General features: G+C 72.1%; 56 protein-coding genes and 1 pseudogene (2 of these 57 running past the window's edge). 30 read left to right on the forward strand and 27 right to left on the reverse strand.

Features of this window, described 5'->3' with window-relative positions:
• Window positions 1-887, reverse strand: the 5' end (the start) of a protein-coding gene (locus tag BR98_RS13675; RefSeq protein WP_035844742.1) for a M4 family metallopeptidase. 1,438 nt of this gene lie to the left of the window's left edge; the window shows 887 of its 2,325 coding nt (coding positions 1-887); its start codon is at window positions 885-887; the stop codon falls past the left edge of the window.
• Window positions 888-1,378: 491 nt separating this feature from the next.
• Here BR98_RS13675 and BR98_RS41240 point away from each other — a divergent pair, with 491 nt between their 5' ends.
• Window positions 1,379-2,473, forward strand: a complete 1,095-nt coding sequence (locus BR98_RS41240) for a hypothetical protein (protein WP_035844744.1) — start codon at window positions 1,379-1,381, stop codon at window positions 2,471-2,473.
• A gap of 122 nt (window positions 2,474-2,595) precedes the next feature.
• Here the strand turns inward: BR98_RS41240 and BR98_RS41245 are convergent.
• Window positions 2,596-2,907: pseudogene (locus tag BR98_RS41245) on the reverse strand (TetR/AcrR family transcriptional regulator); the annotation flags it as partial.
• Window positions 2,874-3,110 carry a TetR family transcriptional regulator gene (locus BR98_RS41250; protein WP_063774786.1) on the reverse strand — a complete coding sequence of 79 codons (237 nt, stop codon included), beginning with the start codon at window positions 3,108-3,110 and terminating at the stop codon, window positions 2,874-2,876. The pseudogene BR98_RS41245 and the gene BR98_RS41250, both read right to left, overlap by 34 nt.
• 95 nt (window positions 3,111-3,205) lie before the next feature.
• Between BR98_RS41250 and BR98_RS13690 the strand changes: the two genes are divergently transcribed.
• The 3 genes from BR98_RS13690 to BR98_RS36305 all read left to right on the forward strand — a co-directional run bounded on the left by BR98_RS13690 (window position 3,206) and on the right by BR98_RS36305 (window position 6,425).
• Entirely contained in the window at window positions 3,206-3,898 is a 693-nt protein-coding gene (locus tag BR98_RS13690) for an NAD(P)-dependent oxidoreductase (protein WP_035844746.1), read from the forward strand.
• Window positions 3,899-4,159: 261 nt separating this feature from the next.
• Complete coding sequence (locus BR98_RS13695) at window positions 4,160-5,584, forward strand: family 2B encapsulin nanocompartment shell protein (RefSeq protein WP_035844748.1); 1,425 nt, start codon at window positions 4,160-4,162, stop codon at window positions 5,582-5,584.
• A 319-nt stretch (window positions 5,585-5,903) separates the two neighbouring features.
• Window positions 5,904-6,425: a terpene synthase family protein gene (locus BR98_RS36305; protein ID WP_051969739.1), complete on the forward strand. Its 522-nt coding sequence runs from the start codon at window positions 5,904-5,906 to the stop codon at window positions 6,423-6,425.
• A gap of 113 nt (window positions 6,426-6,538) precedes the next feature.
• Here BR98_RS36305 and BR98_RS13705 read toward each other — a convergent pair whose 3' ends face one another.
• Window positions 6,539-6,910 carry a hypothetical protein gene (locus BR98_RS13705; protein ID WP_035844750.1) on the reverse strand — a complete coding sequence of 124 codons (372 nt, stop codon included), beginning with the start codon at window positions 6,908-6,910 and terminating at the stop codon, window positions 6,539-6,541.
• A gap of 289 nt (window positions 6,911-7,199) precedes the next feature.
• Between BR98_RS13705 and BR98_RS13710 the strand changes: the two genes are divergently transcribed.
• Window positions 7,200-8,753, forward strand: a complete 1,554-nt coding sequence (locus tag BR98_RS13710; RefSeq protein WP_035844752.1) for a pentapeptide repeat-containing protein — start codon at window positions 7,200-7,202, stop codon at window positions 8,751-8,753.
• Window positions 8,754-8,811: 58 nt separating this feature from the next.
• Window positions 8,812-9,309, forward strand: a complete 498-nt coding sequence (locus BR98_RS13715) for a hypothetical protein (protein WP_035844754.1) — start codon at window positions 8,812-8,814, stop codon at window positions 9,307-9,309.
• On the opposite strand, the gene BR98_RS13720 is transcribed toward BR98_RS13715, so the two are convergent.
• The 3 genes from BR98_RS13720 to BR98_RS13730 all read right to left on the reverse strand — a co-directional run bounded on the left by BR98_RS13720 (window position 9,306) and on the right by BR98_RS13730 (window position 11,627).
• Complete coding sequence (locus BR98_RS13720; RefSeq protein ID WP_035844756.1) at window positions 9,306-9,980, reverse strand: O-methyltransferase; 675 nt, start codon at window positions 9,978-9,980, stop codon at window positions 9,306-9,308. The two genes, BR98_RS13715 and BR98_RS13720, sit on opposite strands and share 4 nt — an antisense overlap.
• Window positions 9,981-10,036: 56 nt before the next feature.
• Window positions 10,037-10,708, reverse strand: a complete 672-nt coding sequence (locus tag BR98_RS13725; protein ID WP_035844758.1) for a DedA family protein — start codon at window positions 10,706-10,708, stop codon at window positions 10,037-10,039.
• A 199-nt stretch (window positions 10,709-10,907) separates the two neighbouring features.
• Window positions 10,908-11,627: a G1 family glutamic endopeptidase gene (locus BR98_RS13730; protein ID WP_035844760.1), complete on the reverse strand. Its 720-nt coding sequence runs from the start codon at window positions 11,625-11,627 to the stop codon at window positions 10,908-10,910.
• Between the two features lie 415 nt (window positions 11,628-12,042).
• Here BR98_RS13730 and BR98_RS13735 point away from each other — a divergent pair, with 415 nt between their 5' ends.
• The 5 genes from BR98_RS13735 to BR98_RS13755 all read left to right on the forward strand — a co-directional run bounded on the left by BR98_RS13735 (window position 12,043) and on the right by BR98_RS13755 (window position 18,978).
• Window positions 12,043-14,532, forward strand: a complete 2,490-nt coding sequence (locus tag BR98_RS13735) for an alkaline phosphatase family protein (protein ID WP_157537745.1) — start codon at window positions 12,043-12,045, stop codon at window positions 14,530-14,532.
• Between the two features lie 83 nt (window positions 14,533-14,615).
• Window positions 14,616-15,395, forward strand: coding sequence for a GntR family transcriptional regulator (locus tag BR98_RS13740; protein WP_232247408.1), 780 nt, complete (start codon window positions 14,616-14,618; stop codon window positions 15,393-15,395).
• A 164-nt stretch (window positions 15,396-15,559) separates the two neighbouring features.
• The gene (locus BR98_RS13745; protein ID WP_035844766.1) at window positions 15,560-16,093 is read left to right on the forward strand and encodes a hypothetical protein; all 534 of its coding nucleotides are present in this window, start codon (window positions 15,560-15,562) and stop codon (window positions 16,091-16,093) included.
• A gap of 312 nt (window positions 16,094-16,405) precedes the next feature.
• Entirely contained in the window at window positions 16,406-17,512 is a 1,107-nt protein-coding gene (locus BR98_RS13750) for a S1C family serine protease (RefSeq protein ID WP_198042220.1), read from the forward strand.
• Between the two features lie 554 nt (window positions 17,513-18,066).
• Window positions 18,067-18,978 (forward strand): C1 family peptidase, encoded by a 912-nt coding sequence (locus BR98_RS13755; RefSeq protein ID WP_035844770.1) that lies wholly within the window; start codon window positions 18,067-18,069, stop codon window positions 18,976-18,978.
• Window positions 18,979-19,132: 154 nt separating this feature from the next.
• Here the strand turns inward: BR98_RS13755 and BR98_RS13760 are convergent, their stop codons facing one another.
• Window positions 19,133-20,188 (reverse strand): cytochrome P450, encoded by a 1,056-nt coding sequence (locus tag BR98_RS13760; RefSeq protein ID WP_035844772.1) that lies wholly within the window; start codon window positions 20,186-20,188, stop codon window positions 19,133-19,135.
• Between the two features lie 108 nt (window positions 20,189-20,296).
• The gene (locus BR98_RS42555; RefSeq protein ID WP_407639448.1) at window positions 20,297-20,416 is read right to left on the reverse strand and encodes a tryptorubin family RiPP precursor; all 120 of its coding nucleotides are present in this window, start codon (window positions 20,414-20,416) and stop codon (window positions 20,297-20,299) included.
• Between the two features lie 278 nt (window positions 20,417-20,694).
• On the opposite strand from BR98_RS42555, the gene BR98_RS13765 reads away from it, so the two are divergent.
• Both BR98_RS13765 and BR98_RS13770 read left to right on the forward strand, forming a co-directional pair.
• Complete coding sequence (locus tag BR98_RS13765) at window positions 20,695-21,534, forward strand: SAM-dependent methyltransferase (protein ID WP_083976555.1); 840 nt, start codon at window positions 20,695-20,697, stop codon at window positions 21,532-21,534.
• Between the two features lie 39 nt (window positions 21,535-21,573).
• Window positions 21,574-21,807, forward strand: a complete 234-nt coding sequence (locus BR98_RS13770; protein WP_035844774.1) for a hypothetical protein — start codon at window positions 21,574-21,576, stop codon at window positions 21,805-21,807.
• Window positions 21,808-21,820: 13 nt separating this feature from the next.
• Here BR98_RS13770 and BR98_RS13775 read toward each other — a convergent pair whose 3' ends face one another.
• Window positions 21,821-22,261, reverse strand: coding sequence for a MarR family winged helix-turn-helix transcriptional regulator (locus BR98_RS13775; RefSeq protein WP_035852052.1), 441 nt, complete (start codon window positions 22,259-22,261; stop codon window positions 21,821-21,823).
• Between the two features lie 111 nt (window positions 22,262-22,372).
• On the opposite strand from BR98_RS13775, the gene BR98_RS41255 reads away from it, so the two are divergent.
• Both BR98_RS41255 and BR98_RS41260 read left to right on the forward strand, forming a co-directional pair.
• A complete protein-coding gene (locus BR98_RS41255) occupies window positions 22,373-22,765 on the forward strand; it encodes a nuclear transport factor 2 family protein (protein WP_035844782.1) in 393 nt (130 codons plus the stop codon).
• Window positions 22,766-22,883: 118 nt separating this feature from the next.
• Entirely contained in the window at window positions 22,884-23,774 is an 891-nt protein-coding gene (locus BR98_RS41260) for a helix-turn-helix transcriptional regulator (RefSeq protein ID WP_232247409.1), read from the forward strand.
• 104 nt (window positions 23,775-23,878) lie between these two features.
• On the opposite strand, the gene BR98_RS13790 is transcribed toward BR98_RS41260, so the two are convergent.
• The gene (locus BR98_RS13790; protein ID WP_035844784.1) at window positions 23,879-24,784 is read right to left on the reverse strand and encodes an NADP-dependent oxidoreductase; all 906 of its coding nucleotides are present in this window, start codon (window positions 24,782-24,784) and stop codon (window positions 23,879-23,881) included.
• 182 nt (window positions 24,785-24,966) lie between these two features.
• Here BR98_RS13790 and BR98_RS13795 point away from each other — a divergent pair, with 182 nt between their 5' ends.
• The 6 genes from BR98_RS13795 (at window position 24,967) to BR98_RS13820 (ending at window position 30,670) form a co-directional block, all read left to right on the forward strand.
• On the forward strand, window positions 24,967-26,094 hold the full coding sequence (locus BR98_RS13795) for a carboxylate-amine ligase (protein ID WP_035844786.1): 1,128 nt from the start codon (window positions 24,967-24,969) through the stop codon (window positions 26,092-26,094).
• Between the two features lie 325 nt (window positions 26,095-26,419).
• Window positions 26,420-26,941 (forward strand): hypothetical protein, encoded by a 522-nt coding sequence (locus BR98_RS36310; protein ID WP_051969741.1) that lies wholly within the window; start codon window positions 26,420-26,422, stop codon window positions 26,939-26,941.
• A 19-nt stretch (window positions 26,942-26,960) separates the two neighbouring features.
• The gene (locus BR98_RS13805) at window positions 26,961-29,150 is read left to right on the forward strand and encodes a bifunctional polysaccharide deacetylase/glycosyltransferase family 2 protein (RefSeq protein WP_051969742.1); all 2,190 of its coding nucleotides are present in this window, start codon (window positions 26,961-26,963) and stop codon (window positions 29,148-29,150) included.
• A gap of 47 nt (window positions 29,151-29,197) precedes the next feature.
• A complete protein-coding gene (locus tag BR98_RS13810) occupies window positions 29,198-29,482 on the forward strand; it encodes a hypothetical protein (protein ID WP_035844788.1) in 285 nt (94 codons plus the stop codon).
• 6 nt (window positions 29,483-29,488) lie between these two features.
• On the forward strand, window positions 29,489-30,022 hold the full coding sequence (locus tag BR98_RS13815; RefSeq protein ID WP_035844790.1) for a phosphatase PAP2 family protein: 534 nt from the start codon (window positions 29,489-29,491) through the stop codon (window positions 30,020-30,022).
• Between the two features lie 66 nt (window positions 30,023-30,088).
• On the forward strand, window positions 30,089-30,670 hold the full coding sequence (locus tag BR98_RS13820) for an HdeD family acid-resistance protein (RefSeq protein WP_035844792.1): 582 nt from the start codon (window positions 30,089-30,091) through the stop codon (window positions 30,668-30,670).
• Between the two features lie 40 nt (window positions 30,671-30,710).
• On the opposite strand, the gene BR98_RS13825 is transcribed toward BR98_RS13820, so the two are convergent.
• The gene (locus tag BR98_RS13825; RefSeq protein WP_035844799.1) at window positions 30,711-31,319 is read right to left on the reverse strand and encodes a TetR/AcrR family transcriptional regulator; all 609 of its coding nucleotides are present in this window, start codon (window positions 31,317-31,319) and stop codon (window positions 30,711-30,713) included.
• Entirely contained in the window at window positions 31,316-32,803 is a 1,488-nt protein-coding gene (locus BR98_RS13830) for an MFS transporter (RefSeq protein ID WP_051969743.1), read from the reverse strand. Before BR98_RS13830 ends, BR98_RS13825 begins: the two co-directional genes overlap by 4 nt.
• A 238-nt stretch (window positions 32,804-33,041) precedes the next feature.
• Between BR98_RS13830 and BR98_RS13835 the strand changes: the two genes are divergently transcribed.
• Window positions 33,042-33,797, forward strand: coding sequence for a DedA family protein (locus tag BR98_RS13835; RefSeq protein WP_051969744.1), 756 nt, complete (start codon window positions 33,042-33,044; stop codon window positions 33,795-33,797).
• Between the two features lie 46 nt (window positions 33,798-33,843).
• Here the strand turns inward: BR98_RS13835 and BR98_RS13840 are convergent, their stop codons facing one another.
• Window positions 33,844-34,551: an NADAR family protein gene (locus BR98_RS13840; RefSeq protein ID WP_051969745.1), complete on the reverse strand. Its 708-nt coding sequence runs from the start codon at window positions 34,549-34,551 to the stop codon at window positions 33,844-33,846.
• Between the two features lie 238 nt (window positions 34,552-34,789).
• Here BR98_RS13840 and BR98_RS13845 point away from each other — a divergent pair, with 238 nt between their 5' ends.
• The 3 genes from BR98_RS13845 (at window position 34,790) to BR98_RS13855 (ending at window position 37,509) form a co-directional block, all read left to right on the forward strand.
• Window positions 34,790-35,575: a S1 family peptidase gene (locus BR98_RS13845; protein ID WP_035844801.1), complete on the forward strand. Its 786-nt coding sequence runs from the start codon at window positions 34,790-34,792 to the stop codon at window positions 35,573-35,575.
• Between the two features lie 72 nt (window positions 35,576-35,647).
• Window positions 35,648-37,036 (forward strand): M14 family zinc carboxypeptidase, encoded by a 1,389-nt coding sequence (locus tag BR98_RS13850; protein WP_035844803.1) that lies wholly within the window; start codon window positions 35,648-35,650, stop codon window positions 37,034-37,036.
• Window positions 37,037-37,116: 80 nt separating this feature from the next.
• Window positions 37,117-37,509: a nuclear transport factor 2 family protein gene (locus BR98_RS13855; RefSeq protein ID WP_035844805.1), complete on the forward strand. Its 393-nt coding sequence runs from the start codon at window positions 37,117-37,119 to the stop codon at window positions 37,507-37,509.
• Here BR98_RS13855 and BR98_RS13860 read toward each other — a convergent pair.
• Both BR98_RS13860 and BR98_RS13865 read right to left on the reverse strand, forming a co-directional pair.
• A complete protein-coding gene (locus BR98_RS13860) occupies window positions 37,484-38,788 on the reverse strand; it encodes an MFS transporter (RefSeq protein WP_232247411.1) in 1,305 nt (434 codons plus the stop codon). The two genes, BR98_RS13855 and BR98_RS13860, sit on opposite strands and share 26 nt — an antisense overlap.
• 344 nt (window positions 38,789-39,132) lie before the next feature.
• Window positions 39,133-40,173, reverse strand: a complete 1,041-nt coding sequence (locus BR98_RS13865; RefSeq protein WP_035844807.1) for a phosphatidylinositol-specific phospholipase C domain-containing protein — start codon at window positions 40,171-40,173, stop codon at window positions 39,133-39,135.
• Window positions 40,174-40,364: 191 nt separating this feature from the next.
• Here BR98_RS13865 and BR98_RS13870 point away from each other — a divergent pair, with 191 nt between their 5' ends.
• Window positions 40,365-40,718 (forward strand): hypothetical protein, encoded by a 354-nt coding sequence (locus tag BR98_RS13870; RefSeq protein WP_035844809.1) that lies wholly within the window; start codon window positions 40,365-40,367, stop codon window positions 40,716-40,718.
• Between the two features lie 152 nt (window positions 40,719-40,870).
• Here the strand turns inward: BR98_RS13870 and BR98_RS13875 are convergent, their stop codons facing one another.
• The gene (locus BR98_RS13875) at window positions 40,871-41,092 is read right to left on the reverse strand and encodes a hypothetical protein (RefSeq protein ID WP_035844811.1); all 222 of its coding nucleotides are present in this window, start codon (window positions 41,090-41,092) and stop codon (window positions 40,871-40,873) included.
• A gap of 116 nt (window positions 41,093-41,208) precedes the next feature.
• On the opposite strand from BR98_RS13875, the gene BR98_RS13880 reads away from it, so the two are divergent.
• Window positions 41,209-42,249, forward strand: coding sequence for a zinc-dependent alcohol dehydrogenase family protein (locus BR98_RS13880; protein WP_232247412.1), 1,041 nt, complete (start codon window positions 41,209-41,211; stop codon window positions 42,247-42,249).
• Window positions 42,250-42,296: 47 nt separating this feature from the next.
• On the opposite strand, the gene BR98_RS13885 is transcribed toward BR98_RS13880, so the two are convergent.
• Window positions 42,297-43,004, reverse strand: a complete 708-nt coding sequence (locus tag BR98_RS13885; protein WP_035844813.1) for a leucine-rich repeat domain-containing protein — start codon at window positions 43,002-43,004, stop codon at window positions 42,297-42,299.
• Window positions 43,005-43,114: 110 nt separating this feature from the next.
• Here BR98_RS13885 and BR98_RS13890 point away from each other — a divergent pair, with 110 nt between their 5' ends.
• Entirely contained in the window at window positions 43,115-43,591 is a 477-nt protein-coding gene (locus BR98_RS13890; RefSeq protein ID WP_035844816.1) for a VOC family protein, read from the forward strand.
• Window positions 43,592-43,621: 30 nt separating this feature from the next.
• Window positions 43,622-43,918: a LysE family translocator gene (locus BR98_RS13895; RefSeq protein WP_267886122.1), complete on the forward strand. Its 297-nt coding sequence runs from the start codon at window positions 43,622-43,624 to the stop codon at window positions 43,916-43,918.
• 117 nt (window positions 43,919-44,035) lie between these two features.
• Here BR98_RS13895 and BR98_RS13900 read toward each other — a convergent pair whose 3' ends face one another.
• On the reverse strand, window positions 44,036-45,025 hold the full coding sequence (locus BR98_RS13900) for a serine protein kinase RIO (protein WP_035844817.1): 990 nt from the start codon (window positions 45,023-45,025) through the stop codon (window positions 44,036-44,038).
• Window positions 45,026-45,441: 416 nt separating this feature from the next.
• Between BR98_RS13900 and BR98_RS13905 the strand changes: the two genes are divergently transcribed.
• Window positions 45,442-46,137 carry a type 1 glutamine amidotransferase domain-containing protein gene (locus BR98_RS13905; RefSeq protein WP_035844818.1) on the forward strand — a complete coding sequence of 232 codons (696 nt, stop codon included), beginning with the start codon at window positions 45,442-45,444 and terminating at the stop codon, window positions 46,135-46,137.
• Between the two features lie 243 nt (window positions 46,138-46,380).
• Here the strand turns inward: BR98_RS13905 and BR98_RS13910 are convergent, their stop codons facing one another.
• From BR98_RS13910 to BR98_RS13945, 8 genes are all read right to left on the reverse strand, one after another.
• The gene (locus BR98_RS13910) at window positions 46,381-48,180 is read right to left on the reverse strand and encodes an AfsR/SARP family transcriptional regulator (RefSeq protein ID WP_051969746.1); all 1,800 of its coding nucleotides are present in this window, start codon (window positions 48,178-48,180) and stop codon (window positions 46,381-46,383) included.
• A 79-nt stretch (window positions 48,181-48,259) separates the two neighbouring features.
• Entirely contained in the window at window positions 48,260-48,919 is a 660-nt protein-coding gene (locus BR98_RS13915; RefSeq protein ID WP_051969747.1) for a GAF domain-containing protein, read from the reverse strand.
• Window positions 48,916-49,755, reverse strand: a complete 840-nt coding sequence (locus tag BR98_RS13920; RefSeq protein ID WP_035844819.1) for a S8 family peptidase — start codon at window positions 49,753-49,755, stop codon at window positions 48,916-48,918. The genes BR98_RS13915 and BR98_RS13920 overlap by 4 nt, the downstream gene beginning before the upstream one ends.
• Window positions 49,752-53,021 carry an adenylate/guanylate cyclase domain-containing protein gene (locus tag BR98_RS13925; RefSeq protein WP_035844820.1) on the reverse strand — a complete coding sequence of 1,090 codons (3,270 nt, stop codon included), beginning with the start codon at window positions 53,019-53,021 and terminating at the stop codon, window positions 49,752-49,754. Before BR98_RS13925 ends, BR98_RS13920 begins: the two co-directional genes overlap by 4 nt.
• 56 nt (window positions 53,022-53,077) lie before the next feature.
• Window positions 53,078-53,272, reverse strand: a complete 195-nt coding sequence (locus BR98_RS13930) for an aroma-sacti cluster domain-containing protein (protein ID WP_035844821.1) — start codon at window positions 53,270-53,272, stop codon at window positions 53,078-53,080.
• 78 nt (window positions 53,273-53,350) lie between these two features.
• Window positions 53,351-53,545 carry an aroma-sacti cluster domain-containing protein gene (locus BR98_RS13935; protein WP_035844822.1) on the reverse strand — a complete coding sequence of 65 codons (195 nt, stop codon included), beginning with the start codon at window positions 53,543-53,545 and terminating at the stop codon, window positions 53,351-53,353.
• 90 nt (window positions 53,546-53,635) lie between these two features.
• A complete protein-coding gene (locus tag BR98_RS13940) occupies window positions 53,636-55,141 on the reverse strand; it encodes an MFS transporter (protein WP_035844823.1) in 1,506 nt (501 codons plus the stop codon).
• A gap of 2 nt (window positions 55,142-55,143) precedes the next feature.
• Window positions 55,144-55,246 carry the 3' portion of an iron-containing redox enzyme family protein gene (locus BR98_RS13945; protein WP_035844824.1) on the reverse strand. 590 nt of this gene lie beyond the right edge of the window, so only the last 103 of its 693 coding nucleotides appear in the window; its start codon lies off the right edge, out of view; the stop codon is at window positions 55,144-55,146.

The following is a 55,246-nucleotide window of genomic DNA, read 5'->3' on the forward strand; positions in this document are numbered from 1 at the left end:
ATACCGCTGCGGCCGAAGGTGTTCTTGTAGAAGTCCCAGGTCGCGGCGGCGCCGTACTGGGCGTCCACGGCGGCCGACTCGCGGTTGCTCGCGGAGCCGTTGCCCCAGGTGTCGCTGGACTTGGTGAAGAGCGTGCCGTTCCCGGAGGTGCCGTTGGCCATGTCGGTGGTGTACTGGCCGCCGCGGGTGCCGTCCTTCAGCTGGAAGGTGCTGCCCGACTGGGTGGTGGTCAGCGGGACCTGGCCGACGAAGACACCGGTGCCGGTGCCGGTCTCGATGGTCTCGGTCTTGCTCAGCACCGCGCCGGTGGTGGCGTCGGTGATCACCTGCAGCCGGCTCGGGGTACCGTCGGCCTGCTTGCCCGCGACCAGCGTCTTGTAGGCGAGCTTCGGGGCGTCGCCCTGGGCCCAGACGACCAGCTGCGGGGCCGCGTTGAGGGTCGCACCGGACTCGGCGGCCAGCGCATCGGCCTGCGCCTTGGGCGCGGCGACAGCGGGCGTGGTGCCGAGGCCGTCCAGGCTCGCGGAGTTGGCACGGTCCACGCTCTTGGTGGCGCCCGCGCCGTCCTGGTGGACGATCAGGTCGCCGCCGAGGACCGGCAGTCCGGCGTAGGTGCGGTCGTAGCGCAGGTGCTTGGCGCCGTTGGCGTCGATCACCACGTCCTTGGCGACCAGCTTCTCCTGGCTGCCGAGGCCGATGGCCTGGGCGAGCGCCGCGCTCTGCGCGTTGGCGCCGGCCAGCAGCTGGGCGTGCGCGGTGGCGGCCTGCTGGACCGCGGCGGGGGCCGGGGTGGCGGCCTGGGCGATGACCGGGATGCCGGTGGCGAGCAGTGCAGTGGTCGCGGCGAGAGCAGCCAGGGATATCCGGGCAGGCGTGTAGCGAGACAAGTTCTACTCCTTGACCGACCGGGCGCGGGGTCACGTCCGGTGGTGAGAAGCTGGCCGCGGGGTTGCGGCACAGCGCGGCCCTGCCACTGGTCGGCGGCGCGGGCACGTCACGTTTGGCGCTTGGGGTGGCGCAGGAGCCGGTGACGCTCTGTGGGGTGACGCTCTGTGAGGTGGTGCGATGTGGGGTGGTGCGATGTGCGGTGGGGAGTCGCCCCCGATTTGGGGTGGGGAGCGATGGGGGGAATCGTGACAGCTGACAGCCCATCAGTGACAGATGCACGTCAGAATTTGGCCGGTTAGAACAGTTAAGCGATCACGTGTCTTGACAGGGCCTTGACCCTCCGGCCTTCCATGAGAGTTCGCTAAACACCCGGCAAGTAGCGGTAGCGGCCGACGGGTTTCGGCCATTCGGCTGGCCGACGCCGACCGCCGGTGCCCGCCTGCTGAGCCGGATCGACGGGGCGGCGGTCCGATGATCGACAATGTCAGCCATGAGGACCATCTCCGCGCTCGGCGGACTGCTGCTGCTGGCACTCACCCTCGCCAGCATCCTGCGCACCCTGGTGGTGCCTCGCGGGCTCTACTCCTCGCTGGTGTTCCGGCTGTGGCGGACCTTCCGCGCGACGCTGCACGGCTTCGCCCGCCTGTTCGGCAACAGCTACCGCTCGCACGACCGGGCCCAGGCCTGGTTGGCCCCCCTGGTCCTGGTCGGCATGCTGGCCTGCTGGCTGATCGCGCTGCTCGCCAGCTTCACCATGCTGCTGTACGCCAGCTCGGACCTGTCCTGGAACGTCGCGCTGCGCGAGGCCGGTTCCAGCCTGTTCACCCTCGGCTTCGCCAGCGGCGACCGGCTGCGGCTCTCCGCCCTGGACTTCCTGGCCGCCGCCAGCGGACCGCTGGTGATCGCGCTGCAGATCGCCTACCTGCCCACCCTCTACAGCACCTACAACCGGCGCGAACTCGAGGTCACGCTGCTGCAGTCACGGGCCGGCGAGCCCGCCTGGGGCCCGGAGCTGCTCGCCCGGCAGTCCCTGGTGGACACCGAGACGGCGCTGCCGCAGCTCTACCGGGACTGGGAGCGGCTGGCCGCCGAGCTCGGCGAGAGCCACTCCAACTACCCGGTGCTGCTCTCCTTCCGCTCCCCGCAGCCCTACCGCAGTTGGATCGTCGGCCTGATCGCGGTGATGGACGCCGCCGCGATCCAACTGGCCGTCAGCCCGCGCAGCGCACCGCCGGAGGCCCGGCTGGTGCTGCGCGCCGGGTTCACCGCGCTGCGCGACATCGCCAGGGTGGTGCGGATCGACTACGACCCCGACCCGGACCCGAACACCCCGATCCGGCTCAGCTACGACGAGTTCGACGCCGCCGTGACCATGATCGTCGCGGCCGGGTTCGAGGTGGAGCGGCCGACCATACTGGCCTGGCCGCACTTCCACGGCTGGCGGGTCAACTACGAGCCCATCGCCTACGAGCTGGCGCGCCGCGGCGACGCCGTACCCGCGCTGTGGACCGGCAGCCGCGACTTCCCGGCCGCCCCGATCCCGCCGCGCCGCCCGGCCGACCGCCAGCCCGGCGCCACCGCCTGACGGCCGTTCGGCGCCCCGGACAGGTACCCGGCACCGGCCTGAGCGCCGGCCTGACGGTCGCTCAGCGCGGCGCGCAGCGCCGGAGCCAGGATCCGGCGCAGGTCGGCGGCGGACATCGCGGCGGCGGCGCCGGTCGGGTTGAGGTAGCGGGTGAAGATCAGACCGCCGATCACGGTCACCGCCGCGGTGGCCCGCTCGGTGGCGTCCGGGCCGCCGAGATATTCAGCGATCCGGTTGGTCACCTCACGTTCGATGAACCCCGGCACCACCTTCAGCACGTCCTCGTCGAGCAGCGCCGCGTGGTCGAGCGAGAGCCACGGTGGGCTCGCCGGGTCGGTCTGCTCCCAGGCACTGGTGACGGCGTGCAGGATCCGGTCGGCGACGAAGGCCCGGTCCCCCTTCAGCGCCTCCTCCAGCCCGAACTCCCCGCGCAGCGCACCTGCAGGGCCTCGCCGAAGAGTCCCTGCTTGGAGCCGAAGTGGTAGCTGATCAACGCCGGATCCACCTGGGCCGCGGCCGCCACCGCGCGCAGCGTGGTGCCCCGGTAGCCGTCGCGCAGGAAGAGCTCGCGCGCCACCGCCGTGATGCGCGCCTTGGTGGGCGGATTGCCGGGCGGGCGGCCGCGCGATTTATTCATCAACGTTGAATACCACGCGGCGGCGCGGCAGTGTCAAGGGCATCCAGAGCGAATCGACTCCCCCGCTGGTGGCGGGGTACCTGAGGAGTGCCCACATGCGTATTGCCGTCTTCGGTGCCAACGGTCCGACCGGCCGGCAGTTGACCGAGCAGGCCCTGGCCGCCGGCCACCAGGTCACCGCGGTCACCCGCCGGCCGTCGGCCTTCACCGCTCGCGCCGGCCTCACCGTGGCCCAGGCCGATGTTGCCGATCCGCCGGCCGTCGAGCAGGCGGTGGCCGGCCAGGACGCGGTGCTGTCCGCGCTCGGCGTACCGTTCAGCAAGCAGCCGATCACCGTCTACTCACAGGGCATCACCCACATCATGGCCGCGATGGAGCGTCAGGGCGTCAAGCGACTGCTGGCCGTCAGCTCCAGCGTGACCGACCCGAACTGGCGTCCCAGCAACGCCTTCTTCTTCAACAACGTGCTCGACCCGCTGGTCAACCGCAAGCTCGGCCGCACCCTGCACGCGGACATGCGCCGGATGGAGGCGCTGATCCGGCAGAGCGCGCTGGACTGGACGATCGCCCGCCCGTCCGGCCTCTTTGACCACCCCACGGTCACCGCCCACGAGCTCGCCGTCGACGCCGCAGACGGCCTCTTCACCGCTCGCGCCGACCTGGCGGCGAGCATGCTGGCGCAGTTGACCGACGACCGTTTCGTCCGCCGGGCGATGGCGGTCATCACCACCGAGGCGAAGCCGAGCATCCTCAAGTTGATCTGGAACGAGGGCATCAAGAAGAAGTGAGAGGAATTGTCGGAAAAGCAAGCGATTTCACGCTAGTCATATTGACGCATCATCAGCGAATAGCGCCCGCAAGTGAGCGTTTCCGCAGCTCATACCATGCGAGCGCTCGAATCCCAACGGGGGCGCGCGCATAGTCGCGCACCTCTCCACAGGCTCAGGAATTGCCCATAGTCCCCCACGACTACCGTCGGCATGCGATGGAATCGGACTGGCAGCGGATTTCACTCGTTTGCCGACGACCGTGAATGGGAGAGAGATTCCATGTCGATCGAGACCGGGCCGGCCCCGACCGAACCCCAGCAGGCGCAGGGCAGGGCTCAGCTCAGCCTGAGCACCGTAGCGGCACGCAACCTCGCCACCACGACCAAGTCCGAGCCGCAGATGCAGGGGATCAGCTCGCGCTGGCTGCTGCGCGCGCTGCCCTGGGTGCAGGTCTCCGGCGGCACCTACCGGGTCAACCGCCGGCTGAGCTACGCGGTCGGTCGCGGCCGCGTGAGCTTCGTGAAAACCGGGTCCGAGGTGCGGATCGTGCCACCCTCGCTGCGCGAGGTGCCCGTGCTGCGCGGCCTGGAGGACGACGCGGTGCTCGACCAGCTCGCCGCCCGGTTCACCCAGCGGGAGGTGGCCGCCGGCGAGGTGCTGGTCGAGGCCGGGCAGCCGATCGACGAGGTCTACATCATCGCGCACGGCAAGATCAACAAGATCGGCATCGGCAAGTACGGCGAGACCACCGTGCTCGGCCACCTGGCCGACGGCGACCACCTCGGCGACGAGGCCGTGCGCCAGTCCGACTCCCTGTGGGAGTACACCGTCAAGGCCGCCACGGCCGCCACCGTCCTCACCCTCCCCTGGGGCGCGTTCCAGGACCTGGTCGACCGCTCCCCCGAGCTGCGCCGACAGATCACCGACTACCTGGACAGCCACGGGCAGGCACAGAACCAGCACGGCGAGGCCGAGATCGAGCTGGCCGCCGGTCACGACGGCGAACCCGATCTGCCCAGCACCTTCGTCGACTACGAACTCGCGCCGCGCGAGTACGAGCTGAGCGTGGCGCAGACCGTGCTGCGGGTGCACAGCCGGGTCGCCGACCTGTTCAACGACCCGATGAACCAGATCGAGCAGCAGTTGAAGCTCACCATCGAGGCGCTGCGCGAGCGCCAGGAGTTCGAGCTGGTCAACAACGAGGACTTCGGCCTGCTCGCCAACGCCGAGTACGACCAGCGGATCCAGACCCACTCCGGCCCGCCCACCCCCGACGACCTCGACGAGCTGCTCAGCATGCGCCGCGAGACCACCCACCTCTTCGCCCACCCGAAGGCCATCGCCGCCTTCGGTCGGGAGTGCAGCCGGCGCGGCATCTACTTCGGCAGCGCCGACATCGGCGGCCACCACATCCCCGCCTGGCGCGGCGTCCCGATCTTCCCCTGCGGCAAGATCCCGGTGGTCGGCGGCCACACCTCCTCGATCATCGCGATGCGCGCCGGCGAGAACAACCAGGGCGTGGTCGGCCTGCACCAGATCGGCATCCCCGACGAGTACGAGCCCGGGCTCAACGTGCGCTTCATGGGCATCAACGAGAAGGCCGTCATCTCCTACCTGGTCAGCACCTACTACTCGGCGGCGGTCCTGGTGCCCGACGCGCTGGGGGTGCTGGAGAACGTCGAGGTCTCCCGTCCGCGTGACTGAGACCACGGCCGCCCGGCGGCGGCGGACGATGAAGGACGACGATGGAAGGTGAGCTGACGTGGCGTCACCGCTGAGTCGGATCACCGCTCCGGCTGCCCCGGGTGAGCTGGCCACGCTGGTCACCGCACTGCTGGCTGCCCCGCCGACCGCGCCGGGGCAGCCGGCGTGGGGGACGGTGGGGCGGCCGGCCCCTCAACCCGCGACCGCCCGGCCCGCCGCTCCCCGACCCACGGCCGCCCCACCGCCGTCCAATCCACCGCCGCCCAATCCGCGGCTACCCGGCCCGTAACCGCTCGACCGCAGGCCGGGGGTGGGGCCGGTGGGGCCGTCCTACCTTCCCGGCCCCACCGGCATCGGAACAGCGGCCACCCTGCTGCCCATTCGGCCCGCGCCGATGCAGCCCGCCACCGGCGACCACCCGCCGAGCGGGCAGCAGCCCGGTCCCGTCCCCGCGCTGCACTGCCCACCCGCCCTGCGTGACGACCCGGTCCTCGCCGAGGAGGTCAACACCGACCCCCGGGTTCGGCGCGCCGTGAAGCTGGCGGCCGGCGCCAGCACCCTGGTCAACGACCTCTACTCGATGGCCCGCCAACCCAGCGGCACCGAGCTGGGGTTCGACCTCCCGCAGCTGATCGCCCAGGAGGAGAAGTGCTCGCTGCGCGAGGCAGCGGACCGCACGGTCGAAATCCACGACGAGCTGGTGCGCACCTTCGAGATCGAGGCGGCCCTGCTCAGCCTCACCGGTTCCCCGCAGTTGTGGCGCTTCCTGATGGGCCTGTGGGCCTGGCTCGGCGGCAACCGCGAATGGCACGCCGGCAGCCCCCGCTACAACAGCGGCTGAAATACGCCCTCGGCTGTTAACGGGCCCGGGTCGCGCGGTTCTCGCGCGGCCCGGGCCCGTTCTCGTCCGGCGCCGGGCCGGGGAGGCGCACGCCTCCCCGGCCCGCTCTGGGGTCAGTTGTAGATGCCCCAGGAAAGCCCTCCGTAGTTGTCGATGATCTCGGTCCGGACTCGGTGACCCGGGCCGTCGTAGATCCACGGCGACTGCGAACCGCTGTAGGAGTCGTACCGGATCTGGCCGTTGTCCCAGACCAGGAACTGGCAGTGGCCGTTGGTCCTGGTCGGGTCGATGGCCTGGAAGTCGTGGTACAGGCCGTCGGAGTAGAGCCGCGGCTCGATCTTCTGGATGGCGTCGCAGTTCGGGGTGGTGGGCATCTGGAAGTCGCCCTCGACCGCGAAGGCCGGCGTGGACATGGTCAGGGCGAGCGCGGCGCCCGCGCCGAGGACGACGACGGTGGTCCGCAGCGAAGTACGGCGAAACAGCATGGTGTGGTTCCCCCGGTTATCGGTACCCGGCACACGCGTCGGCGGACGGCTCCGCCGGGGTACGGCCGGACGGAGCGATGGTTGCAGCGGCGGATCGCGGTCGCAAGGACTGAGCCGGTTTTCCGCCACTCTCCGACCACCCGCGCCCAACTCGCCGCGCCGACCCACCGCCTGACCACTACTCGCCGAGCGCCGTACCGTCGTGCGACCGTCAGGGCCCCGAGTGTCGGTCCTCGCCGGTAGGTTCTGATCGTCCACCAGCTGCCCGAGGGAGAATCAGGTTCCTTCCATGCCCGCAGAGCCACCGGCTTCCACTGCCCACCGCGACGCCGCCGACTGCCTTGGCGTCGCGGACGCCGCCCTCCAGCTCGCCACTCTGTGGGAGTTGGAGGCGCTGGCGGTGGCCCGTCCAGCGCAGCGGCAGCCCGTGGTGGATGCGGTCTGCAGCTTCCTGCGTACACCGGCCAACCCTGCGGACACCGACGTACGAGGCGAAGCCCTGCGGATGCTTGCCCGGCACCTGCGTCACACATCCACGGGCGAGGGCGAGTTCTGGGACGGCATGAGTGTCGACCTGTCCGGTGCCACGCTGGTCGATGCCGACTTCAGCGGTTGCCGGCTGACGGTGGGACGGTTCGCGGACACCCGCTTCCAGGGCGAGGTCTCGTTCGCGGCCGCCCGGTTCGAGGAGGCGTTGTTCTGGCGCGCGCTCTTCCAGGGCGACGCCGGCTTCACCGGCGTGCGGATCGACGGGAGCGCGGCCTTCGGGCGGACCCGATTCCACGGGGCCGCCGACTTCGACCAGGCCAGGTTCGGCGGGATCGCCTGGTTCGGACGCGGTGAGGAATGCCTGGACGACGACGACCCGCTCTGGGAGACCGTCGAACAGGCCGGATCGGTCTCGCTACCCTGGGACGAGCTGAACGAGACCGACCCGAGCTGGCCGAGCCACGTGCTGGTCGAGGACTACCAGGAGTGGACCGAAGGCGGCGACGGCGCCCGGTTCAACGGGCGGGCGTCGTTCCAGGGCGCTCGATTCGACGGGCCCGCCTGGTTCTGGAAGGCCCGGTTCGGCGGCGTCGTGACGTTCAGGAACGCCAGGTTCAACGACTGCGTCGGCCTCGACCAGCCCACTGTCGACCTCACCGGCGCGCAGGCCGCCCGCCCCCTCGATGACGACGACGCCCAGGACTGGCCGTTCGGCTGGACCCGAGGCCTCGAGCGCGAAGGACTGATGCCGCTCGTCGCCGACGAGTCCGTCCGGCCCTACGCGCGCCAACTGGCCGACAGCAGCCCCCAGGTCCGGCTCTCCGGCCTGCGCATCCTGGCCGACCTCGGCGATGCGACCCCGGCGCTCAGACGGCCCATAACGGACGCCCTCTGTGGGTACCTCCGAATACCCCTGTCCTTCGATCTCAGCACCGGACCGGCCACCCGTACCACCGCCCAGACCGAGGAACTGGACGTACGGCGCGTCGCCCAGCAACTCCTCACCGAGCGCCTGCGTCCGCGTCCGCGTCCGGCGGAGGGGACCGCACCGGTGCCGGCAGCCGGCCCGCAGTTCTGGGATCAAGCCTGGCTCCGACTCTCCGGGGCCACCCTGATCGACTTCGACCTCACCGACTGCCGGCTCGCCATCGGCGACTTCTCGGGAACGCAGTTCCACGGAGTCACGTCATTCGCCCGGACGTCGTTCAGCGAGAGCACACACTTCTGTCTGCCGGGCGGCGGCGGCTCCGCCTCCTTCCACGGTCCCGTCACCTTCGCCGGCGCCCGCCTCCCCAGCGGAACGCCCCGCCTCCGCTGCTGCGACCCGCACGCCAGGATGACCGACGGCACGTGACGGGACGGCCCGCGCGGCCCCCTTGATCCCTTCGGTTCCGTACCTGTTCAATCAGCGGATGCTCGAGACCGATGCCGACCCGGACGCCTGGGCCGTGCTCTCCGATGACCTGCACCCCTGCGAGCAGGTGGCTGCGGCGTGGTTGCTCGGTCTGGGCTTCAACCGGGCCGCTCCGGCGGAGGTCCTGGTCAGCCTCTTCGACACCGGGAGGACGGCCTCCTCGCCGCAGTTCCTGCACCGCGCCGACCTCCCGACCGGTGTCCTGGACGCGGCGGTCGTCCACCCCTCGAAGAACGTCCGTGGCAGAGCCGCAGAATCAGGGAGGCTCTCGGCCGAACAGTGGAGCCGGCTCCTCGCCGCCACCACGGAGCCGCACTTCCGCTATGCCCTGGCGGAGCTGGCAGCGGACCAGGCCGGGTATCGGGGGGCCGGAGCACGGATCGGTGTCGAGCGTCCGCCGGACTCCGAGTCCCGACCGCCTGCGAGCCCGGCCGAGATCGCGGCGATTCCGACGGCCGTCATGCACCGCCTGATCGCACTGACCGCTCTTGACTAGGCTGCGGGCATGACGCGGATCAGGGTGAAGCCGTCGTAGCCCTTCGAGCCGACGGTCTGGATGGCGGTGGCCTCGACCTGGGGGTTGGCGGCGATCAGCTCGTGCAGCCGGCGGATGCCGAGGACGGACGGGTCGGTGCTGTCGGGGTCGGCGACGGCGCCGCTGCGGATGACGTTGTCGACGATGATCAGCGAGCCGGGGTGGGTCAGGCGCAGCGACCACTCGAAGTACTCGGGGATGCTGGGCTTGTCGGCGTCGATGAAGACCAGGTCGAAGGGCTCGGCGCCGTCGTCCACCAGCTCGGCGAGGCTGTCGGCGGCCCGGCCGGTGCGGACCTCGGCGACCTTCTCCAGGCCGGCCTCGTGAAGGTTGGCACGGGCGACGGCGGCGTGTGCCGGGGAGAGCTCCAGCGAGATCAGGCGTCCGTCGGCGGGCAGCGCGCGGCCCATCCAGATGGCGCTGTAGCCGCCGAGTGAGCCGACCTCCAGGATCCGGCGGGCGCCGATGCCGAGGGCCAGCAGGTTGAGCAGCTTGCCCTGGGTGGGCGAGACGGCGATCTGCGGCAGCCCGGCCTTCTCGCTGGTCTGCAGCGCGGCGGTCAGCGCCGCGTCCTCACCGACCAGCACACCGTTCAGGTACTCGTCCACCGCGGTCCACTGCTGCTGCGTCATCAGAAACCTCCGCTGTCTCACCGGTTGTACCGGGGACGATCCTACGGGGCTGACGGTCACTCACCGGCGGAGACGGCGTCCCTTTCCGCCTGGTCCTGCTCGACGGCGCCCTCGGCCTGGTGCGCAGCCCGGGTGCGGGCCGCGCGGCGCTTGAGCACCACGGCCGAGCCGAGGCCGGCCAGGGCGGCCAGCACCAGGGCGATGTAGGAGAAGCTCTGCAGGTACTTCTCCACCGCCTTGCCGACGTAGTAGACGGCGACCGTGGTGCCGCCGGCCCAGGCCACGCCGCCGAGCACGTTGGCGATCAGGAACTTCCAGTACGGCATCCGCAGCGCACCGGCCAGCGGGCCGGCGAAGATGCGCAGCAGCGCGATGAACCGGCCGAAGAAGACGGCCCACATGCCCCACTTCTGGAAGGAGCGCTCGGCGGTGGCCAGGTGGTCGGGGCCGAAGTGGCGCGGGAACCTGCGGCCGAGCTTCTCGAAGAGTGGCTTGCCGCCCCTGCGGCCGATCGAGTAGCCGATCGAGTCGCCGATGATCGCCCCGGCGATCGCGCAGACCGCGACCAGCACCGGGTTGACCGTCCCCTTGGAGGCCAGCACTCCGGCGGTGACCAGCGCGATCTCGCCGGGCAACGGGATACCGAGGCTTTCCACGCCGATGATCAGGGCGACCAGGGCGTAGACCGCGCCGGGCGGCACACTCTGGATCCACTCGTCGATGTGCAAGGCCGGTTCCTCCAGAACGCGGGACGGCGAGGCCGCGCGGGGCCGCGGCGTCAGGGCAGCCTAACCGAATCCCCAGACGGCAACCGAAGCCCGCGTGCCGCACCGGCGCTGCGGTCAGCTCCCGGCCGCGATCTCGGCCTGCGGGAGGCTGCGTGCGCTGGGGCGGGTGTGCGCCGACCTCGCCCCAGCGCCGGTGCTGCTACTCGCGCAGGAACGTTTCGGTGAAGCTGGTGCCGCTGGAGCCGAGCGCGCTGGTGCGGGCCTCGTAGGCGCCGTTCGAGGGGTCGAGCGCGACCGGGCCGTGGGATCCGAGGGACGTGCCGTTGATGGTGGCGGAAGTGAAGTTCAGCGTGCCGAAGTTGGGGTAGGCCCCGGTCGGCGACTCGATGATGACCTCGGCGCTGGCCCGTCGCGCAGAGGAGAGCGACTTGGTGGTGCTGAAGGTCCAACCTCGCGAGGAGTCGGTCAGCTTCAGGGTGTACCTGCTGCTCCCGGCGTAGGTCACCGAGGCGCTGATGACGTCGCCGGCCGAGACCGGGTACGAGCCGAGGCTCAGGTAGACCGGGTTCGCCGGGTACATCTCGTACCAGGCCTGGTGCACGGGGCTGCCGCTGGAGCAGTCGGTCGCCACCCCGGTCTGCTCCACGGTGGACGAGCCGTACCCGTCGATGCCGACCCAGGGGGCGTAGAGGTCGTTGGTGGAGTTGCAGGTCGCGTTCGCCTCGGTCCAGGTCGCCGAGACGGAGGTGAAGCCGCTGCCGGTCGCGGCGTAGCCACCCCAGTTGTAGCCGTTGGTGTTGTACTGCAGCGGGCGGAACGACATTCCCTGCGCGGCCGCCGCGGTGGTGGGCGCGGCGGGGACGGCGAGGGTGGTTGCTGCTGCCGCGAGGGTGGCGACGCGTATCAGGAACTTGCGCATGCTGGCTCCTCTGTGGGGGACGATCAGGATGCTCATGCGCCGCCCAGGCCGTGGGGGTGGCTGACAGGGGCGGCAGTACAGGATCGCCGACTGTCATGAGCTGGGCAAGACCCCCCACAGCATTGGATGCCGAGTGAACTGTCGTGTCAGGCCAGAGGCTTGACGACCGACGGGCACCACCCGACGGGGCGCTCCCAACTCGAGGCGTCCGTCACCCCGTCGCCTCCGCCGACGACACCCTCAAGGGCCGACGCGACCAGAGGATGACGCCTGCCACTGTTCGCCCGGGCGACATGCGCTGTGCAACAGACGGATCCGTCCCGGCCCACCGACGACCCAACAATCCGGTGGTGTGATTGGGCTAGCCCAATTGCCGGGCCGTGTGCCCGCCCCTCCGCCAGAAGGACGCCCTGTCATGAGACGCTCCGCGCTCCCGCCGCACACACCACGGACAGCCCGCAGCTCGCACCTCGTCCCGTCCGCCGCTCGCCGGACGGCGGCGCCCGTCGCCGTCGCCGTGACCCTGGCCGCGCTCCTCGGCCCGGTCCTCGCCGGCGCCCCGCAGCTCGCCTCGGCCGCCACCCAGAGCGCGAATCTGCTGCTCAACGGCAGCGCCGAGACCTCGCAGTGCAGTCCGGGCGGCTGGGAGGAGACGACCGTGCCCGGCTGGAAGCTCGCCTCGGGCGATCCGGTGATCAACTGCTACGGCGTACCGACCGGGGCCTCGACCAGCACGCCCGGCTCGCCGACCAAGGGCACCGCCTACTTCCAGGGCGGCTCGCGCGGCTCCTCCGAGATGACCCAGGTCACCGACGTCTCCACGGCCGCCACCGCGATCGACGCGGGCGGGGTGCACGCCACCGTCTCCGGCTGGCTCGGCGGTGTCGGCAGCTACGACGACGCGGCGGCGGTGACCGTCACCTACCGCGACGCGTCCGGCGCCTCGCTCGGCACCTCCTCGATCGCCCCGGTGCTGGCCGCCGCCCGCGGCAACACGACCGAGTTCCTGCAGCGGAGCACCACCACCGCAGTGCCCGCCGGGACCCGTTCCATCGTCACCGCCGTCGACTTCACCATGACCGGCACGCAGAACGACGGCATGGCCGACGACCTGTCACTGACCCTGGACACGCCGGTCACCGCCGCGACGCTCACCGTGCCGGCCTCCAGCGTCCCGGCCTACGACCACGTCTTCGTGGTCATGATGGAGAACAACAACCTCTCCGCCACCTCCAACACGGTGGACGGCGGGGCCGGGATCATCGGCAACTCGGCCGCGCCCTACATCAACAACAGCCTGCTGCCGATGGGTTCGCTGCTGACCGACTACCACGCCGGCACCCACAACTCGGACCCGAACTACGAGCAGATCGCCTTCGGCAACTCCTACGGCCGCAGCAACCAGGCGGTCGGCGGCGGCAACGCCAACTGCATCACCAGCCCGGCCTGCACCGCGACCAACAACGGCCTGGGCGACAACCTGGACGCGATCGGCAAGAGCTGGAAGCAGTACACCCAGACCCAGACCAGCAACTGCCAGACCACCAGCAGCGGCGAGTACGCCCCGGACGACGTGCCGTTCTACTACGCGCCCAGGATGAAGAACGACAACGCCTACTGCCAGGCGCACTGGCAGCCGCTGCCGCAGCTGCTCAACACCGACCTCGCGTCCACCGCCACCACCCCGAACTTCGCCTGGTTCGACGCCGACTCCTGCTACGACATGGAGGACTGCGGCATCGGCGCCGGCGACACCTGGCTCAGCCAGACCCTGCCCACGCTCTTCAACTCCCCGGCCTGGACCCAGCAGAAGTCCCTGCTGATCCTGACCACCGACGAGGACGGCGCCGGCTCGCCGGGCGGCTGGGGCCCCGGGCAGACCAACCAGGTGATGACCCTGGCGATCGGCTCGCGGGGCACGGTGAAGGCGGGTTACCAGGACGCCAACCGCTACGACCACTACAGCACCGCCCGGGTGATCGAGGGCGCGCTCGGCCTGACTGCCACCATGACCAACAACGACAAGTGGGCCACCCCCTACAACGAGGTCTTCACCGGCACGCAGGGCGGCGGGAACACCGTCACGGTCACCAACCCCGGACCGCAGAGCGCGACCGTCGGCACGGCCACCTCGCTCCAGCTGACCGCGACCGACTCCGCCTCGGGCCAGAGCCTCAGCTACGGCGCGACCGGCCTGCCGACCGGACTGACCGTCAGCGGCTCCGGACTGATCTCCGGTACGCCGACCACGGCCGGCACCTTCAGCGTGACCGCCACCGCCACGGACACCACCGGGGCCGGCGGGTCGGCCTCCTTCAGCTACACGGTGGCCGGCGGTTCCGGCTCGACCTTCACCCTGCCCATCGCCAACCCCGGCGCGGAGAGCGGCAGCTGCGGCTCAGGCAGCGGTGGCCATGCGGCCCAGGGCTGGACCGCGACGGTCAACCAGCCGCAGCAGGTCTGCTACGGCTCGCCGACCTACCCGACCACCGCCCAGGGACCGCAGGCCCCGGCCACGCCCGGCAACGCCTTCTTCGACGGCGGCCCCTACGCGTCCAGCCAGATGACGCAGACGGTGAGCGTCCAGAGCCAGTCCGCGCAGATCGCCACCGGCACCCTGCCGTACAAGCTCTCGGGCTGGATCGGCGGCTACAGCTCGCAGGGCGACAACGCCGGGGTGGTGGCGACCTTCCTCGACTCCTCGGGGGCCTCGCTCGGGACGGTGACGCTCGCTCCGGTCACGGCCGCCCGGCGCAACAACCAGACCGTGCTGCTCCTTGAGCAGGCCGGCGGTACGGTCCCGCTGGGCACGGCGTCGGTGCGGTTCGCCGTCACCTTCAACCGCCAGGCCGGAACGGACGACGACGGCTACCTCGACGACCTGGCGATGACCTTCGGCGGCTGACCAGGGTCTGTCTTCCGGGTCTTGCCGGACCGGCGGCCCGGTGGCGTGCTGCGCCACCGGGCCGCTCGGCTACGCTCGCGGGTGTGAGCAGCCTCCCGGCCGGACCGGTGCCCTCCCCGACCCCGTTGGCAGCGGTCCGCGCGGGGGTCCCCGAGCACGGCGAGTCGCCCAAGTACTTCCAGATCAAGCAGAAGATCGATGCGGTCCTCGACGAGCTGGGCCCCGGTGCGCCGCTCCCGACCGAGCGGCAGTTCGCCGAGCGTTTCGGCGTCTCCCGGATGACGGTCCGGCAGGCCATCCGGGAGCTGCGGCTGGAGGGACGGGTCCAGCGCAGCGGCCGGTCCTCGGTGGCCGGGCAGCCGAAACTGGTGCAGTCGCTGACCCTGGCGAGCTACACGGAGGGCGTGCGCCGCCAGGGACGGCTCCCCGGGCGGCAACTCATCACCTTCGAGCGGCTCGCGGCCGGCAGCGCGCTCGCGGCGGGTCTGCGGATCGAGGCGGGTGCGCCGGTGTTCCACCTGGAACGGCTGCTGCTCGCCGATGAGGAGCGGGTGGGGCTCGAGAGCACCTACCTGTCGGCGACCCGCTTCCCTTCCCTGATGGACGAGTTCGACCCGGCGACCTCGCTCTACGCCCATCTGCGGGCCAGCGGTGTCGTCTTCGCCGACGCTGACGAGCGGATCGAGACGGTCCTCGCCTCGCCCCGCGAGGTGCAGCTGATCGGCACCAGCCCGGCGCTGCCGATGCTGCTGCTGAACCGGGTGACCCGCGACCGCCGGGGCCGCCCGGTGGAGTGCGTCCGCTCCCTCTACCGAGGTGACCGCTTCAGCTTCACCGCGCACCTGACCCCCGACGAGGCCTGAGCGGGCGTCCGCGCAGCTCGGCCGCGTCCGCGTCCTGCCGGTGTCCTACACCCGGCGGCCGTTGCGGGTGGGCAAAAATCGAGAGCGGCCGGACCGCATCCGCTCGGCGGTCTATCGTACGGACATGCCGCGCTGTCGGCTGCGGCCGCTCACGAAGGAGTCCCGTGTCCTCGCCCTGTGACCCCGAAAACGCTCCCGCCGGCGACGTCGGCGCAGCACTCCTGGCTATCGACTCCCGACTCAAAGCGCTCTACGACGGCAGGACCGAGTCCGGCCCCGAACAGCAGCAGATGGTCGATCAGTTCGCCGCATCCATGGGCCCTACCGGATTCGACGAGCTGCTGGACGGCGCCTGCACGCTCATCTTCATGTTCATGAGCTGGCTGCGGGCGGCCTGCGAGAGCCGCGACAAGGACGTCATCGAGCACGCGGTGCCCACCCTGGTGGCCACGATGCGCATGATGCCCAGGACCTTCCGTCCCGAGGTCATCCCCACCATGGCCGGCCTGCTCATCGCCGCCGGCACCGGACTGAGCCCCAACCTGTGGCGCGCCCAGTACGGACCCTGGACCAGCACCGAGATGAATCCGCTGGAAGCCACCGCCGTCCTGCTCGCCGACCACATCAATCGGCTTGCCGGTGACGACCACGATTTCGCCACCCGCCTGATCACCGAGGCCCTGTCCAGCGCGGAATAGGCGGCTAACCGTTCTCAAGAACAGCTCATCCAGGGCTTACGTGGACCGTACCGATCACCGCGCATCATGGAGCTGAAGGCCGCCCCGCAGGCCAGGACCAGGGCGGTTTCCGTCAGCTTTTCGACACGAACCACTAGTGGGGATGTCATGAGCGGGAATCAGGAATCCGGGACCCCGGTCCCCTCCGGCGGCTCAGGCAGCTCAGGCAGCTCAGGCAACGGCGCTCACGTCGGTCCGCCCAGCGGTTGGGGCCCACCGCCGATGCCCCCGTACCCGCCAGGCCCGACGCCTCCCGGCTACGGTCCCGCTCCGGTGCCGCCTCGCCGCCGCCGGGCTCGCTGGTACCTGGTGCCGCTGGCGGTGGTGGCCGTGGCTGCAGGGATCGGCGTCGGCCGCGCGTTCTGGCAGCCACAGTCGCCTCCGGCACCGTCCAACCCCGCCGCACCGTTCGTCCCGTCCAGCGGCGGCGGCGTCACCGGAGCCACGGATGTGTCCGCCAAGGTCGATCCGACGCTGGTGATCATCAACACCACCCTCGGCTACCAGGGCACCGGCGCCGCCGGCACCGGGATCGTGCTCAGCTCGAACGGTGAGATCCTCACGAACAACCACGTGATCGAGGGCGCCACATCGGTCTCCGCGACCGACATCGGGAACGGCCGCACCTACACGGCGACCGTGGTCGGCTACGACCAGGCCCGCGACCTGGCGGTCCTGCAACTGAAGAACGCCTCCGGACTGGCGACCGCCAAGCTGGGCGACTCCTCGAAGGTGGCGGTCGGCGACGCGGTGACCGCGATCGGCAACGCCGGCGGGACCGGCACCCCGACCACGGCCACCGGCAACGTGACTGCCCTAGACCAGTCCGTCACCGCGAGCGACCCCGGCACCGGCACGTCCGAGCGGCTCACCGGGATGATCGAAGTGGACGCAGACGTGCAGGCCGGCGACTCGGGCGGCTCACTGGTCGACGCCACCGGCGCCGTGATCGGCATCGACACAGCCGGAGCCGACACCAGCGTGAGCGGGCCGCAGCAGGCAACCTCGCAGGGGTTCGCGATCCCGATCAACACGGCGCTGCCGGTGGCCCGTCAGATCATGGCGGGCCAGGCCGGCACGGACGTCCACATCGGGCCGACCGCCTTCCTCGGGGTGGAGGTCGCGACGACCTCGGGCACCGACTCCGGCACGGGCGCACCGGTCGCGGGCGTGATCACCGGCTCGCCGGCCGCACAGGCGGGGCTCGCCGAGGGCGACGAGATCACCGCCGTCGACGGCCAGGCGGTCGACACCCCGGCGGCGCTCACCACGATCATGGCGAGTCACAGCGTCGGCTCCCGGGTGACCGTCCAGTGGACCGACGCCGCCGGCGCATCGCACAGCGCCACCGTCACCCTGATCAGCGGACCCGCCGGCTGAGCCCCGGACAGCCGCGTTCACCTCGGTTCGCCGCCGGAGCGCTCCGCGCGCAGCATCGAGAAGATGACCTGATCGTGCCACCGCACTGCGCGGAGCGCAGCACGCCCTCCCTGACGAAGCCCGCCTTCTCCAACGCTCGCTGCTCGGCGAGGTTGGCGCAGTCCGTCCAGGCCTGGAGCCGTTCGGCCCTGGTGTGGTCGCACACCCCGAGACGGCCGCGATCAAGCTCCCGCCGAGGATTGACCGACCGTCATCATCCGGGCTGACCGTCCGTCACTGACGGTGGGCGGGCGGGCACGCAGAACCGGAACCTGGCTTCCTGTGAGTCAGCTGTCAATTCCCTGGGAGAATCCTGTCCACTTCCCGCCATTGTCATGTTCTGCCCATGACATGTACAGCTCCGCGCCCCTACGGTGAGCAGCGCTCCGGCTGATGTCGCGTCAACCGGGGCGACCCCCACTTTTCGCTCTCCGTACCGGGCCGCCGGCACAAGCGGTGCGGCACGGCATGCCGGCCGCCCCCAGCAGTCGGCGACCCCCACAAGGAGCTCATCCATGCGTTCCCGTATAGCGATCGGCATCGCCAGCACCCTGGCGCTGTCGTCCTGCCTCACCCTGGCCGGCACCGCCACCGCGGCGACCCCCGACGCGCGGCCGGCCGGGCACCACGTGCACCACAAGCACTTCGCCACCGGCCTCGACCTGAACGCGCTCAAGGCCCACCACGCGCTGCGCCCCGCCGCGGCCACCGCCCAGGACCTGAACACGATCGCGCCGTTCGCCCGCTCCGGCGCGGCGCCGGCCAGCGCGGACCTGACCCAGTACGCACTCTCCCCCGGCGACCAGGGCCAGGTCGGCTCCTGCGTCACCTGGGCGACCGGCTACACCGGCTACGGCATCCTGATGAACGAGCAGGGCATCAGCGGCGCGCCGATGGCTCCCATGTACATCTACTCACAGATCGCCCAGGGCAACGACAACGGCACCTACGCCAGCGTCGCGCTGCCGATGGAGCAGCAGCAGGGCATCGACACCCAGTCCGACTACTGGCAGGGCACCACCGACTACACCACCCAGCCGGACGCCAACGAGACCGCGAACGCGGCCAACTACAAGCTCTCGGGCTTCGTGGCGCTGCCCACCAGCGGCAGCGCGGCCCGCACCGCGATCGAGAACGCCATCTCCCGGGGCGAGCCGGTGCCGATCGGCTTCACGGTCCAGCAGAGCTTCATGGACCTCAACTCCCAGACCGCGTCGGACTACAGCTACATGCCCGGCGACACCAGCAGCGACCCGGTCGTGGGCGGCCACGAGATCACCATCGTGGCGTACAACGACCAGGGCGTGACGATCGAGAACAGCTGGGGCACCGGCAACTGGGGCAACGGCGGCTTCGCCAACCTCCCGTGGAGCTTCTTCGACGCGGGCGTGGTCGACGAGGCCCACGCGATGGGCAAGCTCGCCTGACACACCGTTCGACCAGGTGCCCGTCCGCCAGGACGGCCACCCGGTCCGCGCCGTGCAGCGTCTCGGGCCGGCCCGAGGCGCTGCACGGCCGGGAAGCCCAGTCGATGGTGCAACGTTCGCGCCGACCGGGGCGGTCGTCCGAAGGTCACTGCGTTCAGCGGGCGCCGCGCGGCTTGACCAGTCGGACTTCCTCGACGCCGAGCAGGCCGACCAGCGGCACCCGCGCCCGCTGCTGCTCCGGGTCGACCACCAGGCCGGCGCCGCGCACCTGGTCGAGCAGCAGTTCGGCGAGCGGCATCACCATGTGCCGGCCCCAGCAGCGCTCGGAGGAGTGGCCGAAGGGCAGGTAGCCGGGGGCGGTCTCGGGGTCGAGGGAGTCCCAGCGCTCAGGCCGGAACTCCTCGGGGTCCTCCCACAGGGCCGGGTTGCGGTGCGAGAGCAGCGGCAGCAGCAGGACGTCGTCGCCGGGGCCGATCCGCCGGTCGATCTCGGGGTACTCGGGGGAGGCGTAGCGCAGGATGTTCCAGGAGGGGGGCAGCAGCCGCAGCGACTCGTGGATGATGTCGCGGTTCGGCGTGCTGCCGTCGAACGGCGCACCGAGCCAGAGCGCATTCGCGACCAGCGTGGAGACGGTGAAGCAGACCGGGGCGGCGGCCCGCCGGTACATGCCCATCGCATAGCGCCGGTCCTGATAGGTCTTGGCATCGGCCAGCATCCCGGCTGTGCCGGTCAGGTCGTCCCCCGGTTTCGGCCGACCGGGCAGTGCGGCGCCCGCCACGATCACCGACCAGGTGAGTTTGGGCGTCAGTTCGAGGTTACGGCTCATCAGCATCCGCAGCCGATACGGGTCCTTGCCGAGGATGAGGTCCCGCAGGAACATGTGGCCGGTGATCGGCCACGGCCCGGCGAGGTCGACCTCGGCCGGCAGCGGCCGCTTGAGCGCCTCGCGCACGTCCCCGCCGATGGTCCGCATCACCGAGGAGGCCTCGTTGCGGGAGATCGACCGCCCGTGCAGCGGCTTGAACGTGGGCCGCTCGGTCTCGGTGGCCCGGCGGGCGGCGAGGATCCGGTCGGCGACCTCGGGTCCGGCGACCCCGATGGTGTCGGACTCCAGACGGAAGACGTCCTGGCCCAGGTGGTCCCGCAGCAGGGCGGCGAGCCGCGGCGCGAACACGGTGGTCCGAGCACGCGGACCGGCAGAAATCGGCATGTCGGGTCTCCGAGGTCTTTCCGAGGTCTTTGGGGGGAGATTTCCGGGGGCTTCGAGAATGGCCCGGGGAATCGTCCCCGTCCGAAGGACGGGGACGGCCCCGAGGGTTTAGTACCAGTGGTACCAGGCGTGAGCCTTCAGGCTCTGCTGGCCACGAACGGCATCGCGGATCGCAAAGAGGACCTTCATCTGTGCACCCCTTTCGTATTTCTCGGTGAATTCGACCATTCAGCGCTGATGGGTTGAGTGAAGCCCATGCACCGGGTGCCGTCAATGGCCGTGCCGGTGCTATTGGCCGGACAACTCACAGGTGTCCGAAAAGGCGCGAAGGAAGATCCGTTTTCGGCAGTTCTCACCGTTCACTGAACCCGGAACCACCTCCGGTACGTTGCACAGCTGCTCGGCGAGGCCACCCCGCACAGCGACTCATGTAGGCATCCGCCCCTTGACCCACGGTCAGCGTTCGAACACGGTAGGGTGATCGAAATTCCGTGGGGAGGACGCGAATGGTGCACAACGAGTGGGCTCAGCCGGGCGAGGACGAGATGGTTGAGCCCCCGCCGATCGACACCACCGTCGCGCACTCCGCCCGGATGTACGACTACTGGCTCGGCGGCATGACCAACTTCGCCGCCGACCGCCGACTCGGCGCCGCCGTCGAGGAGTTGATACCCACCATCCGCACCATGGCCTGGGAGAACCGGCGTTTCCTCGGCCGGGCCGTCCGGCACCTGATCCAGGCGCACGGGATCAGCCAGTTCCTGGACGTCGGCACCGGCATCCCCACCAAGGGCAACACCCACGAGGTCGCCCAACTCGCCAACCCGGCCGCCCGGGTGCTGTACGTCGACAACGACCCGATCGTGCTGGCGCACGCCAACGCCCTGCTGAGCAGCACCGCGGTCGGCCGCACCGCCTACATCCACGCCGACCTGCGCGAGCCCCGGTCGATCCTGGACCACCCCGCACTGCGCGAGACCCTCGACCTGGAACAGCCGGTCGGGCTGATGCTGCTGGGCGTGCTGATGCTGGTCGCCGACGCGGACGAGCCGTGGCTGCACGTCGCCGAGTTGCTCGACGCCCTGCCGCCCGGCAGCTGCGTCGCGGTCAGCCACGTCACCGCGGACTTCGACCCTCGGGCGGTGGGCGCGGTGGTCAACGCCGAGGACGAGGGCCGGATCACCCTGGTCCCCCGTACCAAGGCCGAGGTGGGGCGCTTCCTGGCCGACTGGGAGCTGCTGGAGCCGGGCATCGTCCCGGTGATGGCCTGGCGGCCCGACGGCGAGCCGCCCGCCGACCCGCAGGCCGCGTACTACTGGGCCGCCGTGGCACGCAAGCCGTTCTGATCGGGTGCGCTTCGCCTGCCTCGGGAGCACCCTGGCTGCATGGACACCAACAGCAACCAGCCCGACCCGCTGATCGAGGTCGCCGCCTTCGACTCCGACAGCCGCTACCGCCTGGTCCGCTTCAAGGGCCACGGCACGGAGCCGGTGGACCAGCAGGAGTTCAAGGCCGAGGCCACTCGCTTCTTCCCCACCATCGACCTGGACGACCCCGACCAGGTCCACTGGGCGGACCACCCGTGGGAGTGGCCCGCCTGGCACCCCGGGGAGGCGTGAACGGCACGCCCCGTCAGGCCCGGAACGGCCCCTGGCTGACGAACCGCGTCAACTGGCGCGCGAACAACTCCGCTTCGCCCGGCTCCCAGGACGTCAGCGACCCCGCGATGATCCCCGCCAGCCGGTGCCGCAGCCGGGCCACCACCTGCTCGCCCTCCTCGGTGAGCAGCAGCAGCGTGGCCCGCCGGTCCGCGGGGTCGGCCTCCCGGCGGACCAGGCCGGCCGCCTCCAGCTGCGAGGCGCGCCGGGTCACTCCGGAGCGGTCCAGTCCGACCTCGGCGGCCAGCTCGGCCGCGCTGCGCGGCCCGGTCCTGGCCAGGCCGCTGAGCACGGGGTAGGTCAGCTCGTCCACCGCGAGGCCCTCGGTGAGCTCGCGGTACAGCTGCGCCCGGGTGCCGCGCTTGAGCAGCAGGCCGAGCGCGTCGGCGATCTCGAATCCCACCTTGTCGTTCATCTCGTTCATCTCGTCCATGGACCCAACGATAGCGTGCGCAGCGCACGCAAATGCGTTAGGCTGCTCGGCGAAGCGTGCGCAGCGCACGCATTTTCGCCAGAAGGAGCCACCATGCCCAGAACCGACATCGCCACCGCCCTCACCGACCTGCTCCTCACCCCCGGCCTCGACCTCCAGCAGGCCGCCGACCGGCACTTCGCCCCCGACTACCGCCAGCGCACCGACGGCCGCTGGGACGACCGCGCGGCCTTCCTGCAGCACATCGCCCACCTGCGCACCGTCGTCGCCACCGGCTCCGTCGAGGTGCACGAGGAGTTCACCGACGGCACCCGGTACGCCGACCGGCACACCGTCGAGGTCACCAAGACCGACGGCGCCACGGTACGGATGGAGGTGTACCTGTTCGGCGAGTTCGCCCCGGACGGCCGCTTCCGCCGGATCGAGGAGACCACCCTGCTGCTCGCCGGCGGCGCGGCCGACCGGGACCTCGGCAGCGCACGCTGACTCCTCGCCGGGACTGCGCGCAGGCAGGCCCAGGCCGGTGCTTTTGCGGGTGACGGCTACGGGAGTTGGGCAGCAAGCTGCCATGACCGACACCCGACCCCCACGTAGCCGGCATCCGATGGAGCTGCACGAACTACGCGTCCCCGCACCCGGCGCGCTGTCCTTCTCGATCGGCTCCTTCGACACCCTCGGCCCGCTCGCCCGAGCACCGTTCCCGCACCGCCACAGCTTCTACGAGATCGCCCTGGTCACCAGCGGGCGCGGCGCCCACGTGGTGGACCTGACCCGGTACCCGCTCGCCCCGCCGCACCTGTTCGTGATCACTCCCGGCCAGGTGCACCACTGGGAGGACGCCGTCGACCTCGGCGGCTGGGTGCTGATCTTCAACGAGGATTTCCTGCTCCCCCACCCCGAGGACGTCGAGGCACTGCACGCGCTCGCCGCCGGGCCCTGGCGCGACCTCCAGCCGGGTCAGGCCGCCCGGTTCGGCGCCCTGCTCGCCGCGATGCAGGAGGAGTACCGGGACGCGGGCCCCGGGTTCGTCAGCGTCCTGACCGCCGGACTGCACATCCTGCTGGTCTGGGCGCTGCGCGCGCACGGCGCCCGACTACCGCGCGGGGCGGGTGCCGACCGGGGCGGCGACCTGGCCGCCCGGTTCACCCGGCTGGCCGCATTGCCGGGCACCAGGGATCGCTCGGTGCTGTCGCTGGCCCGGGAGTTGGGCGTCTCGGCGGGTCATCTGCACACCGCGGTGAAGCGGGCGACCGGCCGCACACCCGGTCAGCTGCTCCGCGAGCAACAGACTCTGGAGGCCAAACGCCTCATCGTCGGCACCGATTTGACGATCCGTCAGATAGCTACTCAGGTCGGGTTCGCCGACGCCGCGTACTTCTGCCGCTTCTTCCGGCGGGAGACCGGGGCGAGCCCGGGCGAGTTCCGCCGGGCGGCCGGCGGGATTCACCACGTTCCAAGAGTCCGGTCCATCGCCGAGCCCGGCCGGCCTGCGTAGCTTGCTTGTCAGGGTGCGCCCACCAGCGCGTGGCGGCCGCCGGCACCCCCATGGCCGGCGGCCGCCGCTCCGGGCGTCCTCCCGCCGGCGGAGCCCCCGACCCGCTACTCCTCGCGCACCGACAGCACCACCTTCCCCGCCGGATGCCCGCTCTCGCTGCGCTGGTGCGCCCGAGCCGCCCCTTCCAGCGGGTACACCGAGTCCACCCGCAGCGTGAACTCCCCCGCCTCCGCGAGGCTCGCCGCCTTCGCCAGGGCGCCGAAGGCCGAGGCCTGGCTGGTGGTCCGCACCCCGTGCCGGCCCGCGTTGAAGTCGGCGATGGACAGCACCGCGTCCGGCGAACCGGTGATCGCCACCAGGTCCGGCACCGACCCCTTGCCCGCCGTGTCGAGCGCCAGATCGACGCCGTTCGGCGCCAGTTCGGCCACCCGCCCGGCCAGTCCGGAGCCGTACAGCGTCGGCAGGACGCCCAGCGTGCGCAGGTACGCGTGGTTGGCCTCGCTCGCGGTGCCGATCACGGTGAGCCCGGCCGCCCGGGCGAACTGCGCGGCGGCGCTGCCCACACCGCCGGCCGCGCCGTCGATCAGCAGGGTCTGCCCGGGGCCGGCCCCGAGCGCGTCCAGCGAGCGCTGCGCCGTCTCGGCCGCCACCGCGAGTCCGCCGACCTCCGGCCAGCCGAGGACGGCGGGCTTGGCCGCGACATGGTCGAGCACGGCGTACTGCGCCCAGGTCGCGCGGCCGAGACCGAAGACCTGGTCCCCGACGCTCACCCCGGTCACCCCCTCGCCCACCTCGTCGACCACACCGGCCGCCTCCAGGCCGGGAACTGACGGGAAGTCAATCGGCACGAAGTCCTTCATGTAGCCGGCCCTGACCTTGCAGTCGAAGGGGTTCACCGCTGCCGTGCGCACCGCGATCCGTACCTGCCCCGGCCCCGCGTGCGGCTCTGGCAGCTCGGTCACCTCCAGCACCGAGGGGTCGCCGTACCGCGCGAAGGTCACTGCGAACATGCTGCTCTCCAGCCGCTGTCGGAAGTCCTGCGGCCAGCCTCACCCAGCGGCGGCCCGACACGCCGCAACCCGGGCCGGCCGGGCGGGCGCGTGTCGCCGGTCGGCGGGCGGGTGCATCGACGGGCCTCGAGTGCTTCCCTGGGGAGCGGACCCCCCTTTCCCCTCGCCTGCCTGGAGACCCCATGGACGAGCCGCTGCGGTTCGGCGCCGAGGAGGAGTACCTCCTGGTCGACCCGGTCACCGGCACGACCGCGCCGCGCGCACCACAGGTGCTCGCGGACGCGGCGCGCGAGCTGGGCGAACGCGCGCAGGCCGAGTTCTACCGCACCCAGGTGGAGGCCTGCACCCGCCCGGTCTGGACCGCCGAGGCGCTGCGCGAGGAGCTGCTGACCGTCCGCACGGCGCTGGCGGCGGCCGCCACCCGGGCGGGCTGCCGGCTGGTGGCCACCGGCACGGCGGTGCTGCCCAGCCGCCACCCGCTGCCGGTCACCGACCACCCGCGCTACCACCGCATCGCCCAGCTGCTCGGCGCGGCGGTGGCGGACCAGCTGGGCGGCGAGGTCTGCGGCTGCCACATCCACGTCGGCGACCTGACCCGCGCCGAGGCCATCGCGGTGAGCAACCGGCTGCGCCCCTGGCTGCCCGTGCTGCAGGCGATCGCCACCAACTCGCCGTTCTTCGAGGGCCAGGACGTGGGCCTGGCCAGCTGCCGGGCCGCCCGGTACAGCCGCTGGCCACTGGTCGGCCCGCCCCCGCTGCTGGACGCAGCCGGCTACGAGCGCGCCGCCGAGCAGCTGGTCGCCAGCGGCCGGGTGGTCGACCGCCGGGGCATCTACTGGTACGCCCGCCCGTCCGAGCACCTGCCGACCCTGGAGGTGCGGATCGCCGACGTCAACGCGGACCTGGACGTCACGGTGCTGCTCGCCGTGCTGATCCGCGCGCTGGCCCGGGTCCTGCTGGGCGAGGCCCGGGCCGGCCTGCCCGCCCCACCGGTCCGCCCGCCCGCGCTGCGCGAGGCGCACCGGCGGGCCGCCCGCTCCGGTCTGGCCGCCACCGGCGTCGACCCGCTCACCGGCACCGAACTTCCGATGCCCCGGCTGCTCTGCGCCCTGCTCGACCGCGCCGCTCCCGGCCTGGCCGCCGCCGGTGACCTCGACCTCGCGCGCACCCTCACCGCTCCCCTGCTCAGCGGCCGCACCGGCGCCCAGACCCAGCGCGCCGTGCTGGCCCGCACCGGCTCCCTGCACCGGGTGGTGGACCAGCTGGCGAGGCTCACCGCGGGCATCGAACGCCCGGCGCTGGCGGGCTGAAAAATATTTTCCCGGAAGGTGTGACACTTCCGGACCGCCCGCCGCTGTACCGATTGGATGGAGCACCCAAGGGCTCCGGACAGGTGGCGGCTTCCCCGGGCACGCCATCTGACCGGATCGCCGGCAGCTTTGACTGTGCAGAGATCGGCTGCCGGCTCCACGGGTAGGCGGGTTTCCCTGGCCCGCCCGACCCGCGACGCCCCCTGGGCCCGGTGCAGCTGGGGTCGGCTGCACGGGGCCCAGGTAGGGCCTCGGGCTGTCACCGGCCGTGGCCGGCCCTACCTGGGTCCGACACCACCTCACACCAGCGAGCAGGAACGTCTCCGTGACCGACGACACCATCGAGTTCGACCGCGTGGACCTCGCCGACGCGCTCGACCTCCCACAGCCGCCTGTCCCCGCGCTCGACGACCAGGCGCCGGTCTTCGTCGACGCCAGCGGCCGCCGCCAGCGCCGGGTGCGTCGAGCCGGTCGGCTGCTGGCGATCCCCGCGGCCGGGTACGTCGCGCTACTGATCAGCTCGGCGCTCGGCGGCCCGACGGTGCACTCCCCGCTGCTCCCGCTGCCCGCCCCGCCGCCGACCAGCGCACCGCCGTCCCGGCCGCAGCCGCCCGCCCAGCGCCCCGGCGGACCCGCCCACCGACTCCGCCTCGGCCGCACCAGCGGCCCGCCCGCAGGCCGCACCCGTCGCCGCCAGGCCGAGCGCCGCCCCGTCCGCCGCCCAGTCACCGACACCCGGCGTGACCCCGCCCGCGTCCTCCGCACCGCCCAGCCCGGCACCCAGCCCGACGCCGAATCACCCGCACCCGTCACCCAGCCACCACCCGCACCCCTGACCAGGTCCTGACCAGCGGAGATAACCCCCGATGTCGCAACGCCGCCGCCGTGCCCGTACCCGTGGCCGGCACGGCAGTGTCAGGACCGTGCCGCTGCGCACCCACTGGCTGCTGCTCACCGTCACCGTGCTGACGCTGGCCGCCGCGCTGCTGCTCCAGGGCTACACCCAGCACCTCTACGGCGGCTCGCCCGACGGCGCGGCGCTCTCCCTGGGCCCGCACGACGCCGTTCCCGCCGACGTCTCGACCGGCGGGCCGGTGATCGACCCGGGCACCGGCGCCGGATCCGCTCCGCGCACCGCCGCCCCGAAGGCCGACACCATCGCGCTGACCTTCGACGACGGCCCGGACCCGACCTGGACCCCGCAGGTGCTGGACCTGCTGCGCCGCCACCACGTGCCGGCCACCTTCTTCGTGATCGGCTCCCAGGTGGCCGCCAACCCCTCGCTGACCCGCCGGATCCTGGACGAGGGCAACCAGCTGGGCATCCACACCTTCAGCCACCCCAACCTCGGCTCGCTGCCCGCCTGGCAGCGCTCGCTGGAACTGCGCGAGGCGCAGCTCGCGGTGGCCGGCGCGACCGGACGCACCACCTCGCTGCTGCGCCCGCCGTACTCCTCCACCAGCGACGCGCTCACCGACCACGACTGGCAGGCCGTCCAGCAGGCCGGTCGGGACGGCTACCTGACCGTGCTGACCACGCAGGACAGCGAGGACTGGCGCCGCCCCGGGGTGGACCGGATCCTGGCCAACGCCACCCCGACCGGCCACCAGGGCCAGATCCTGCTGATGCACGACGCGGGCGGCGACCGCTCGCAGACCGTGGCCGCCCTGGAGCAGCTGCTGCCCCGGCTGCAGGCCGCCGGCTACCACTTCGCCACCGTCGCCGACGCGGTCGGCCTGCCCGCGCCGGTCCACCCCGCCACCGCCCAGGACCACTGGCAGGGCCTTGCCCTGGTCGCGGTGCTCCAGCTCAGCGACTGGGCGCTCAAGATCCTCGGCTGGCTGCTCTACGCCGCCGGCGGGATCGCCCTGCTGCGCGCGGTCGCCGTGCTGGTCGCCGCCCGCCGGCACAAGAAGTACGCGGACGAGCCGTGGGGCCCACCGGTGACCCAGCCGGTCAGCGTGATCGTCCCGGCCTACAACGAGGTGGCCGGGATCGAGGCGGCGGTGCGCTCGCTGCTCGCCTCCGACCATCCGGTGGAGATCATCGTGGTGGACGACGGCTCCACCGACGGCACCGCCGAGCTGGTCGAGTCGCTGCGCTTCCCGCCCTGGGTCCGAGTGATCCGCCAGGCCAACGCGGGCAAGCCGGCCGCCCTCAACACCGGCATCGCCGCCGCCACCTGCGAGCTGCTGGTGATGGTGGACGGCGACACGGTCTTCGAGCCGGACGCGGTGCGGATGCTGGTGCAGCCCTTCGCCGACCCGCGGGTGGGCGCCGTCTCCGGCAACGCCAAGGTGGCCAACCGGGGCGGCCTGCTCGGCCGCTGGCAGCACATCGAGTACGTGGTCGGCTTCAACCTGGACCGCCGGCTCTTCGACCTGGCCGAGTGCATGCCCACCGTGCCCGGCGCCGTCGGGGGTTTCCGCCGCTCCGCGCTGCTGGGCGTCGGCGGGGTCAGCGACCAGACGCTGGCCGAGGACACCGACCTCACCATGGCGCTGTGCCGCGACGGCTGGCGGGTGGTCTACGAGGAGCGCGCCAAGGCCTGGACCGAGGCGCCCGCCTCGCTCGGCGCGCTCTGGCGCCAGCGCTACCGCTGGTGCTACGGCACCCTGCAGGCGATGTGGAAGCACCGCGGCGCCCTGGTGCAGCGCGGGGCGGCGGGCAAGCTCGGCCGCCGCGGCCTCGGCTACCTGCTGCTCTTCCAGGTGCTGCTGCCGCTGCTCGCCCCGGTGGTGGACGTCTTCGCGCTGTACGGCCTGGTCTTCCTCGATCCGGTCCGGATCATCGGCCTGTGGAGCGCCTTCCTTCTGGTCCAGCTGCTGATGGGCTGGTACGCCTTCCGACTCGACAACGAGAAGCCGGGAGCGCTGTGGACCCTGCCGCTGCAGCAGTTCGTCTACCGACAGCTGATGTACCTGGTGGTGATCCAGTCGGTCTGCACGGCGCTGGCCGGCTCGCGGCTGCGCTGGCAGCGGATGGAGCGCTACGGCAGCACGGCGCGCCTGACCGACCCCGGTGGGCAGCAGACAAGCACTACGGCTAGCATGTGACAGGTTGTCACAATGAGTAGCGGTCCGACCGAACTGGAGACAGCGCCATGGCTGACGAACCGGCTGACTGGGCCACCTGGACGACCAAGAACGTGCGCTCCGGGCCCGGCGGGGTCCAGACCGTCGAAGGGGCGTGCCTGACCGGCGACCTCAGCGTGCACACCACCTGGACGGGCACCGAGGCCATCCTCACCGTGCAGTACACCGACGCCCAGGACTGGTTCACCCTGCAGGGCAGCCCGATCGACGTGACCGAGGAGCGGGCCGCCCGGGTCCTGCACCAGAACGCCGTCGAGGCCGTCCGGGCCGGCGGCGGGGCCGCGCTGGTCTAGGGCACGATGCGCAGCAGTCTGCTCGCCCTTGACCGGGCGCTGTACGCGGCCGTCGCCGCCACCGCCACCCCCGGCCTGGACGGGGGGCTGCGGCGGCTGTCCGTCGCGGCCAACCGCTCCCGGATCTCCTTCACCGTGGCGGGCCTGCTCGCGCTGCGCCCCGGCCGGCCGCGCCGGGCCGCGCTGCTCGGGGTGGCGGCGCTCGGCACCGCCTCGCTGACCGCCAACCAGCTCGGCAAGACCCTGGTGCGCCGCCCGCGCCCGGATCGGGAGGCGGCCGCGGTTCCGGCCAGTCGGCACGTGCCGATGCCCGCCTCGGCCTCCTTCCCGTCCGGTCACACCGCCGCCGCCTTCGCCTTCGCCACCGCGGTCGGCTCACAGCTGCGCTGGGCCGCCGTGCCGCTGACCCTGCTGGCCGGCGGGGTCGGGTACTCGCGGGTGCACACCGGCGTGCACTACCCGGGTGACGTGCTGGCGGGCGCGGCGCTCGGCGTCGCCTGTGCGGGGGCGGTACTGGCGGGAGTCCGCCGGTACCGCTGAGGCAGCCGCTCACCCGGTCGGCGTACCACGGGTGCGACGGCCGTGCGCGGCCTTGAGGCTGGCGGTATGACGCTTCCTCCGAACGGAACCGAGCCGAGCCCGCTGGCCGCCCTGGCCCGGTTCGGCTGGCACACCGCGCTGGCTGCCGGGCTGATCGCGCTGGCGCTGGGCGTGGTGGTACTGGCCTGGCCGGACCGCACCCTGCAGGTGATCGGTGTGCTCTTCGGCGTGTACCTGGTGCTCAGCGGCATCCTGCAGATCGTGCTGGCCAGCACCGTGCACCTCACCACCGGGCTGCGCGTGCTCGGCTTCATCAGCGGCGCGCTCTCGCTGCTGGTGGGCCTGCTCTGCTTCCGCGGCCCCTACCAGTCGTTGCTGCTGCTCTCGCTCTGGATCGGCATCGGCTGGCTCTTCCGCGGTGTCACCGGCACGGTGTCCTCGCTCGAGCTGCCCAGCGGGACACCCGGCCGCGGCTGGCTGATCTTCCTCGGCGTCGTCACCGCGGTGGCCGGGGTGATCCTGCTGGTCGACCCGTTCAACTCGATCTTCGCGCTGGCCGTGATGGCGGGCATCTGGCTGGTGCTGATCGGCCTGGTCGAGATCGGCCACGCGATCGCGCTGCGCTCACGCGCCAAGCAGTTGGCCTGACGAGCACCCGGCCCGACGAGCACCTGGCCCGACGAGCACCTCAGCCGCTGTCCGAATCGCCGGCCGAATCGCTCGACGGAGCGAGCATGCTGCTGAGCAGGTCCTGCAGCAGTGGCAGCAGCTCCTCCGAGTCCACCGCCGCCAGCTCGCCGAAGGCACCGCCGGAGCGGGCCAGGATCACCCCGGCGAAGGCTGCGGCGGCCAGTTCGGCGCGCAGCTGCGGCCGGTCGGCGCCCTCGGCGGCGAACCGGTCGCGCAGCGGGTCGACCAGGCGTTCCCGCAGGTGGGCCCGGGCGGCCTGCTGGACCTCGGAGTTGTCGCCGGGCAGCACGGCCGCCTGGAAGGAGGGTCCGGGGCCGCGCCTGGCGAGGCGGGTGAGCAGCCAGCGCAGCCGGTCCTCGTCCAGCAGGTCGGCCGGCGGCGTCTCACCCTGCTCGGTGCGCACCGCGACCAGGTAGAGCTGGGTCTTGCCGCCGAAGTACCGGGCGATCAGCGCCGGGTCCACGCCGGCGCGTTCGCCGATCTCCCGGGTGGTGGTGCGGTCGAAGCCGCGGTCGGCGAAGAGCTCGACGGCCGCCTGGACCAGCAGTTCGCGGCTGCGTGCGGCGTCCCGGCGGCGGGCCGTGGGGGGTGTGCCCGGATCGGTCAAGACTCCACCTTCTGCGGCAGCTCGTCCTCGCCCGGCGCGATGTCGGCGATGCTCTCCTGCACCATCAGCTCCTCGTCCATGCTGCTGCCGCCGGCTGCCGCGGCGGCGCGCCGTGGCAGCACGATGGTAACCACCCCGATCACCACCCAGACCGCGCACCCGATCAGCGTCGCCGTCCGGTAGCCGTCGGCGCTCGGCAGCCGGTGGCCGGTGGCGGTGTGCGCCTGCAGCACCGCACCGCACAGGGCGCTGCCGGTGGAGTAACCGATGTAGCGCAGCACCTGGTTGAAGCTGACCGCGCTGCCGACCTCGTGGGCCGGTACCGAGTTGACGATCAGTCCGGGCATCACCGCGAAGGTGCAGCCGACGCCGAGCCCGGCGATCCCCATCACCACCAGCACCTGCCACAGCTGGTCGTGGGCGAGCAGGAAGACCAGCATCGAGGCCAGCGAGACGCCGCAGCCCAGGGTCAGCACCATCGCGGTCGAGGTCCGCCGGGCGACCACCGGGACCACCTTGCTGGAGAGCACGCTGAGGACGGAGAACGGCAGCAGCGTCAGGCCCGCGACGACCACCGAGGCGCCGAAGCCGTAGCCGGCCGCGGTGGGGGTCTGCACGTAGCGGGTGACCAGCGACATCAGCAGGTACATCGCGACACCCGCGACCAGCCCGGTGACGTCGGCGGTCAGCACCACCCGGTTGCGCAGCGTGCGCAGGTCGACCAGCGGGTGCGGGGTGCGCAGCTCGTGCCGCACCCACCAGGCCAGCAGCAGCACGGAGAGCCCGGCCAGGGCCCACAGGCGGGGCGTCGTCCAGCCCCAGTTCGCCCCTTCGCTGAGCACCAGCAGCAGTCCGGCGACGGCCAGGCCGATCAGTACGGCGCCGAGCGCGTCCAGCGGACGGGCCTCGCGGTCGGTGGTGGCGGGCAGCACCAGGGCGGCGCAGAGCAGCCCGAGGGCGCTGATCAGGGCACCGAACCAGAAGCCGGCGTGGATGCCGAAGGACTGGGCGATCAGGCCGGTCAGCGGGTAGCCGAGGCCGACGCCTGCCACGGTGGTGATGGAGAGCAGTGCGACGGCCGAGCGCGAGCGGTCGGCGGGCAGGCTGTCCCGCGCGGCGGCGATCGCCAGCGGTGTCAGGCCGAGGCCGACGCCCTGCAGCGCCCGCCCGGCGACCAGGAAGCCGAAGCCGAGCGGCAGCGCGGCCAGCACGCTGCCGAGCACCACGACGGCGGTCGCGCCGAGCACCACCGGGCGCCGCCGGGGTCCGTCGCCCAGCTGTCCCATCACCGGAGTGGCGACGGCGCCGACCAGCATGGTGACGGTCAGCGACCACTGTGCGTCGGAGAGCGTGACGTGGTCGACCGCGGCGATGGTCGGGACCAGCGGGGCGCCGAGACTGCTGATCACCGCCACCACGGTGCCGAGGAAAACCAGTACGGGCACCAGGGCCCGGTCCCGCCAGGGGGTGCGCGGCGCGTCCATGGGCTTCCCCTCGCTTGTCATCAGACGATGTCTTCAGATGATGACATAGTCGGACGGCGCAAGTGAAGGGTGGTGGCGGAATGGACGGTCCGGTCGCGGTGTTCGCCGTTGGAGGAGCCTGGGGATCTTCGGCCCGAGCAGCCCGCTGCCCGTCTGCCACGCGATCCGCCTGCCTGTCCGTCCGCCGGATCCGCCTGTCCGTCCACCCGTCCGTCGCCTCGAACCGCTGGGGGCCGCCGTGAACCTCACCGCGCTGGTGGCGGCTGCCGGGATGTGGTCCTACGCCCTGGTCTTCGTCCTGACGGCGGGTGAGACGAGTGCCTTCGTCGGCCTGGTGCTGCCCAGCGAGACGGTCATCCTCTTCGCCGCCGCGCTGTCCAGTCACGGCGCGCTCAATCCGGTGCTGCTGGCCGTCGCGGTGATCCTCGGCGGCATCGTGGGCGACAGCACCGGCTACGCGCTGGGGCGGCTGTTCGGGCGGCGGGTGGCCACCGGGAAGCAGCGGCGGCGGATCAGACCGGGCGGCCGGGTCGACCGGGCCACGGGTTACCTGCGCCGGCGCGGCGGTCCCGCCGTCTTCACCGCGCGGTTCATCGGCTTCGTCCGCTCCTTCGTCCCCTTCACGGCGGGCGCGGCGCGGATGCCGTACCGGGCGTTCCTCGGGTACAGCGCCGCCGCCTCGGTGAGCTGGGGCGTGCTCAACGTCGCCCTCGGGTACTTCCTGGGCGCCTCGGCGGCCGGGCTGCTGCGCACGGTGGGCCTCGCGGGCGCGATCGCGGCCGGCGCGGTGGCGCTGCTGGCGGTGGGGGTGCTGCGGCTGCGCCGACGGCGGAACGCGGCGGCCGCCGGCGAAGCCGCTCCGACGCCCGCCCCCGTCCCGGCTCGGGCGCACCAGCGCACCGTCACCCGGACCTGCCCGGGCAGTCGGCGGGCGCCCGTGAAACCGTCGGCCGAGCACGGGCACGGGCGCACCAAGGACGCCAGCAGGGTCTAGGGACGTCAGCAGGGTCTAGCTGAGCAAGCGCTCACTCAACCAGCATTCAGTCAACCAGCGCTCCGTCAGTGAGCCCGTGGGCGTCCGCCGCCAGCTCGGCGCGAACGAGTTCCAGCAGCCGGCCCATCCAGTTGCGCCCCTGAGCGCCGCTCTGTCCCCAGAACTGCGGGGAGTCGGCGTCGGTGTAGCGCAGCGCGGCGTCGCCGGTGGCCGTCAGGACCGGCGCCAGCTCGGGATGCTGGGCGAACTTGGCCCGCAGCAGCCGGGCCATCACCGCGGTGCGACCCTGCTCCCAGCCGGGGCGGCGCGGTGCCTGCTCGGCGGCCCGACGCGCCACGAAGATGTCCTCGGCCGCGCGGATCGCGGCCCGCTGCTCCGGGTCGGTGGTGGAGAGCGCCCAGTAGGCGTGGGCGACGGTCGGGTACCGGACGCCGTCGACCAGCAGCGGCGCCGGATACTCGTTGCGCAGCGCCAGGACCCCGGCCTCGGCGGGTGAGCCCTTGGGGCGGTAGACGTGGTGCAGCTCGATCGAGCTGCTGCGGGAGGTCTCGGGCCCGTCGGCGGGAACCCTGCTCGCCCGGCCCTCCACGTGCCTCTGACGCTCCGTGAAGTAGTCCAGCGTGCTCTGGTGCATCGCCTCGGTGACCATGCTGTCGCTGCCGAGCACGCGCTCCCCAGGACCGGCCGCCAGGACCTTCAGCCCGGGGATCTGCTCGCCGTCGGTCTGCCTGAAGGTCCGTCGATTCCCTGACATGGCGCACACGGTAGCGATGACCAGGCGATCTGCCGACTCGTTTTCGCGCGGTACCACTCCGCCTCCGGGAGCCGAAGCCATCGATCGGCGGTGCCTTCCCCGTCGGACGGCGGGTGTCCGTCAACTACCTTGTGGCGGCACGGTTGTCGAACGACCTCCAGTGCGCGGGAGCCCCCTCTCTCGCGTGGCAGGTCCCTGACATCTCCTCGCGGTGCCCCACCGCCCGAAAGGACATGCCTTGAAGAGCCTCGCCCTGCCCAAGACCCTGGCCGCGACCGCTGCGGCGGCCGCCCTCGTGCTGGCCGCGCCGTCGGCCATCGCCTCCGCCAACGCCGGCCCCAGCGCCGGCCCGCACATCGTGGGTGGCGGCAGCGCCTCCCAGAGCTACTCCTTCATGGTGTCGCTGCAGCTCGGCGGCCAGCACTACTGCGGTGCCTCGCTGATCTCGGCGAACTGGGCAGTCACCGCCGCACACTGCGTCGAGGGCCACACCGCCGACGAGTACACCGTCCGAGTCGGGTCCGCCGACCGCGCGGCCGGCGGCGAGACCGGCAACGTCAGCAGGATCGTCGCCCACCCCGACTACAACACCACCAACGACATCGCCCTGATCCAACTCGCGCAGCCCGTCCGGGCCATCCCCATCGCCATCGCCGACAGCGCCGAGGTCGGCAGCGCCACCCGCCTGCTCGGCTGGGGACAGGAGACCCCGCAGCCCGGTGGCGACAACGGCCCGGACCAGCTCAAGGAGCTCGACACCGCACTCGTCGGCGCCGGCTGCGGCAACGGCTACGACCCCGGCACCGAACTGTGCGTCAACAGCCCCCAGGGCCCCGACGGCAGCAACCAGGGCGCCTGCTACGGCGACTCCGGCGGCCCCGCGATCACCCAGGTCAACGGCGAGTGGCGACTGATCGGCGCCACCAGCCGCAGCGGCGGCGGCTCCCGCTGCGCCGCCGACCCGTCGATATACACCAACGTGACCGCGTACAAGGAGTTCATCCAGAACGCCATGGCCGGCTGACCGTCCCCCACCACCACCGGGGCCGCCTCCTCAGGAGGCGGCCCCGGCCCACCCCCACCCTTGAGGCAGCCCATGTCCAGGAAACGCTTGACCGCCCTCGCCGCAGGCGCGATCGCCGCCCTTGCCGCAATCACCTTGCCCGCCCTGCCCCAGGCGGCGGCCCAGTCACGTACCCCCACCGCGCAACAGCCCGCAGGCCAGCGGATGTTCGTCTACCGGATCACCACCCGGACGCCGCAGGACGCCCAGAGGTTGCTCGCCGGGGGCTTCGACGTCCTGGAACACCGCCAGGGCGCGGACCTGTTGGTGCTCGGCGACGGCGACACGCAGCTGCGGCTGCGGCTGGCCGGCTTCCGGCCCTCGGTGCAGCAGGCGCTGCCCGCACGCTCACCCGCCCAGCCGCTCGCCGCGGCCGCACCGGGCGACACCTACGACGGCGGCTACCACACCGTCAACTCCCAGTACGCGCACCTGGATCAGGTCGCTTCCCAGCACGCCGACCTGGCCACGGTGGTGACCTACGGGCAGTCCTGGCGCAAGCAGACCGGGCAGCCGAACGGCTACGACCTGAAGGCGATCTGCATCACCAGGATGACCCAGGGCGACTGCCGGCGGGACCCGAACTCGGCCAAGCCGCGGTTCTTCCTGATGAGCCAGATCCACGCGCGCGAACTCAGCACCGGCGAGATCTCCTGGCGCTGGATCGACTACCTGACCGGCAACTACGGCACCGACCAGGAGGTCACCGCGCTGCTGGACTCCACCGAGCTGTGGGTGGTGCCGATCGCCAACCCCGACGGCGTCGACATCGTCCAGCAGGGCGGCGACAACCCCAACCCGCAGCGCAAGAACGCCGATGACAGCAACGGCAGTTCATGCGACGCCGGCGGGCAGCTCGGGGTCGACCTCAATCGCAACACGGCCAGCCACTGGGGCTCCAGCGGGACCTCCGGCGACCCGTGCTCGGAGGTCTACCTCGGTCCGCAGGTCGACTCCGAGGCCGAGAACACCGCCCTGGAGGGGCTGTTCCGCGAGCTCTACCCGGCGGTGCGGGGCTCCGCTGACAGCGACCCGGCTCCCGTCGACACCCGCGGCCTGATGATCACCATGCACAGCGACGCCGGCATGGTGATCTTCCCCTGGGCCCATGACCACACCGTGCACACCGGCAACGACGCCGCTCTGCGGTCCATGGCCGGCCGGCTCGGCTCGATCACCGGCTACCAGTCGGGACAGGCCGGCGAGATCCTCTACGACGCCGCCGGCGGCACCGACGACTGGGTCTACGACAAGCTCGGCACCGCCGCCTTCACCATCGAGGTCGGCGACAGCGACAACCGCGGCTGCGACGGCTTCATGCCGCCGTACGCCTGCCAGGACGACTACTTCTGGCCCAAGATGAAGCCGGCCCTGCTGTACGCGGCAGCCCACGCGGCCGCGCCGTACCGGACCACCGGTTAGGGCCTGCCCTACGGCCTGCCCGGCCCTCGCGCGGTAGCCTCCGACGCAATGAGTCAACTCGTTGCAGAGGAGTCCCCCTGATGCACCCCTTCCGCGCGGCGGTCGAAGCCCGCGACCACGCCGCCATCACCGACCTGCTCGCCGACGACGTGGTCTTCACCAGCCCGGTCGTCTACCGGCCGTACGCGGGCAAGGCGATCACCGCTGCGATCCTCGGCGGGGCGCTGCGCGTCTTCGAGGACTTCCGGTACGTCCGGGAGATCGTCGGGGCGGACGGGCGCGACCATGCGTTGGTGTTCACCGCCACCGTCGGTGGTCGGGAGGTCAACGGCTGCGACTTCCTGCACTTCGACGAGGCGGGCAGGATCGACGAGTTCACCGTGATGGTCCGGCCGCTCTCCGGCGCGCAGGCCCTCGCCGAGGCGATGAATGCCCAGTTCGAGCGGATCACCGCTGAGGCTGCGGGCCACTGACCGGCTCGGGCAGGGCCGCCCGCTGCGCCTCGGCGGCGGACGCCCGCTCGGCCGAAAGGGCGGACGCCCGCTCGGCCGCAAGGATGGACGCCCGCTCGGCCCACCGCACGACGGGCGGGATCAGCTGCCCGACCGCGAGGAAGATCCCGCCCAGCAGGAACCAGCCGGGCGCGCCCCAGGTGATGCAGAGGAAGCCCAGCAGGGAGGGGGCCGCCACTCCCGCCAGTCCCCTGCCGAAGCCGAAGACGCCCGAGTACTGGCCCTGGGCGTGGGCCGGCGCGAGGTTGTAGCGCAGCTCGAACGAGCCGACGGCCTGCAGGATTTCGCCGATCGTGTGGACGCCGACCCCGACCGCGATCAGCAGGGCGGCCGCCCACCCGGGCAGACCGGCCGTCAGGCCGATCAGCGTCATGCCGGCCAGGAACGCCCAGCCGGACCGGCGCCAGGCCCGCGCGGCGGCGGCGTTGCCGTCGATCCCACGGCTCGCCCGCACCTGCAGGGCCACCACCATGAACGTGCTGGCCAGCGCGCTGGTCCCGACGAACCAGCGCGGCGCGGCGGTGTGTCCGACGATCCACAGCGGCACCGCGAACAGCTGCACATCGCCCTGCAGCGACATGACACCGTCCAGCGCGGTGACCACCAGATAGGGGCGGTCCTTGAGCGCGACCCACCGCCCGGTCCCCGACGGCACCGGGAGGGGCGGCAGCGAGGGCAGCCTGCTGACGATCACCGCGGTCGCCACGAAGCTCAGTGCGTTGCCCAGCACCAGGCACAGGTACGCGGCATGCGTGTCCAGTTGGACGACCAGCGCGGCGAGTCCCGCCCCGATGCTGGCGGCCAGGTTGACGGCCGCCCGCAGGTAGGCCCGGAACCGCGCGGGCTTCTCGCCCGCGAGCCCGCGCACCAGCGGCCCGCGCGCCGCCTGGCTGGCCGACCCCGCCAGCTCGGTGAGGCAGACCACCGTCACGAACAGCCAGAACGAGTGCACCAGCACCATCGCCGCCATGGCCGCGGCCTGCACGATCAGGGTCAGCCGGTAGACCTCGCGCGGACCGCGCCGGTCCGCCAGCCGCCCCACCGGGATCCCGGAGAGCAGCCCGACCAGGCCGCCGATCCCCAGCCCGAGCCCGACCTGCGCCACCGACAACCCCACCGAGCGGGTGTAGAAGAGCGCCGCGCTGAGCATGAAGACGCCGCTGCCCACCATGTTGACGAAACTCGCGGCCGCGAGCGTGCGCCGCGGCCCCCGTGCCAGCAGGATTCCCCGCGAGACCAACCAGGACTGCGTGGGGACGGTTGCTGTCGCCGTTTCCAAAACCTCGGACCACCGTTCACTCAAGGGATTCGGCAGCTCACCACAACTGCCGACCTCGGAGTATGGGGTCGCGGGCAGCGCAGCGAGAAGGGCGCGGCGGCAGGGGAAAGGTCACATCCGGTTCGGGAACGAACGCGCCGGCACGGGCCGTTGGAACTGGTGTGACGCCGCGTCAGTGAAGGCGTCGATCCTGGGACTTTTCGGGCTTCGCGGACGACGCCTGGTCAGCTACCCGTGATCCGGCCGGCGGTGGGTCGGGCCCCGTTCCTGGCCTGGTTCCTGGCCCGGCCCACCGCCGGTCTTCCTCACCCGCGTGCGAGTTGCTCGCTCAGCGCGCTCGGCAGGCCGGTCCAGTCGCAGGAGACGAACGAGGCGTGCGCGGCGGCGAGCCGGGCCACCCGGGCGGTCGCGTCGGACTGGCTCGGCGCGGTGTCGGAGAGCGCCGGGTTGACGTTGTGCGCGTCGGTCATGACCAGCAGGTAGTGGTTGGTGTCGTACCAGGAGGTGTCGATGCCGCCGTCGACGAGCGCGTGCGCGTCGCCGTCGAAGACCACGAACCACGGGCGCAGCGAGGCGTTCGGGTAGCGGGTGCGCGGGTCACCGGCCGCCGCGCCGAGGACCGAGGGGAATATCTGCGCCTGGCCGAGCCGGCCGGACGCCTGCAGCGCGGCCAGGTGCTGGGCGTACTCGGTGTCGGTCCACAGGTGGTCGAAGGGGTTGCTCGTCTCGAATGTCCCCGGGATCACCTCCAGCACCACCTTGCCGGCCAACGCCGAGCGCGCCGGCCAGTTGCCGGCCCGCGCCGCCGCATCCAGGCTCGGGTAGCCGCCGAGCAGGTCGGCCGGGCGGTACACATCCGTCCCGAGGTGCGCCTGCACCAGTGCGTCGAGCTCGGTGGGGCCGAGGCCGGCGTTGGCGTTGAAGCCCGCCTTCATCTCCAGCTTGACCATGATCGGCGAGTGCCCCGGGTGGGCCGCGAGCCAGATCCGGATGTCGTCCAGACAGCTGCCCAAGTCCTTGTTGGCGCCGCCTCGGTAGAGGTCGGCGGCGGTGGCGGCGTCGACGCAGTTGTTCTTGTTGCCCAGCGGGTTCGAGTGGCTGACCTTCCACTCATGGGTGATCGTGTCCACCCAGGTGTCCAGCTCGACCAACGAGGCCCCGGTGTCCAGGGCATTCGCCAGGAAGGGGAACTGGCTGGTGTCGTCATAGGTGTTGTGGATCCCCACCGAGGTGCCGCCCGCGAGCGACAACCCGCCGGTGTCGGCGGACGCGGCCGAGCCGCCGGCCAGGGGAATCACGCAGGCGACGGCGGCCAGCAGGGTGGCCACGCGGGCGAGGACGGGCATGGGACCTCCAGGTGTGGGCTCGGGGCGCTGAGCTGGGCCAATCTGGCATGTACGCGGTGAGGCTACTGGGCCGGGGTGGCGTTCACGTGTCGATACGTCAAATACCGCCGGACAAGCGATGGCGTCCAGGATCTGGTTACTGATGCACCATCAGAAACCTTCAGAACCAGCGCGACCACTAGGATCGGCGCATGGCCAAGCGCGCAGACTCACCGCTCTCCCTCTGGTCCCAGGACTCCGTGCTGTCGATCGGCTCCGTCGGTTCGGTGCTCTCGATCGGATCGGTCGGGTCCGTCCTTTCCGTCGGCTCGGTCGGCAGTGCGCTGTCGATCGGCTCGATCGGCTCGGCCCTCTCCGTGATCTCGGCCGGGTCCTGGCTGAGCACCGGCTCGCTGCTGTCCGCCCAGTCGCGGTGGTCCGTGCTGTCCTGGCGGTCCAACCGGGGCTTCCTGGCCGCCGGCGTGGTGGCGGCGGCGGTCGCCTGCACGGTGCTGGCGGGCGACCGGCGCGGCGGGGTGGCGGTCGGCGGCCCTGGAGGGTCTTGACGTTGCAGCCGAAGGTCGGCACCGGGTCTAGGAACCGCGACCAATCCCGACCTGTCGGCCTTCCGCGCCCACGGCGGCAAGATCGTGCTCTACCACGGCGGCGACCCGCAGGCGACCGGGGACGGGCCCGCAGGCGACTCGCTGCGGAGCTCCTACGGGCGGCCGAGTTCCAGTCCGGTGAGCATCGCCTGCACGCCGGCCCGGTACATCCGCTCGGCGGCGCCGGCGTCCTCGCCGGTGGCGCCCCAGCTGGTGAGTGGTGCGCGCAGCACATCGGTCAGTTCAAGACCGACCAGGCCGTGCATCACGCACCAGAGGCGGTACGCGCCCCGGGTCGCCAGCAGGCCCTGGGCACCGCCCGGAGTGCGGGGCAACGGGCAGGGCGATGATGCGGGGCATCAGGTCGATCAGGATCAGCGCGGACGTCGTGGTGATGATCGTAGGACGATGGGAGACGGAGCAGCGGTACGGGCTACCGAAGGGGTCGGCCATGGCCACGATGGACTCGCGGTCCGAGGTGCAGCGCACGTCCTGCTGGGTGGTGGAGCGGCCCGGTCCGATCGGCTCGACCCCGCTGCGGCGGGTGGAGCGGTCGGTGCCGGAGCCCGGGGCGGGCGAGCTGCTGATCGAGGTGACCGCCTGCGGCGTCTGCCGCACCGACCTGCACCTGGCCGAGGGCGACCTGCCGCCCCGGATGCCGCGCTGCACGCCGGGGCACGAGATCGTCGGACGGGTCCGGTACGCGGGTCACGGCGCCGCCGAGGACTTCCGTCCGGGCGACCGGGTCGGCGCCGCCTGGCTGGCCGGCACCTGCGGTGAGTGCCGGTTCTGCCGCAGCGGCCGGGAGAACCTCTGCCCGGACTCCCGCTACACCGGCTGGGACCGGCACGGCGGCTACGCCGGCCATGCGGTGGTCGACGCGCGCTACGCCTATCCGCTGCCCGAGGGCCCGCCCGACGAGGAGCTCGCACCGCTGCTGTGCGCGGGGATCATCGGCTACCGCGCCCTGGAGCGCGCCCAGTTGCCGACCGGTGGGCGCCTGGGCCTCTACGGGTTCGGCGCCTCGGCACACCTCACCGCCCAACTCGCCCTCGCGCGCGGCGCCACCGTGCATGTCCTGACCCGGTCGGAGCAGGCCCGCCGACTGGCTCTGGAGCTCGGTGCGGCCTCGGCGGGCGGCGCGCAGGACAGGCCGCCCGAACCGCTCGACGCCGCGATCCTGTTCGCTCCGGTCGGCGATCTGGTCCCCGTCGCCCTGGCGGCCCTCAGCCCCGGCGGCACGCTCGCGGTGGCCGGAATCCACCTCACCGAGGTCCCGCCGCTCGACTACCAGCGGCACCTGTTCCAGGAGCGCACGCTGCGCAGCGTCACCGCCAACACCCGCGCGGACGGCCGCGCCTACCTCGCCGAGGCCGCCCGTCACCGGCCCGCGGTCCATGTCCAGCGGTACCGGCTGGACCAGGCCGACACCGCCCTGGCCGATCTCGCGGCCGACCGGATCACGGGTGTCGCCGTGCTGCTGAACCACTGAGCGGCCCACCGTCCGACTCTTCCGGTCACTCGCACCGCCGACGCTGGTCAGTGCAGGACGACGCAGCCACGGTCGGCGAGCGCCCGGAGCAGGGCGCGGGAGGGGGTGACCTCGTTCCAGCGCACGTCCAGCTTCTCCAGGGCGGGCAGTTCGGTGAGCCAGTCGGGGAGCGCGGTCAGTCGGTTGGCGCGCAGGTCGAGCCGGCGCAGCAGGGGCAGTCCGGCGAGCGGTTCGGGGATCGTGGTGAAGGCGTTCTCGCGCAGTTCGAGCTCGCGCAACTCACCGAGGGCGCCCACGGATTCGGGCAGATCGGAGAGGGCGTTGCCGCGCAGCCAGAGCTCTCGGAGCCGGTGCAGTCGGCCGATCGACGGCGGAACGACGGTGAGGCGGTTGTGTTGGGCCCGCAGTTCGATCAGGCTGGTCATCTCGCCGATCTCGACCGGGAGTTCGGTGAGGCGGTTGTCGCCCACGTTGAGGTGGCGCAGCTCCGTCAAGCGCCCGAGCTCGCCGGGGAGGCGGGTGAGCGCGTTGTCGTGCAGATAGAGGAAGTCGGTCAGCCCGGCGAGTTCGCCGAGTTCCGCCGGTACCGAGGTCAGGGCGTTGTGGCCGAGGTCCAGGGTGCGCAGCCGGCGCAGGCCGCCGATGGCGGGCGGGAGCTCGCTGAGCCCGTTCTCGGCCAGGATCAGTACCTCGAGATCGGTGCGGGCCCAGATCTCCTCGGGCACTGCACCGAGCTGCTTCCGCCACAGGTTCATGCCGCCGACGATACCGGCGCGCCTCTCGGCGGGCGGGCGCGGATCCGTGTACCGGTGGAGGTAGCGAGGCAGCGGACGTGAACCGCTCTTCCCTGATCTGGAGGTCCCGGATGACCGACCCGCTCACCACCTGTCTCTGGTTCGACGGCCGGGCCGAGGAGGCTGCCAACCACTATCTCGCGATCTTCCCGAACTCCAAGCTCGGCCGGATCGGCCGCTACACCGAGGCCGGGCCGGGGCCGGCGGGTTCGGTGATGGTGGTCGAGTTCGAGTTGAACGGCCAGCGATTCGTGGGGCTCAACGGCGGGCCGCAGTTCACCTTCTCGGAGGCGATCTCGTTCCAGATCCCGTGCGCCGACCAGGCCGAGGTCGACCACTACTGGGACCGGCTGGGCGAGGGCGGCGAGGAGGGGCCGTGCGGCTGGCTCAAGGACAAGTTCGGCGTCTCCTGGCAGGTCTTCCCCGCGGAGCTGATCGACATGGTCAGCGATCCGGACCCGGTGAAGGCCGCCCGGACCACCAAGGCGATGTTCGCCATGAGCCGGCTGGACCTGGCCGCCCTGCGGCGGGCGTACGCGGGCGAGTAGAGCCGACAGGGCGGACACGGTGGCGGGCGGCTGGCGGCTGGCGGCAGGCGGCAGGGCGCGCTCACCAATCTGCTCAACCCGAAGATGGGTGTGTTCTACGTGGCCGTGCTGCCGCAGTTCATCCCGCCGGGCGCACCGCACTTCACCATGGGCCTGCTGCTCACCTCGGTGCACATCGCGCTGGGCCTGGCCTGGTCCGCCGTGCTGATCGTCTTCGCCGGCGCGTTGCGCGGCTGGCTGCAGCGCCCGAGGGCGCGTCGCCTGCTGGACCGGATCACCGGCACGGTCATCGCAGCCTTCGGCATCCGCCTGGCCCTCGGCGACTGAGGCGGCAACCGCCCGAGGCCCGGGCCGGCGAGGCCCGAGCTTCCCGCGCCCTGAGCACGGAGGCTCAGGGCACGGGCGCACGGGAACCGCAGCCGGCCGCTGCCACCGGCGCCCCCCTCAGTCGAGCCGGGCCTCGAACGCCAGCGAGCGCGCGAGTTCCTCGATCCGCTCCTCGGCCAGGCCGCGGGCGCGGAACCAGGCACCGACGTTGCGCACATCGCGCTCCAGGAAGGAGCGGCCGCGCGGATTGGCGATGACGTCGACGATCTGCGGGACGTCGATGATCACCAATCGGCCCTGGTGGACCAGGATGTTGTACGCCGACAGGTCACCGTGCGCATAGCCGTCGCGGGCCAGCAGCGACAGGCTCCAGCCGAGTTGGTCCCACAGGTCCTCCAGGTCGGCGTCCTCGGGGCGGACCTGGGCGAGTCGGGGCGCGGCCTGACCGGAGGGGTCGCCGATGAACTCCATCAGGATCTCGGTGCCCAGGATCTGCACCGGGTAGGGCACCGCCACGCCCGCCTGCCAGAGCCGGGAGAGCGCGGCGAACTCGGCGGCGGCCCACTGGCCGGCGATGGCCTGCTTGCCGAACTCGGTGCGCTTGGCCATCGCCCGGCTGACCCGGGACTCCTTGTGCGCGCGGCCTTCCAGGTAACCGGAGTCGCGGTGGAACATCCGGTGTTGGCCGTCGCGGTAGCGCTTGGCGGCCATCAGGGTGCGGCGGTCGGTGCCGGGCACGGCGCGCTCGATCAGGAAGACGTCGCCCTCCTTGCCGGTCTTGACGATGCCGAGCTCGCTGTCGACGGCGGCCAGCTCGGTGACCACCCAGTCGGGCCGCGGCTCGGGGCCCTTCTCACTGGGCGTCGACTGGTCCCAGGTGGACCAGCGGTCGCCCTCCGGCGGGCCGTCGACGGACGCGGCCGGCCCCGGCTCGACGTCCTGGTCCTCGAACAACGGGTCGCCGGAGTACCGGTCGGCGGAGTACTGGTCAGGGGAGAACCGGTCGGCGAAGGCGACGTCGTACGCGTCGTCGTCGAACTTGCGGCGGTTGGAGCCCTTGGAACGGATGCGGCTGAAGGACTCGGCGTTGGAAAAGCGCTCGCGCACTGGGGTGATCTCCTGCGGGAGGGCCCACCGGAGGGTGCGTCAGCGGACGCGTCGTCAGCCGGCGGGCGAGAAAAGAGGGACGGCGTATGGCGCGCAGGCGAAGGCGCGCCGCATCTCGGCGGCAACCACGGAGGCGCACCTCCCCTCTCTCTCGTCGCAGGGCCCGCTCAGCGCGGGCCTGTTCCATGCGCTACGCAGGAACTCGACGATCTTATCGGGCGCGGCGCCGCCCGCAAGCGATTTACCAGCCCATCCAGCAAGGCATTGGTCCTTCTAGGGCAGCCAGTGGCAGCCAGTGGCGTACCTGTTGGTTGATCAGGGGGCATCGGGTCTACCGTCGGGCTCACCGGCGGAATGACGTTCTGGGTCCAGAACGTCAGACCGTGCAGCCCTTCGGAGACAGCGGAGCACCCAAGATGGCCAAGATCCTTTTCGTGATGACCGGCGCCGACTTCTGGACGCTGAACGACGGCACCAAGCACCCCACCGGCTTCTGGGCCGAGGAGGCCGTAGCGCCGTACCGGACCTTCAAGGCCGCCGGCCATGAGGTCACCGTTGCCACCCCCGGTGGGGTGGTGCCGCCGCTGGACCGGGCGAGCCTGGCACCCGAGTACAACGGCGGGCAGCAGGGCGCCGACGAGATCGCCGCGGCCCTCGCCTCGATCGAGGAGTTGCAGCAGCCGGTCAAGCTCGAGGACGTCCAGCTGGCGGAGTACGACGCGGTCTTCTACCCGGGTGGCCACGGCCCGATGGAGGACCTCGCGGTCAACGCCGACTCCGGGCGCCTGCTCACCCTGGCGCTGACCAGTGGCAAGCCGCTCGGCGTCGTCTGCCACGCGCCGGCCGCGCTGCTCGCCGCCAAGAACGCCGACGGCAGCTCGCCGTTCGCCGGCTACCGGCTGACCGCCTTCACCAATGCCGAGGAGATCCAGGGCGGCCTGGCGGCCAAGGCCGAGTGGCTGCTCCAGGACCGGCTGGTGGAGCTCGGCGTGGACTTCCAGGAGGGCGCGCCGTGGGCCCCCAACGTGGTGGTCGACCGCAACCTGGTCACCGGCCAGAACCCCGCCTCCTCGGGACCGCTGGCCGTCGAGCTGCTCAAGCTGCTGGGCTGACCGCGCCGGCCACCGAGCCGGGCCGCACAGGTCGATGCCGCCACTGCGGCCGACGCGGCCGACGCGGCCGACGCGGCCGACATCTGCCTGGCTCTGGTGGCCGGCCTGGCAGCCGCCCCGAACGCCCGGCGCCTGCTCGGCCCGGCGATCGACGCGCTGCCGGCCGGCCTCCTGACCGGGCTTTCGGCCCAGGACTGACCCGCCGGACCAGAACCAACCCACCGGAGCAGAACTGACTGCCCCTCAGATTCCCGCCGCCTGCCGAAGCGCGAACTGCCGGACCACCGGTGGGATCCGGTAGTGCGGCAGGGCGTCGCGGTGCGGCTGGTCGCGGCGGACCAGGCGCAGGTCGCAGAGCCGGTCCAGCAGGTCGTCCACCCGGGCCGCGCCGAGGCCGAGCAGGTCGGCGGCCTCCTGCAGGGTGAAGCCGGCCGCGGCCAGGGTGCCGAGCCCTGCGGTCAGCCGCAGGTCGCTCGGCTCGGCCCCGGCCAGGCACCGCGACAGGTAGGCCCGCAGGTCGAGGTCGCCGACCGAGAGTTCGTCCAGGCAGAGCGGGCTCTCCAGCAGCTCGGCGAGCCGGGCCAGCGGCCAGTGCGGCCGGGACACCAGCCGGGCCCCGGCGATCCGCACGGCCAGCGGCAGCAGCCCGCAGGCCCGGACGATCCGGTCGGCGGCGGCCGGCTCCGCGCCCACCCGGCAGGCCCCCGCGATCCGCGCGAGCAGGTCCACGGCCTCCGCCGGGTCGAGCTCGCCGATCTCGAGGAGTTGCCCGCCGGTCAGTCCGGACAGCCGCGAACAGCTGGTGACCACCGTGGCGCAGGAGCCCGTGGTCGGCAGCAGCGGCCGGACCTGCGCCTCGGTCGATGCGTTGTCGAGCAGGATCAGGATCCGGCGGCCGTGCAGCCGCTCGCGGTAGAGCCGGATCCGGTCGGCCAGCAGCTCGGGCACCGCCTCGCTGGGCAGACCGGTGGCGCGCAGCAACTCGGCGAGCGCGTCGGTCGGATGGCACGGTGTCCCGTCGGGGGCCCGCAGGTCGATGTAGAGCAGGCCGCCGGAGTAGCCGTCGCAGACCTCCCGCGCCACGCTGTTCACCAGGGTGGACTTGCCCGCGCCACCCGGGCCGGAGACCACCAGCAGGGTCCACTCGCTGGGCGCCGACGGCTCGGGGGCCAGCAGCTCGCGCAGTTCGGCCACGACGGCCCGCCGGCCCACGAAGTCGGCCGCTCCGGGTGGTAACTGGCTGGCACTGCCGAGCAGTTGCACCGGCCTGGGCGCGCAGTTCAGTCCGGGGACGTCGACCTCGCGGCGGCCCTCGATGACGGCCTGCTGCAGGCGCTGCAGGACCACCCCGGGCTGCAGGCCCAACTCCTCTACCAGCAGCCTGCGCACCGCGTCGAAGACCAGCAGCGCTTCGACCTGGCGGCCGGTGCGGTAGAGCGCGATCATCTGCTGGGCGCGCAACCGCTCGCGGAACGGGTGGGCGGCGACCAACTGGTCCAGGGCGGCCAGCGCCTCGTCGTACTGGCCCAGGCCTAGCCGCACGTCGATCGCCGACTCGGCGACCACCAGGTGCCGTTCGGCCAGCCGGATGCTCTCCTGCTGGACCAGCGGTGAGCGTTCCATCCCGTCGAACGGCCGGCCACGCCACAGGGCCAGTGCCCGTTGGAACAGGGCGTCGGCGCGTTCGAGTTCGCCGCGCCGGGCGGCGGCTGCCGCCTCGCCGGCCAGCGCCTCGAAGCGGCCGAGGTCGATCTCCTGCGGGTCGAGGGCGAGCAGGTAACCGCCCGGTCTGCTGAGCACTCTGGGCCGCTCACCCGGCCGCTGCAGCGCCTTGCGCAGGTAGTGGATGTTCACCTGAAGGTTCTTTGCCGCCGTACGCGGCGGATTCCCCCACCAGAGCGCCTCGGTGAGGCGCTGGGTCGACAACGTGCTGTTCGGCAGACAGAGCAGCGCGGCGAGCAGGAACCTCGGTTTCCCCGAACCGAGTTCGACCCGCTCCTCCCCGATGCTCACCTCGAGCGGACCCAGCAGACTGAACTCCATTCGTCCCCTCCCCGATGCTGGAACGGTCCGTACACACAGTGCAACACTGCGTCAACTCCGCAGTATCCTCGCCAGATGATCACAAACCGTCAACGGGGCCTGTGGCCAGTGTTTCGGCCAAAGCCTGCAGCAGCCGGCGGCCGGCCGCCCGCCGGTCGGTCGGCAGCGCGGTGAACGCCCGGGCCAGGTCGGCCACGTCGGCGAGTTCGGCGGGGCCCTCACCACGCAGCAACTTCCGTGCGCCCCGGGCTCGTTGGACCAGCGCAAAGGCGGTGGCCGCCTGCTGGGCGAACAGGCCCAGCCAGTCGAGGTCGCGCAGACTGGAGCGCTGTGCCGGGTCCCGGTCGAGGACTTCGAGTACGCCGATCACCCGGTCGCCGTCCAGCAGCGGGGCGGCCATCAGCGCACGGGGGACGTAGCGGGTGGACTCGGCGATGGCGCGGTCGAAGACGCCGTGCTCGGCCAGGTCGTCCACGATGACCGGTTCCCCGGAAACCAGCACCCAGCCGGCGATGCCCCGGGTCGCCGAGAAGCGCTCGCCGACCAGGAACTCCTCCCCCTCGCCGGAGACGGCCTCGAAGACCAGCTCGTCCGCTGCCGGATCGTGCCCGATGATCGAGCTGGCCCGGGCCCCGAAGACGCCGCGTGCGGCCTCCACGACCGACTGCAGCAACTCCCGGTCGCCGGCCTCGGACTCGGTGACGGCGAGGGCGGTGGCGAGGGCGTCCTGACGGTTCAACGGGTACTCCTGACGTTCGCCGCGGTGAGATGGAGCAGGCTCTTGACCTGGAAGGGCGTCAGCCCCGGGTGGCTGCCGATGAGTCGGGCGCAGAGCCCGGCGACGTGCGGGGTGGCGAAGCTGTTGCCGGTGCACTGGCGGGTGCCGCCGTCCAGCCAGGCCACCGGGACGTCGACGCCGCGGGCGAAGAACTCGACCGGCGGCACCGGGTTGTAGATCACGTGCTCGGGGTCGGGCAGGTCGTGGCTGCCGACCGAGATCACCGAGGAGAAGCGCCACGGGAAGCTCTCGATCCGCAGGTTGTGCGCGGAGGCGACCAGCACGGTGCCGGAGAAGTACGCGGAGTCGGCGAGTTCGTGCAGCCGCAGGACGAAGTCGCGTTTGGCGGTGGACAGGCTCATGTTGATCACGTCGAAGCGCTGCTCGACCGCCCAGCGCAGCCCGGCCAGCAGGGCGTCGCCGGTGCCGGAGAAGCCCGAGCCGAGCACTCGCAGGCTGACCAGGTCGCAGTCGGGCGCCAGCGAGCGGATGATGCCCGCGCAGGCGGTGCCGTGGCCGCAGGTGTCGCCGACCGGGTCCGGTTCGACCCGCAGCTGTCCGTCGGGCGCGGCGGTCACCGTGTGGGCGCCGGCCAGCGGGCCGACCGCGGGGTGGTCCGGGGCCACTCCGCTGTCCAGGACGCAGACCCGAACTCCCCGACCGGTGCTCCGACTTGCCTCGGGCTCTGGGTGCGGGCCCGGCCAGGCGTTCTGCAGCGAGAGCTGCACGCCCGTCAGGTCGGTCAGCCGCCAGCTGAGCGGTTCGCCGCCCGGGCGCTTCCAGTGCGGCACGGTCATCGCGGTCCGACTCCGTCACCTAGTGCCAACGCCCGGGCGGCGCCGACCTGGTGACCCTTCTCCGCGAAGGCTCGGGCGGCCCGGGCGGCGACGGCGCGGGCCTGGGCGTGGTCGCCCGCCGTCAGCAGTACCTCGGCCCGACCGAGCAGTGCGTGGGCCTGGCCGACCGGGGAGTCGGTGGCCGCCGCGGCTCGGACCGCCTCGGCGGCGAGCTCGCGGGCTCGGGTGAACTCCCCCTGCCGGGCGAGCAGTCGGGCGTGCAGGGTGTTGCGCTCGGCCAGTTGCAGGGGGGAGTCGGTCGGGCCGTGCTGGTCGACCAGGAGCGCCGAGGCCTCAGCCACCCGGGCCTGGTCCAGCAGGAGCGCGGCGAGCGCGCTGGTCGCCGTCTCGAAGGTGGCCGCATCGCCTGACCGGCTGCTGAGTTCGCGGGCCTGGCGGAACCGCTCCTCGGCCGCCCGGGGCGCTGCCGCGAGCGTCTCCACCAGGCCCGCGAAGGTCTGGATCGCCGCCTGCGGCGCCGCCACCCCCAGCTCCTCCGCGATCCGGCCGGCCTCTGCCACCAGGGCGCGGGCCTCGTCGTGCTGTCCGCCCATGGCGAGCAGCACGGCCAGCGGGCAGCAGAGCGCGGCCCGCACGGCCGGTCGGCCGCCGGCGTGTGCGGCCAGCAGTTCCCGGCACCGGGCGACTGCGGCGCCGGCCGGTTCGGGGCCGAGCCAGAGCGTCACCGCCAGTCCGCCGAGCGCGGTGGCCTGCTCCAGCACCGCACCGGACCGGTGCGCACAGCGCAGTGCGGCCTCGAACTCGCGGGCGGCCTCGACGTACCGCCCGCGCGCCTGGCGGCCGTGGGCGACCGCGAGGCGGGCCCGGGCCTGTCCGAGGTCGTCGGCGGCGGCGGTGAAGACCGGGAGCAACTGACTGGCCGTACTGAGCAGCTGGGACATTCCGGTGTCGGGGAGTTCCAGGTAGGCGAGCTGCAGCCGGGCGTGCGCGAGCAGGCAGGGGTCGGGAGTGACACCAGGCCCGCCCGTGCCGGCAGCCGACGCCACGGACGCTGCCGAGGGCAGCGGGGCCACCGGGGCCGGCGCAGGACCGCCCGAGCCGGCCAGGGCCTGCCCGACGAGCAGGTCCGAGAGCAGCCCCCTGGCCCGCTCCCCCGCCCCCGTGGCGATCAGCGCCTCGGCCAGACGCAGCTGCGCCGGTGCTCGCTCACCGCTCTCCCCATCGGCCAACTCCACCGCCTGCGTCAGGAGTTCCACCGCCCAAGCGCACTCGCCACGGCCCAGTGCCTGCTGACCGGCCGTCAGCAGATGGCGGGCCGCCGCTGCCTTCAGCTGCGCGGCTTCCTGGTCCACGGCAGCACCCAGCGGCCCCAGTTCCTGTCGGTGGCGGTAAGCCTCGGCCAGGTGTCGGCCGACCAGTTCGTGCCGGACCGGCTCGGCCTGCGCCAGCCATCCCGCGTACCGCTGGTGCAGCACAGCCCGCTGCCGCTTCGGCAGCCCCGCCCCGCAGACCTCGCGGACCAGCAGGTGGACGAAGCGGTACTCGGCGAGGCCGTCAGGGCGCCGGCCGGCCGACTCCAGCAGGCGGCGGCGTACCAGTGACTGCAGGGCGGAAGCGAACAGGCCCTGGGTGGCGGGTAGTTCGAGGGCCCGTAGGCCGGGGACGGAGAACTCCCGGCCGATCACCGAGGCCCCTTCGAGCACCTGGCGCTCGACTGCCGGCAGTCGGTCCAGCCGGGCGGCCAGCAACGCCTGGATGGAGGGCGGGAGTTCGTCGACCGAGCCGCCGTCGGTGAGCACCGCCACCAGCTGTTCGGCGAAGAGCGGGTTTCCCTCGGCGATGGCCGCCACCCGACGGACCGTCGCGCTCTGCCCGGCGGCGGCATCGTGCAGGGTGACCTCGGCGCAGGCCGCCACGAGTTCCTCGCAGTCGGCGCCGGAGAGCGGTCCGAGGACCAATGAGGTGGCCGAGAGCTTTCCGCTGCCCCAGTGCGGGCGCTGGTCGAGCAGGTCGGCGCGGGCCAGGCAGAGCAGCAGTAGGGGCGCACCGGAGGTCCAGTCGGCAAGATGGTCGATCAGGTCGAGCAGGGTCGGCTGCGCCCACTGGAGGTCGTCGAAGAGCAGGCAGACCGGCCGTTGCGCGCCGAGTGCCTCCAGCAGGCGGCCCAGGGCCCAGAAGGTGTCCTCGGTGGCGGCAGCGGTGCCGTTCAGCACCGATTCCAGCAGTCCGGCGGCGGCCGCACCGTCGGGGTCGGCCAGCAGCTCCCGAAGGGTGGCCGCAAAGGCGCTCGCTGCCTGGTCCGCCCCCTCCCCGGCGGCCGGTCGGAGCGGCGCCAGCAGCTGGCGCAGCAGCTCCGCCAGGGCCTGCGGCACGCCCGCCCCGCCGTACGGCTGGCAGCGCAGCTGCCCCAGCACCGCGCCATGCTCCCGCAGCGCCGCAGCGAACTCACCCGCCAGCCGGGACTTGCCGACCCCCGGGTCGCCGAGCAGGGTGAACAGGTGACAGCTGCGCTGGGCCAGGCTGCGCTGCCAGGCCAACTCCAGTTGCTGCAGCTCTGTCTGACGACCAATCAGATCAGCAGAACGCAACAGCGGCCGCCCGGCTCCGTTCGGGTCGGGGTCGACGGCGAGCAGCCGCCAGACCGGCAGTGGCTGGGACTTGCCCTTGACCTGGAGCGGCTCGACCGGCTCGGCGGTGACGTACGGCGCGACCACCTGGTGGCTCACCGCACCGAGCAGGATCCCGCCGTCGGGCGCGTGCTGCTCCAGTCGGGCCGCGACGTTGACGGTGTCGCCGGACACCAGGGCGTGGCCGTCGCCGAACTCCCGGGAGTAGAGCACCTCTCCGGTGTTCACGCCGACCCGCAGCTGTAGTCGGACGCCCAGCGCGGCGCCCAGTTCCCCGTTCAGTTCGGCGAGCGCGCGCTGCATGTCCCAGGCCGCGCGGACCCCGCGCAGCACATCGTCCTCGTGCACCCGGGGGACGCCGAAGACCGCCATCACCGCGTCGCCGATGAACTTCTCCACGGTGCCGCCGTGGCGTTCCAGGCAGTCGCGCATCAGCGTGTAGTAGCGCAGCATCACCTCGCGCAGCGCCTCCGGGTCGAGCCGCTCGCCGAGCATGGTGGAGCCCGCGAGGTCGCCGAAGACCACGGTCACCGTGCGCCGGGTCCGCACCACCTCGTCGGCGGGCTGGAGCGGGCGGCCGCAGGCCATGCAGAACCGGGCTCCGACGGCGTGCGGTCCGGTGCACGACGGGCAGTCCATCCTCGCTCCCCCTCCACCATGGTCAAAGACACGCATGCTCCGAAGAACAGGCGCGCTCAGAAGAACAGGCCGCCCACCATCTGGTGCGCCACGACCTCCGGTGCGACCTCGTCCAGGCGGTGTTTGACCTCGGTGAGCACCGCCAACTCCTCGGCCGTCAGCACGGCCAGCACGGCCCGCTGCTCGGGCGTGAGGTCCTCGATCGGGAAGCCCGAGGCCCGCAGCTGCTCCAGCCGGACATCCGGTTCCATCGTCAACACCTCCTGTGGGTGGACCGGTTGCCGGCCCGGCACGGGAACGGCGAGCGTTCCCGCGCCGGGCCCGGCGGACTACCAGACCACGCCGCCGACGGTGTCCGAGTCGCTGGAGTGGGCGGCGACCTCGCCGTCCAGCTTCGCCTTGATCGAGTTGATCACCGCGACCTCCTCCAGGGACAGGCTCGCGAGCACCGCGCGCTGCTCCTCGGTGGCGCCCTCGAAGCTGTGGCCGTTCGAGGTCAGCATCTCAATGGGGTTGAACGCCATGTCTGTTCTCCTCTGTCCGTGAAACTACTGCTCGCCGGTGGAACGCCGGTGAAACTACTGTTCGTTGGCCCGGTCAGCCGCGCTGGGCGACTACCAGACCAGCCCGCCGACGGTGCTCTCGTCCTGCGAGTGGGCGGTGACCTCGCCGTCCAGCTTCGCCTTGATCGAGTTGATCACCGCGACCTCCTCCGGGGACAGGTTCGCGATCACCGCGAGCTGGTCCTCGGTGGCGCCCTCGAAGCCGTGACCGCTCGCGGCCAGCGCCTCGATCGAGTCAAATGCCATGACTGCCTTCTTTCTTGATCGCTTGCCTGATCCGAACAGACGCCCTGACCGGGCGTCGTCTGTGGAGCCCGCAGCCGCGGGCTCGTCGGGGGTGGCGGCCCCGGCCGGAGGCCGCCACAGGAACAGCACGCCGAGCACGGCCAGCCCCAGGCCGGCACCGGCCAGCACCCAGCCGAGGCCGACCCAGACCGCCAACGCGGCCCCGACCACCGGCGCCGAGAGCTGCAGCACCATCGGCACCACGTTGACCACCGTGGAGACCCTGCCCATCAGCTCCTGCGGTGTGGCGCGCTGTACGAGGTAGAGGAAGACCACCAGGATCCCGGTGGAGCAGAGCCCGATCCCGACCGCGACGGGCGCCCAGAACCCCGCCGCCGCCCGGAAGCCGGTCACCGCCGCCGCGCCGACCAGCGCGATCAGCAAACCGGTCGCCGCCTGGGAGAGCGCCAGCACGGTGAAGGCGTTCCAGCGCTGCCCCCACTGGCCCATCACCGCTGTGCCGGCCACCGCGCCGACCGCCACCGCGGCGATCGCCGGCCCGTACATCCCGTGCGGGAGGCCGAGTTGGACCAGCACCAGCGGTGAGAGCGTGTCGAAGGCCAGCACCAGGAAGACCGTGGCGGACAGGCTCCCCACCGCGACCAGCAGCAGCCGGTTGCCGAGCACGAAGGTGATTCCCTCCCGCAGTTCTCGGCCGAAGCGTCCTTTTCGCGAGGCCCGGGTCGCTGGTTCGCGCGCCGGCAGCCGGAGTCGGGACAGGACCAGCGCCGAGGCGAGGAAGCTCGCGGCGTCCACGACGAAGGCTCCGCCGGGACTGGTCACCACGAGCAGCGCCCCGCCCACCGCGGGCCCGGCCACCTTGCAGAGCTGGGTGGCGAAGCCGCTCAGCGAGTTCGCCGCCAGCAGCGAGTCGCGCGGCACCACCAGGGTGAGCGTCGACTGCTGGGCAGGCGCGAAGAGGGTCGAGACCGAGACCTTCGCCACCGCGAGGACCAGGAGCACCAGCAGGTTGGGCGCCAGCGGGTAGCAGAGCACCAGCGCCGCACGCAGCAGGTCGCAGCCGATCAGGGTGCGTTTCTGCGGCAGCCGGTCGGCCCAGACACCGGCCAGCGGAGCCAGCACGATCCACGGCGCGGCGGCGGCGGCCGAGACCGCGGCGAGCCCGGCGGCTCCCTGGTGCCACTGGTAGGCGACCAGTGACACCAGGGCGACGAAGTCGATCCAGTCCCCGAACCCGGAGAGCAGCTGTCCGCCGAAGAGCAGGCGGTACTGACGGTGAGTCAGCGCGGCGAAGAGCCCGGTCCCGGCCATCGCTAGACCAGCCGGCTCTCGGTGGCCAGCAGTTCATCGAAGAGCACGGTGGCGGTCTGCAGGGTGTGCAGGGCGCTGACGCCCAGCGCCCGGTGGTGTTCGGCG

The organism is Kitasatospora azatica KCTC 9699 (assembly GCF_000744785.1).
GTDB lineage: Bacteria > Actinomycetota > Actinomycetes > Streptomycetales > Streptomycetaceae > Kitasatospora > Kitasatospora azatica.

Bases quoted from the DNA above. Each gene is read 5' to 3' on its own strand.
- BR98_RS41240 (WP_035844744.1), top strand. From the start codon at position 1,379: ATGAGGACCATCTCCGCGCTCGGCGGACTGCTGCTGCTGGCACTCACC.
- BR98_RS41250 (WP_063774786.1), bottom strand. From the start codon at position 3,110: ATGAATAAATCGCGCGGCCGCCCGCCCGGCAATCCGCCCACCAAGGCG.
- BR98_RS13690 (WP_035844746.1), top strand. From the start codon at position 3,206: ATGCGTATTGCCGTCTTCGGTGCCAACGGTCCGACCGGCCGGCAGTTG.
- BR98_RS13695 (WP_035844748.1), top strand. From the start codon at position 4,160: ATGTCGATCGAGACCGGGCCGGCCCCGACCGAACCCCAGCAGGCGCAG.
- BR98_RS13705 (WP_035844750.1), bottom strand. From the start codon at position 6,910: ATGCTGTTTCGCCGTACTTCGCTGCGGACCACCGTCGTCGTCCTCGGC.
- BR98_RS13710 (WP_035844752.1), top strand. From the start codon at position 7,200: ATGCCCGCAGAGCCACCGGCTTCCACTGCCCACCGCGACGCCGCCGAC.
- BR98_RS13715 (WP_035844754.1), top strand. From the start codon at position 8,812: ATGCTCGAGACCGATGCCGACCCGGACGCCTGGGCCGTGCTCTCCGAT.
- BR98_RS13720 (WP_035844756.1), bottom strand. From the start codon at position 9,980: ATGACGCAGCAGCAGTGGACCGCGGTGGACGAGTACCTGAACGGTGTG.
- BR98_RS13730 (WP_035844760.1), bottom strand. From the start codon at position 11,627: ATGCGCAAGTTCCTGATACGCGTCGCCACCCTCGCGGCAGCAGCAACC.
- BR98_RS13735 (WP_157537745.1), top strand. From the start codon at position 12,043: ATGAGACGCTCCGCGCTCCCGCCGCACACACCACGGACAGCCCGCAGC.
- BR98_RS13755 (WP_035844770.1), top strand. From the start codon at position 18,067: ATGCGTTCCCGTATAGCGATCGGCATCGCCAGCACCCTGGCGCTGTCG.
- BR98_RS13760 (WP_035844772.1), bottom strand. From the start codon at position 20,188: ATGCCGATTTCTGCCGGTCCGCGTGCTCGGACCACCGTGTTCGCGCCG.
- BR98_RS42555 (WP_407639448.1), bottom strand. From the start codon at position 20,416: ATGGTCGAATTCACCGAGAAATACGAAAGGGGTGCACAGATGAAGGTC.
- BR98_RS13765 (WP_083976555.1), top strand. From the start codon at position 20,695: ATGGTGCACAACGAGTGGGCTCAGCCGGGCGAGGACGAGATGGTTGAG.
- BR98_RS13770 (WP_035844774.1), top strand. From the start codon at position 21,574: ATGGACACCAACAGCAACCAGCCCGACCCGCTGATCGAGGTCGCCGCC.
- BR98_RS13775 (WP_035852052.1), bottom strand. From the start codon at position 22,261: ATGAACGACAAGGTGGGATTCGAGATCGCCGACGCGCTCGGCCTGCTG.
- BR98_RS41255 (WP_035844782.1), top strand. From the start codon at position 22,373: ATGCCCAGAACCGACATCGCCACCGCCCTCACCGACCTGCTCCTCACC.
- BR98_RS41260 (WP_232247409.1), top strand. From the start codon at position 22,884: ATGGAGCTGCACGAACTACGCGTCCCCGCACCCGGCGCGCTGTCCTTC.
- BR98_RS13790 (WP_035844784.1), bottom strand. From the start codon at position 24,784: ATGTTCGCAGTGACCTTCGCGCGGTACGGCGACCCCTCGGTGCTGGAG.
- BR98_RS13795 (WP_035844786.1), top strand. From the start codon at position 24,967: ATGGACGAGCCGCTGCGGTTCGGCGCCGAGGAGGAGTACCTCCTGGTC.
- BR98_RS13805 (WP_051969742.1), top strand. From the start codon at position 26,961: ATGTCGCAACGCCGCCGCCGTGCCCGTACCCGTGGCCGGCACGGCAGT.
- BR98_RS13810 (WP_035844788.1), top strand. From the start codon at position 29,198: ATGGCTGACGAACCGGCTGACTGGGCCACCTGGACGACCAAGAACGTG.
- BR98_RS13815 (WP_035844790.1), top strand. From the start codon at position 29,489: ATGCGCAGCAGTCTGCTCGCCCTTGACCGGGCGCTGTACGCGGCCGTC.
- BR98_RS13820 (WP_035844792.1), top strand. From the start codon at position 30,089: ATGACGCTTCCTCCGAACGGAACCGAGCCGAGCCCGCTGGCCGCCCTG.
- BR98_RS13830 (WP_051969743.1), bottom strand. From the start codon at position 32,803: ATGGACGCGCCGCGCACCCCCTGGCGGGACCGGGCCCTGGTGCCCGTA.
- BR98_RS13840 (WP_051969745.1), bottom strand. From the start codon at position 34,551: ATGTCAGGGAATCGACGGACCTTCAGGCAGACCGACGGCGAGCAGATC.
- BR98_RS13850 (WP_035844803.1), top strand. From the start codon at position 35,648: ATGTCCAGGAAACGCTTGACCGCCCTCGCCGCAGGCGCGATCGCCGCC.
- BR98_RS13855 (WP_035844805.1), top strand. From the start codon at position 37,117: ATGCACCCCTTCCGCGCGGCGGTCGAAGCCCGCGACCACGCCGCCATC.
- BR98_RS13865 (WP_035844807.1), bottom strand. From the start codon at position 40,173: ATGCCCGTCCTCGCCCGCGTGGCCACCCTGCTGGCCGCCGTCGCCTGC.
- BR98_RS13870 (WP_035844809.1), top strand. From the start codon at position 40,365: ATGGCCAAGCGCGCAGACTCACCGCTCTCCCTCTGGTCCCAGGACTCC.
- BR98_RS13880 (WP_232247412.1), top strand. From the start codon at position 41,209: ATGGCCACGATGGACTCGCGGTCCGAGGTGCAGCGCACGTCCTGCTGG.
- BR98_RS13885 (WP_035844813.1), bottom strand. From the start codon at position 43,004: ATGAACCTGTGGCGGAAGCAGCTCGGTGCAGTGCCCGAGGAGATCTGG.
- BR98_RS13890 (WP_035844816.1), top strand. From the start codon at position 43,115: ATGACCGACCCGCTCACCACCTGTCTCTGGTTCGACGGCCGGGCCGAG.
- BR98_RS13905 (WP_035844818.1), top strand. From the start codon at position 45,442: ATGGCCAAGATCCTTTTCGTGATGACCGGCGCCGACTTCTGGACGCTG.
- BR98_RS13910 (WP_051969746.1), bottom strand. From the start codon at position 48,180: ATGGAGTTCAGTCTGCTGGGTCCGCTCGAGGTGAGCATCGGGGAGGAG.
- BR98_RS13920 (WP_035844819.1), bottom strand. From the start codon at position 49,755: ATGACCGTGCCGCACTGGAAGCGCCCGGGCGGCGAACCGCTCAGCTGG.
- BR98_RS13925 (WP_035844820.1), bottom strand. From the start codon at position 53,021: ATGGACTGCCCGTCGTGCACCGGACCGCACGCCGTCGGAGCCCGGTTC.
- BR98_RS13930 (WP_035844821.1), bottom strand. From the start codon at position 53,272: ATGGAACCGGATGTCCGGCTGGAGCAGCTGCGGGCCTCGGGCTTCCCG.
- BR98_RS13935 (WP_035844822.1), bottom strand. From the start codon at position 53,545: ATGGCGTTCAACCCCATTGAGATGCTGACCTCGAACGGCCACAGCTTC.
- BR98_RS13940 (WP_035844823.1), bottom strand. From the start codon at position 55,141: ATGGCCGGGACCGGGCTCTTCGCCGCGCTGACTCACCGTCAGTACCGC.